The organism is Amycolatopsis sp. cmx-4-54, assembly GCF_046548895.1.
GTDB lineage: Bacteria > Actinomycetota > Actinomycetes > Mycobacteriales > Pseudonocardiaceae > Amycolatopsis.
Window position 1 is genome coordinate 1 of record NZ_JAEBEJ010000017.1, and the last position, 56990, is coordinate 56990.

Consider the following 56990-nt stretch of genomic DNA (forward strand, 5'->3'; position numbering starts at 1 on the left):
GCGTTGCGAAAGCCACTTTCGCAACCTTCAACGTTGCGAAAGTGGCTTTCGCAACGTCGGCCGGACGGCCGGTGCGCTCCGGGAGTGTCACAACCCGTTTACGGCACCTGGACCGACCGGCCGCTCAGAGCGAAAGATCCACCACGATCGGCGCGTGGTCCGAGGGTCCCTTGCTCTTCCGCGCCTCACGGTCCACATAGGAATCCGTCACCGCACCGGCGCTGAGGCGGCGGCGGACCGGGTGCTCAGTCGAGCTGGAGTTCGGGCCGGTACAGGTCGAACCAGTGGTAGAGGTCCAGCGCCCGGTCGATCCCGGAGCGCTGGGCCGAGGGCATCGTCGCCGGGTCCATTTCGGACATCCGGTGCAGCCAGTCGCGGTCGAGGAGTTCGAACACCGGGTTGTCCCGTTCGGTCAGCGCCTCCTTGGCCTGCTGCTGCAACGCCGCCGCGTAGCCGGGGTCCTGAGTGGACGGATACGGGCTCTTGACCCTGTCCCGCACGGACGCCGGCAGCACGTGTTCGGTCGCGTGCCGCAGCAGGCTCTTTTCCCTGCCGTCGAACGTCTTCAGCGACCACGGCGTGTTGTAGACGTACTCGACGAGGCGGTGGTCGCAGAACGGCACGCGCACCTCGAGCCCGACGGCCATCGACGCCCGGTCCTTGCGGTCCAGCAGCATCCGCACGAACCGGCTCAGGTGCAGGTTGCAGACCGTGCGCATCTTGCGGTCCTGCTCGCTCTCGTCGTCGAGGTGCTCGACCTGGGCGACGGCGGTGGCGTACTGGTCGGCGATGTAGCCCGGCAGGTCGAGCTTCTCCTGGATCTCGCCGCGCAGGAGGGCGCCCCGTTCATTGGTGAGCCCCGTCCGGAAGGCGAGCCAGGGGAAGGTGCCCGAATTCACCGCGGCTTCGTCGTGGAACCAGCGGTATCCGCCGAAGACCTCGTCGGCGGATTCGCCGGACAGCGCCACCGTCGACTCCGCGCGGATCGCCTTGAACAGCAGGTACAGCGACGTGTCCATGTCCCCGAGCCCGGCCGGGATGTCCCGCGCGGCCAGCACCTTGCGGCGGACTTCGGGGTCGCTGAGTTCGGCCGGGTTCAGCACGACGTCCTTGTGGTCCGAGCCGACCAGCTGCGCGACGTCGCGGATGAAGGGCGAGTCCGGGGTGTCCCGCATCTCGTCCGGTTTGAAGTTCTCCTCCTGGCCCTGGAAATCGACGGAGAACGTGCGCAGCCGCTCACCCTGTTCGGCCAGCCGCGCGGCGGCGAGACCGGTGACGGCACTGGAGTCGAGCCCGCCCGACAGCAGGACACAGCGGGGCACGTCGGCGATCAGCTGGCGGTGCACGATGTCGGTCATCAGCTCGCGGACCCGTTCGACCGTGGTCTCCTGGTCGTCCGTGTGCCGTTTCGCGTCGAGCTTCCAGTACGTCCGCGTCCGGATGCCGGAGCGGTCGACGGTGACGATCGTGCCCGGCCCGACCTCGTGCATGCCCTTCCACAGCGACCAGCCCGGGGTCTTGGTCATGGACATCAGCTCACGTAGGCCGTCGGTGTCGACCACCTTGCGCGCCAAGGGATTCGCGAGGATCGCCTTCGGCTCGGAACCGAAGAGGACGCCGTCTGGTGTCGGGTAGTAGTAGAACGGCTTGATGCCCATGCGGTCGCGGATCATCACGAGCTTCTCGTCGCGCTCGTCCCAGATCGCGAACGCGTACATGCCGTTGAGGTGATCGACGGCCTCGTCGCCCCACTCCAGGTAGCCGTGGAGCACGACCTCGGTGTCGCTGTCGGTCTCGAATTTGTGGCCACGCTTGAGAAGTTCCGCGCGCAACTCGGTGAAGTTGTACGCCTCACCGCTGTAGACCATCGCGGCCAGCCCGGCTTCGGCCATCGGCTGCCTGCCACCCGGCAGGTCGATGATCGCCAGCCGCCGGTGGCCCAGCGCGACGTTCGGCCGGACCCAGGTGCCCGAGTCGTCCGGACCGCGGCACGCCATGGTCGCGGTCATCGCGTCGACGACCTCCCGCCGCTGTGTCAGGTCCGTGCCGAAGGAGACCCACCCTGCGATTCCGCACATCGCTACCTCCCGATGATTAGTTAGCACATACAACTATCCGTAACACTGGTGTAACACGCTTCGGCGGGCTTGTCTGCCCGAATTGCACGCTCCGTCCGCAGTGCGTCACGGTCTGTGGGACACGTCACCGGGTATCAAGAAGTCGTAAAGGCACCCGATCGGGGCATCAAGAGGCCGTCAGTCCCCGACCGGAAACGGCCTGACCAGGCGCAGTGTTGCGAGGTCCTGGTCACCGATGGGGTGACCTGTCCTGAGAGGTGCCTAGTGGCCGACTTGCTCTACGCCGTGCTCCTGATCGGCGTATTCGTGGTTCTCGCCCTGACCCTTCGCGGTCTGGAAAAGCTGTGACCGGAACGGGAACCGTGGCCAATGTCGTCGGCGGACTGCTGGCGCTGGGGCTGATCGTCTATTTGTTCATCGCACTGGTCAGGCCGGAGAAATTCTGATGTCAGACGTCATGGCCGGCCTCTTGCAGGCCGGCCTCTTACTCGTCGCGCTCGCCGTGGTCTACCGGCCACTGGGCGACTACATGGCGCGGGTCTTCTTGACCGAGGAACACACCAAGGCCGAGCGCGGCCTCTACCGCTTGTTCCGGGTGAACCCCGGATCGGAACAGCACTGGAAGACCTACGCGTCCGCCGTGATCGGCTTCTCGTTCGTCTCCGTCGTGCTCCTGTACCTGCTTCAGCGGCTCCAGGCGATCCTGCCGTGGAGCCTGGGCAAGGAACCGGTCTCGCCGGCGGTCGCCTTCAACACCGCCGTCAGCTTCGTGACCAACACGAACTGGCAGTCCTACAGCCCCGAAGCGACCATGGGTCACTTCGTGCAGATGGCCGGCCTGACCGTGCAGAACTTCCTGTCCGCCGCCGTCGGCCTTTCGGTCGCCATCGCGGTCGTCCGCGGCTTCGTCCGCTCGAAGACCGACCGCCTCGGCAACTTCTGGGTGGACCTGACGCGCGGCACGATCCGGATCCTGCTGCCGATCGCGTTCGTGGCGGCGATCACGCTGATCGCGCTCGGCGTCGTGCAGAGCCTCAAGAGCGGCGTCGACGTCCTCAATCCCGATGGCAGCACGAGCAGGATCGCGCTCGCCCCGGCCGCGAGCCAGGAAGCCATCAAGGAGCTCGGGACCAATGGTGGCGGCATCTTCAACGCCAACTCCTCGCACCCGTTCGAAAACCCGAACGCCTGGACCAACCTGATCGAGATCTTCCTGATCTTGGTCATCCCGGTCTCGCTCACCCGCACGTTCGGCAAGCTCGTCGGCAACACCCGCCAGGGGTACGTCCTGCTTTCGGTGATGGCCGGGCTCTTCACCGCGATGCTCACGGTGACCTGGCTGTCCGAGGCCAACGCGAGCGGGCCGGCGTCGCTGGCCGCCGGGGCGAACCTGGAGGGCAAGGAACAGCGGTTCGGCATCGGCCTGAGTTCGCTGTTCGCCAACGCCACCACCGGCACGTCGACCGGCGCGGTCAACGGCATGCACGACAGCTACAGCGGGCTCGGTGGCGGGGGAACGCTGCTCAACATGCTGCTGGGCGAGATCTCGCCGGGCGGGGTGGGCACCGGTCTCTACGGCATCCTCGTGATGGCCGTGATCGCGATGTTCCTCGCCGGGCTGATGGTCGGCCGGACACCGGAGTACCTGGGGAAGAAGCTCGGCAAACGCGAGGTCACCTGCGCGGCCGTCTCGATGCTCGCGATGCCGACGGTGGTACTGCTCGGCTCCGGTGTCGCCCTGATGCTGGCCGACACCCCGGCCGCCATGACCAACTCGGGCGCGCACGGCCTCTCCGAGGTCCTCTACGCCTACGCCTCGGCGGGCAACAACAACGGCAGCGCGTTCGGCGGGCTCACCGTGACGAACGACTGGTTCCAGGCCTCGCTCGGCGTCGCCATGCTGCTCGGCCGGTTCATTCCGATCATCGCCGTGCTGTGCCTGGCCGGATCCCTTGCCTCGCAAAGGAAGGTTCCGGAGACCGCCGGCACGCTGCCCACCACCGGGCCGCTCTTCGGCACGATGCTGGCGGGCACGATCGTGCTCGTCGCGGCCCTCACCTTCATCCCGGCGCTCGCGCTCGGGCCCATAGCGGAAGCACTGGCATGAGTCGCGGCACGCACCGAGACCACCACGCGCGCGTTGGTCGGCACACCCCGCTATCGGGGCGGCAGGACGCTCTCACCTCGGATTCGCGCTTCATCCGGAAACCGCGCCCTGGCCACGCGATCACGGCCGCGCGCAAACTCGCGAAGGACACAGCACTCGCATGACCATGACTCAAGAACGCACCCCGGAGGAGATCTCCCAGCACCACGTCGAGAACACCGGCCGGGTCGGTGCGGGGATCTTCAGCCCGCGCCAGTTGCTGACCTCCCTGCCGGAGGCGTTGCGCAAGCTCAACCCCAAGCACCAGCTCGGCAACCCGGTCATGTTCGTGGTGTGGATCGGCTCGGCGCTGACCACGGTCTTCGCGATCACCGATCCGAGCGTGTTCACCATCCTCATCACGATCTGGCTGTGGTTCACCGTCCTGTTCGCGAACCTCGCCGAGGCCGTCGCGGAGGGCCGGGGCAAGGCGCAGGCGGAAACCCTGCGGCGCAGCAAGAAGGAGACCGTCGCGCGCCGCCTCACCGAGGACGGCGACGAGGAGACCGTTCCGGGTGCCGACCTGCGCGTCGGCGACCTCGTGGTCGTCGAGGCCGGACAGGTCATCCCGGGTGACGGCGACGTCGTCGAGGGCATCGCGACCGTCGACGAATCGGCCATCACCGGCGAGTCGGCCCCGGTCATCCGCGAATCGGGCGGCGACCGGTGCGCGGTCACCGGCGGCACCACGGTGCTCTCGGACCGGGTCGTCGTGAAGATCACCACCAAACCCGGTGAGTCCTTTGTGGACCGGATGATCGCGTTGGTGGAAGGCGCTTCCCGGCAGAAGACGCCGAACGAGATCGCCCTGACGATCCTGCTCTCGACGCTCACGATCATCTTCCTGCTCGCCGTGGTGGCGTTGCAGCCGATGGCGGGTTACTCCGGCAGCCAGCAGTCGGTGATCGTGCTGACCGCGTTGCTGGTCTGCCTGATCCCGACGACGATCGGCGCGCTGCTGTCCGCGATCGGGATCGCCGGGATGGACCGGCTGGTGCAGCGCAACGTGCTCGCGACGAGCGGCCGGGCGGTGGAGGCCGCCGGTGACGTCTCGACGCTGCTGCTGGACAAGACCGGCACGATCACCTTCGGCAACCGCAAGGCCACCGAGCTGATCCCAGTCGGGCAGTCCACTATGGACGACATCGCCAAGGCCGCCCGGTTGTCGAGCCTCGCCGACGGCACGCCGGAAGGCCGCAGCATCGTCGAACTCGTCGCGAGGGAACACGGCCTCGCCGAGACCGCGTCCGACGGCGAAAAGCGCGTGGACTTCGTCGAATTCACCGCGCAGACCCGGATGAGCGGTATCGACATCGGCGAGCGGCAGGTCCGCAAGGGCGCCACCACCGCGGTGCGCGAGTGGGTCCGCGAGCGCGGCGGTGAGATGCCGGACGAGACCGAACGCGTCGTCGACGAGATCAGCGGGCAGGGCGGGACTCCGCTGGTGGTCGCGGAGTACGACGGCACGAAGGCGTTCGTGCGCGGCGTGATCCGGTTGTCCGATGTGGTCAAACCCGGGATGAAGGAGCGGTTCGTCCAGCTCCGCGCCATGGGGATCAAGACGGTCATGATCACCGGGGACAACCCGCTCACCGCCAAGGCCATCGCGAAGGACGCGGGCGTCGACGATTACCTCGCCGAAGCCAAGCCCGAAGACAAGATGGCGCTGATCAAGAAGGAGCAGGAGGGCGGGCGGCTGGTCGCGATGACCGGCGACGGCACCAACGACGCCCCCGCGCTGGCGCAGTCCGACGTCGGCGTCGCGATGAACACCGGGACCTCCGCCGCCAAGGAGGCGGGGAACATGGTGGACCTCGACTCCGACCCGACGAAACTGATCGAGATCGTGGAGATCGGCAAGCAGCTGCTGATCACGCGCGGCGCGCTGACCACCTTCAGCGTCGCCAACGACCTCGCGAAGTACTTCGCCATCCTGCCCGCGATGTTCACCGGCATCTTCGCCCAGCTCGGCGCGCTCAACGTCATGCAGCTGGCGACGCCGAAGTCGGCGATCCTCTCGGCGGTCATCTTCAACGCGCTGATCATCGTCGGGCTGATCCCGCTCGCCCTGCGCGGCGTCCGGTACAAGCCGTCGTCGGCCTCGGCGCTGCTGCGCCGGAACCTGCTGGTCTACGGCCTCGGCGGGATCGTCAGCCCGTTCCTCGGGATCTGGCTGATCGACCTGCTCGTCCGTCTCATCCCTGGAATCGGGTAACCCATGAACGCACTGCTGAAGCAGACCCTCGCCGGGCTGCGTGTCCTGCTCGTCTTCACGGTCCTGCTGGGTGTGGTCTACCCGCTCGGCGTCTGGGCGGCCGCCCGGATCCCCGGCCTCGAAGGCAACGCCGAAGGCTCGATCATCACCCAGGACGGGCAGGCCGTCGGCTCGTCCCTGATCGGCGTCGACCCGGTCGCGGCCGACCCCGCCAAGGACCCCTGGTTCCACAACCGCCCGTCCGCTGGCTCGAAGGACGCCCTCGGCCCCGGCGACCCGTCGTCGTCCGGCGCGTCGAACAAAGGCCCGTACAACGAGGACCTGGTCGCCGCGATCGGCGAGCGCAAGAAGCTGATCGCCGCCCGCGAGGGTGTCGAGGAGTCGCAGGTGCCCGCCGACGCGGTGACGGCGTCGAGCTCCGGGATGGATCCGGCGATCAGCGTCGCCTACGCCGGCCTTCAGATCCCGAGAGTGGCCAGGAACACGGGCCTGCCCGAGGAGAAGGTCCGGCAGCTCGTGGCGGAGAACACGAGCGGCGCCGGGATCGGTGTGCCGGGCGTCAATGTGCTGAAGGTCAACTTGGCCGTGCGCGACGCGGCCGGAGGAGCACACTGACAGACGTGGACGAGAACACGACCAAGCCGCGCCGGGGTGAGCTGAGGATCTACCTCGGCGCGGCCCCTGGCGTCGGCAAGACCTACGCGATGCTCGGCGAGGCGCGGCGACGCCTCGACCGGGGCACCGACGTGGTCATCGGCCTGGTCGAGACGCACGGGCGGAAGAAGACCGCGGAGCTCGTCGAGGGACTCGAGACCGTCCCGCGCCGCCGGTCGGCGCACCGGGACCACGAGTTCGAGGAGATGGACCTCGACGCGCTGCTCGCCCGCGCCCCCGAGGTCGCCGTCGTCGACGAACTCGCGCACACCAACGTGCCGGGTTCGCGCAACGAGAAGCGCTGGCAGGACATCGACGAGCTGCTCGCCGCCGGGATCGACGTCCTGTCCACGGTCAACGTGCAGCATCTGCAGAGCCTCAACGACGTCGTCGAGCGGATCACCGGCGTCACCCAGCAGGAGACGGTGCCCGACGAGGTCGTGCGGCGGGCCGAGCAGCTGGAGTTGGTCGACATAACGCCCGAAGCGCTCCGGCGGCGCCTGGCGCACGGCAACGTGTACCCGGCCGAGCGGATCGACGCCGCGCTCGGCAACTACTTCCGCCCCGGCAACCTCACCGCGCTGCGGGAACTCGCGCTGCTGTGGGTCGCCGACCAGGTCGACGTCGCCCTGCAGCGGTACCGGGCCGAGCAGAAGATCACCGACACCTGGGAAGCACGCGAACGGGTGGTCGTGTCCATCACCGGCGGCCCGGAGAGCGAGACGCTCATCCGCCGCGCGAGCCGGATCGCGAACCGGGCGGGCGCCGAACTGCAGGTGCTGCACATCCTGCGCGGCGACGGGCTCGCCGGGATGGGGCCGACGGCGGTCGGCAAGTACCGGAAGCTGGCCGAAGAGGTCGGGGCGACCTTCCACACCGTCGTCGGCGACGACGTGCCGAACGCGCTGCTCGACTTCGCGCGCGGGGTGAACGCGACCCAGCTGGTCGTCGGGACCTCGCGGCGGTCACGGGTGGCGAGACTGTTCGACGAGGGCATCGGGGCGGCGGTGGTCCAGCGGTCCGGCCCGATCGACGTCCACATGGTCACGCACGACGAAGCGGGCGGACGGTTGCGCGCCCGGTTCGCGAAAAGCCCGCTGCCCTCCTCGCGGCGGCTGGCGGGCTGGGCACTCGCCTTCGTCCTGCCCGTTCTGGCGACCTTGCTCGGCGTCATGCTGGAGGAGCAACTCGACTTCTCGACCGACATGGTCGCCTACATGCTGGCGACCGTGCTCGTCGCACTCGCGGGTGGGCTCGGCCCCGCGCTCCTGGCGGCGGTGCTTTCGGCGGGACTGCTCAACTTCTTCTTCACCCCGCCGCTGTACACACTGACCGTCCACGAGCCGCGCAACGTGATCACGCTGATCGCGATGGTGCTCGTGGCGATTCTCGTCGCCGCGGTCGTCGACACCGCCGCCCGGCGCGCGACGCAGGCGGCGCGGGCGCGGACCGAGGCCGCGTTGCTCGCTTCGTACGCGCGGACGGTGCTCACGCACACCAACCCGATCGAGCGGCTGCTGGAGAAGGTCCGCGAGAACTTCGGCCTGACTTCGGTGACCCTGCTGGAAAAGCGGGACGGGAAGTGGAAACGGGTGGCGAGCGCCGGCACGGATCCGTGCGCCGACCCGGACCAGGCCGACGCCGACATCGCGGTCACCGCCGATGTCCACCTGACGCTGCGGGGCCGCGCGCTGCCCGCGTCGGACCGGGGAGTGCTCGAAGCCGTCGCAGGGCAGGCTTTGCTGGCCCTGCGGCAGCAGAGGACGGCGAAGGCGGCCATCCGTGCCGAACGCAAGGCCGAGGCGACCGAACTGCGCACGGCCCTGTTGTCGGCCGTCGGCCACGACCTCCGCACGCCACTGACGTCGATCAAGGCGTCCATCGGCAGCCTGCGCGCGACCGACATCTCACTGTCCGAAGAGGACACCGACGAACTGCTCGAAGCGATCGAGGAATCGGCGGACCGGCTGGCCGGGCTGATCGACAACCTGCTCGATTCCTCCCGGCTGGCGACCGGCGCGGTACGCCCCCACCTGCGCCCGGTCGGCTACGACGAGGTCGTCTCACACGCGCTGTCCAATGTGGACAACTCGGCATCGGTCGTCGTCGCGATCGATTCGCGGCTGCCGTCGGTGTGTGCCGATCCCGGCCTGCTGGAACGGGTGGTGGCGAACGTGATCGACAACGCGCTGCGCCACGGTGCTTCGGGCGAGCCGGTCTCCGCCCGCGCGAGCACGCATTCGGACCACGTCGAGCTGCGCATCGTCGACCACGGACGCGGGCTCAAGAAGGGCACCGCGGACTCGGCGTTCGCGCCGTTCCAGCGGCTCGGGGGAGACCGGGACAGCGTGCCCGGCGTGGGACTGGGGTTGTCGGTCGCCAAGGGGTTCACCGAGGCGATGGGCGGGCGGATCCGGGCGGAGGACACGCCAGGCGGCGGGCTCACCGTCGTCATCTCGCTGCCCGCATATGTTGGTCAGGATCCGGAAAAGAGCCTCCTCGCGTTCGACGAAGAGGGCCTCGAGAACGAAGAGGAGGAGCGAGTGCGATGAGCGCAGACACCGCGTCGGCCACCGTGCTGGTCGTCGACGACGAACCGCAGATCGTGCGAGCCCTGCGGATCAACCTGTCCGCCCGCGGCTACAAGGTGATCACCGCGCACGACGGGACCGCCGCGCTGAAGGCGGTCGCCGAGACCAAACCCGACGTCGTCGTGCTCGACCTCGGCCTGCCCGACCTCGACGGCACCGAGGTGATCGCCGGGCTGCGCGGCTGGACGACCGTGCCGATCATCGTGCTGTCCGCGCGCGGCGACTCGGCCGACAAGGTGCAGGCCCTCGACGCCGGCGCCGACGACTACGTCACCAAACCCTTCGGCATGGACGAACTGCTGGCGCGGCTGCGGGCCGCCGTGCGCCGCTCGGCGTCGTCCGGTGTGGACGGTGCGGACGCGGTGGTGGACACGGGATCGTTCCGGATCGACCTCGCGGCGAAGAAGGTGCGCCGGGACGGCAAGGAAGTGCACCTCACCAAGACCGAATGGGGAGTGCTGGAACTGCTGGTGCGCAACCGCGGCCGTCTGGTGGCGCAGAAACAGCTGCTGCACGAGGTGTGGGGGCCGAGCTACGAGACCGAATCGCACTACCTGCGCGTGTATCTGGCGCAACTGCGGCGAAAGCTGGAACCGGAACCCTCGCGGCCGCGGCACCTGCTGACGGAACCGGGGATGGGGTACCGCTTCGAAATGTGATGCCTTCCGGTGCGGCGACCGGGATTTCCGTGAAGGCCTCCTTGAGGGACCCAGAGTCCCTCAAGGAGGCCTTCACGGACCGGACTCGTGGTCCCGCCGCCGAAGCCTGCGGGAGATGCGTTGCGAAAGCCACTTTCGCAACCTTCAACGTTGCGAAAGTGGCTTTCGCAACCTCCTGCCGGGAGTCCCATGCCGCAATTAGTCGGCTAACTGCGGCGGGTTTTGCGCGGGCCGGGAAGTAGTGAAGGCCTCCTTCCCTGCCCTCAAGGTAGGCAAGGAGGCCTTCACGAACCTGAAGTCTTACTGGGCACTAACTGCGGCCGGTGCCCGAAATGCTGGACTTGCCCGGCGACGATTCCGGGGCGCCACTGGAGCTGGCGCCGCCGCCAGTGGTGGTCGTTGTCGGAGGGTTTTCCGTCGGCGAGGGTTCGGGCGTCGTACTCGGCGGCGGCGTGCTGGGCTTCGGGTCCGACGATGGCGGCTTCGACGGGCCGGGATCCGGGTTCGGCCCTGGCCCGGGACCCGGACCGGGATTCGGGTTCGGCGGCACGACCGGCGGAGGCGGGATGACGACGCTCGTCGTCTCCTTGCCGTCCGGCCCGACCGACGTCACCGTGGTCGGCGGTGCCGTCGAACTGGAGGGCGCGCCCGGGATCGGCGATCCGCTGACGGTCATCGGGCCGCCGGGGACGGCGTTGCCCGGGACCAGCTGGATGCCGGCGGGCGCGATGCCCTGGCCGCCCCCGGGGACGCCGGTGCCGCCCGCGGTGGCGGAGACGCCGGGGCCCGCGAGTTCGGCGATCGCGGCGAAGGCCGTCGCCACCACGAGGCCGCTGACGCCGAGTACGGCGTAGCCTGCGCGGTTGAGCTTGCCGGTGGCGCCGCGCGGGGGTGCCACGGACACGCGTGCGCTCGGATCAGACCCGTCGGGACGGGGCATGTGCTGGCTCCTCGGATGGGGGGCTTCGGGGAGTGCGGCTACCCGGGCGAGGTAGCCCGAGTGGGGACCCGGCGCGGAGATTATCACCGCCGCTTCACCGGCTGCGAATTACAGCGAACGTCGTGTTCACCCTCCGCGTTCGTCCGCATGGTGCACGATGGGGAACGTGAGTGAAGAAGTAACGCACATCAGGCTGACCGCGTGGGTCCACGGCCGGGTGCAGGGTGTCGGTTTCCGCTGGTGGACCCGCAGTCGGGCGCTTGAGCTGGGGTTGGTCGGCAGCGCGGGCAATCTGGCCGACGGGCGTGTCGAGGTGATAGCGGAGGGTGACCGCGAACACTGTGAGCGGCTTTTGGCCGTTTTGCGGTCCGGGGAATCACCCGGAAGTGTGGATCACGTCGTCGAGCGGTGGTCGCCCGTGAAAGGCGGGCTTCGCGGGTTCGTGGAGCGCTGAGGCCCCGCGTCCCACGATCACCGTGAGCACACAGGTAGCCTGGGTCGATTGAAAGACCGGTTCCCGCAGCCAGAGGGGTCAGCACGACGTGCACCTGAAGAGCCTGACGCTCAAGGGCTTCAAGTCCTTCGCCTCGGCGACGACGTTGCGTTTCGAGCCGGGCATCACCTGTGTGGTGGGACCGAACGGGTCCGGCAAGTCGAACGTCCTCGACGCGCTCCGTTGGGTCATGGGCACCCAGGGCGCGAAGGACCTGCGCGGCGGCAAGATGGAGGACGTCATCTTCGCCGGGACCGCCGGCCGCGCCCCGCTCGGGCGCGCCGAGGTCACCCTGACCATCGACAACGCCGACGGCGCGCTGCCCATCGAGTACTCTGAGGTCTCGATCACCCGCCGGATGTTCCGTGACGGCGCGAGCGAGTACGAGATCAACGGCGACCGCTGCCGCCTGATGGACGTGCAGGAACTGCTGTCGGACTCCGGTATCGGCCGTGAAATGCATGTCATCGTCGGGCAGGGCCAGCTTTCGGCGATCCTCGAATCGAAGCCCGAGGAGCGCCGCGCCTTCATCGAAGAGGCCGCCGGCGTCCTCAAGCACCGCAAGCGCAAGGAACAGACCCTGCGCAAGCTCGCGAACATGCAGGGCAACCTCGACCGCCTCGGCGACCTCACCACCGAGCTCCGCCGTCAGCTCAAGCCGCTGGGCAAGCAGGCCGAGATCGCCCGCAAGGCGCAATGGGTGCAGTCCGAGTTGCGCGACGCGCGACTGCGGCTGTTCGCCCACGATCTGGTCACCCAGCGCGAAGGCATCGCCAAGGAAGAGGCCGACGAGCGCGTCGCCCGTCAGCGGCGCACCGAAGTCGAGCAGGCGCTGGAGATCGTCGCCGCCGAAGAGGCCGAGCTCGAAGCGTCGCTCGCCGAAGACGCGCCGAAGCTGGCCGCGGCACAGGAGACCTGGTACAAGCTTTCCGCGTTGACCGAGCGGTTGCGCGGCACTGTGCGGCTCGCGCTGGAGCGTCAGCGGCACCTGTCGTCCGACGTGCAGCAGGCGAGCACCGGCCGCGACCCCGACGAGCTGCTCGCCGAGGCCGAGCAGGTCGCCGAACGGGAGCAGGAGCTCAACGAGGCCGTCGCCGAGGCCCGGATGGTGCTTTCGGAGACCGTCCAGCGGCGCGAGCAGCTCGAACATCTCGTCCAGGCCGCCGAGCGCGCGCATATGGCCGCCGTCCGTGCGATCGCCGACCGCCGGGAAGGGCTCGCGAAGCTCTCCGGTCAGGTCGAGGCGCTGCGCAGCAAGAACGGCGCCACCTCCGACGAGATCGACCGGCTCACCGTGTCGCTCGAAGAGGCCGCCGAGCGGGCGGAGATCGCCGTCGAGGAGCTCGAAGAGGCCAAAGCCGCGGGCGGCGTCGAGGAATCCGACGACTCCGACCTGCAAGCGCATCACGACCGCGCGGTGGAGGCCAACAACGCCGCCAAGGCGCGGGTCGAGGAGCTGGTCAAGGCCGAGCGGGCCGCCGAACGCGAGATCGCGTCTGAGAAGGCTCGCGTCGAGGCGCTGTCGATGGGGTTGCGGCGCAAGGACGGCGCGGGCGCGCTGCTCGGCGCGCAGCACGAACTGCCGGGTCTGCTCGGTTCGGTGGCAGCGCTGCTCACCGTCGAGGCCGGCCACGAGGTCGCGCTGGCCGCGGCGCTCGGCCCGGTCGCCGACGCGGTCGCGGTCAACGGCGGCGAAGACGCGCTCGCCGCGCTGAAGTTCTTGAAGGACAACGACTCCGGGCGAGCGGGTATCCTGCCCGGCGGCCTTGAGTCCACTGTGGACACAAGTGGCTGGCCGTCGTTGCCCGAGGGCGCGCGCTGGGCGCGTGAAGTGGTCACCGCGCCGCCCGCGTTGCGGTCCGCCGTCGAGCACGCGCTCGACCGGGTGGCCATTGTGGACGGTCTGGAATCCGCGCGCCGTCTCGTCGAGGTGTATCCCGAAGTCAGCACGGTCACGCCCGAAGGCGACGTCTTCGGCGCGCGCTGGGCGGTCGGCGGGTCCGCCCGCAGCGAGAGCGTCATCGAGGTGCAGGCCGCGGTCGACGAGGCGGGCGATCGGCTGAACGCCGCCGAACGCGCGCTGGAACGTACCGCCGCGGAGCTCGAAGGCGCTCGCGCCGGACAGGCCGCCAGGCGCGAAGAGGTCGGCAGGGCCAAGGAAGCGCTCGGAGACGCGAAGGTCCGCAAGGCGCGTTCGTCCGAGCGGCTGAACCGGATGCAGCAGGCCGCGCGTGCCGCGCAGGCCGAAATGGATCGGCTGAGCAACCAGCGCGCCAAGGTCGAGCAGAGCCGCGAAGAAGCGCTGCGGCAGCTCGCCGAACTCGAAGAGCGGCTGTCCGCCGTCGCGGAACAGGAAGTCGACGAGGATCCGGACACCGCCGAGCGTGACCAGGCCGCCGAAGACCTCGGCACGGTCCGCCAGGAGGAGATGGAGTCCCGGCTCGCGCTGCGCACCGCCGAGGAGCGCGCGCGGAGCATCCAGGGCAAGGCCGAATCGCTCCGCCGGGCCGCGCACGCCGAGCGGCAGGCGCGCGAACGCGCCGAAAAGTCCAGGGCCGCGCGGAAACGCGGCGCCGAGATCGCCAACGCCGTGGTCAACGGCGGCGAGATCGCGTTGGAGCGCATCGAGGTCTCCGTGCAGCGCGCCGCCCACGAACGGGACGAGGCGCAGGCGCAGCGGCAGTCGCGGGAGACCGCGCTGACCCAGGTCCGCAGCAAGGTCCGCGAGCTGACCGGCGAACTGGAGAAGCTCACCGACGCCGTCCACCGCGACGAGGTACTGCGCGCCGAACAGCGGCTGCGGCTGGAACAGCTCGAAACCAAGATCGCCGAAGACTTCGGCATCGGCCTCGAGGACCTCGTCGTCGAATACGGCCCGGACGTGCCCGTGCCCCCGAGCGCGGGCGAGATGGCCGAGTACGAGGCCGCCAAGGAACGCGGCGAGGACGTCACCCCGCCGCCGCCGATGCCGTTCGACCGCGACACCCAGGCCCGCCGGGCGAAGCGCGCGGAGAAGGACCTGAGCCTGCTGGGCAAGGTCAACCCGCTGGCGCTGGAGGAATTCGCGGCGCTGGAGGAGCGGTACAAGTTCCTCTCGACCCAGCTCGAAGACCTCAAGGACACCCGCAAGGACCTCGAAGCCGTCATCAAGCAGGTCGACGAAAAGATCCTCGAGGTCTTCGCGTCGGCGTACGAGGACGTCGCGCGCGAGTTCGAGACCGTGTTCAGTGTGCTGTTCCCGGGTGGCGAGGGGCGCATGGTGCTCACGCAGCCCAACGACCTGCTCTCCACCGGTGTCGACGTCGAAGCGCGCCCGCCGGGCAAGAAGGTCAAGCGGCTCTCGCTGCTCTCCGGTGGCGAGAAGTCGCTCGTCGCCGTCGGCATGCTGGTGGCGATCTTCCGCGCCCGGCCTTCGCCCTTCTACGTCATGGACGAGGTCGAAGCCGCGCTCGACGACACCAACATGCGACGGCTGATCGGGCTGCTGGAGCAGCTGCGTGACTCGTCGCAGCTGATCATCATCACCCACCAGAAGCCGACCATGGAGATCGCCGACGCGCTGTACGGCGTTTCGATGCAGGGCGACGGCATCACGAAGGTGATCTCGCAGCGGCTGCGGACCGCCGAAGAGGATCCGGTTCCCGCTTAGCGCGTGCTATGAAAGGTCCTTTCCTTGCAAATTTTGCAAGGAAAGGACCTTTCATAGCGTCCGGGACAGCCTAAACCGGCGTCGACTCCTTCACGTCCGGTTCGGCCAGCGGGTCCACGCTCCCGTGCCGCAGCGACAGCAGCCCGCCCACCACGAGCGTGATCACCACACCGCACAGCGTGTACCAGGGCCACGCCAGCGCCACGGTGTTCCCGGAAGCCTTGCTGAAGTCGACACCGATCAGGCTGCCGTCCGGTTTGTTGAACTTGACGCCCAGGATGATGAACGCCATCACGATCACCGTCGACACGAACGCCGCGATCGCGTCCGCCTGCCTGGCCCGCTTGAACAGCAGCCCCAGGAGGAACGCGCCGAGCAGCGCGCCGTAGGTGTAGCCGGTGATGCCGAGCGCCTGCACCACGATCGGGTCGGCCGAGGTCTTGTTGGAGGAGGCGAAGAAACCCGCGCACAGGATCAGCGCGCCCGCCCAGACGATCGTCCAGATCCGGCCGTGCTTCAGCCGGTCGGCTTCCGGAAGCTCCCGGCCGATCACCCGTTCGTAGACGTCGGTCACCGTGGACGAGGCCAGCGCGCCGAGCGACGAACTCAGTGCGGCGGCGAGGATTCCGGCGATCACGAACCCGGACAGGCCGCTCGGCAGGTCGTTCACGATGAAGTTCGCGAACAGTTCGTCCTTGTTGGCCAGCCCCAAGCCTTCCGGCTTCGGCTTCGTCGGGGCGAGACCGTTGTACAGCGCCCACAGCAGCACGCCGATGAACAGGAACAGCGCGAACTGCAGGAACACCACGAAACCACTGGCCACCAAGGCTTTCCGGGCGGCACGCAGATCGTTGGTCGCCTGGAGGCGCTGCACGATCAGCTGATCCGAACCGTGCGAGGCCATCGAGAGCACCGCACCACCGATCAACGCGGTGAAGAACGCGTACTGGCCGGTGAGCATGTTCGAGGAGAAGTCGAAGATCTGGAACTTGTTGGCGTCGACGGCCTTGCCGAACCAGCCGTCGGGCAGCCTGCCGGAGATCGCCCAGATCACCACGACCGCGCCGAGGACGTACCAGAGCATCTGGATCGCGTCGACCCAGACGACCGCGCGGACCCCGCCGAAGAAGCTGTAGAGCACCATCGCGATGCCGAGGCCGATCACGATGGTCCAGTACGAGACGTTCAGGCCGTAGGCCGCCATCACCACCTTGATCGGGATCGCGGTGGCGAACAGCCGGATGCCGTCGGCCAGCGTGCGGGTGAGCAGGAACGTCACCGACGCGGTGCCCTGCAGGCCGCCGCCGAAGCGTTTCCCGAGGAAGGCGTAGGCGGTGACCAGGTTGCCGGCCACGTAGCGCGGCAACAGCACCATCGACACCACGATCCGGCCCGCGATGTACCCGATCGCCAGTGCCAGGTACGTCATCCCGCCGTCGCCGGGGGTGGCGATGTAGGCCACCGTCGGCACGGAAAGCACGGTGAGGGTGGACGTCTCCGCGGAGACCACCGAAAGGCAGGCCACCCACCAGGAGATCTTGCCTTCGCCGACGAAGTAGTCGGAGCCGGATTTCTGTTTGCCGCCGATCCAGACGCCCAGCAAGGGCATGCCGACCAGAAAAAGCCCGATGATCGCGAGGTCAAGTGCGCGCATCCGTATCTCCTATCGCTCGCCGGTCTTCGCCGCTACCCGTAGCCGGGTCACGGTTGAGCTGTGCGGGGCGGGAAGCCGCAGGGGGCCCGCGCCCGGGGTGATGCTGCCGAGCAGCCGGTCGCCGCGGGCACCGGTCGCCGACGGGAGGTTCCCCGGGACGCCGGACCACGTCAGCCAGCCGAGCAGAATGGTCAGGTATGCCTCTTTGCCCGCGCGGGGCAGCCCGTGGTCGTCGCTGGTCTTCAGCGCCGTACCCGGCAGGTTCCTGGCGAGCGCGGCCATCAGCGCGGGGTTGTCGGCGCCGCCGCCGGAGACGATCACCGTGGCGATGGAGTGGCGGCGGCATTCCGCGGCGATCGTCACCGCGGTCAGTTCGGTCAGCGTCGCCAGGAGGTCTTCCGCGCCGATCGGCGGAAGCCCGTCGAGCGCCGCGTCGAGATATGTGCCGTGGAACAGTTCCTTGCCGGTGGACTTCGGCGGCGCGGCCGCGTAGTAGGGATCGAGCAGGAGTTTCGCCAGCAGGTCGGGCCGCACGTTTCCGCGCAGGGCGAGCGCTCCGTCGAGGTCGGCCCGCAGCCCGGTGACGCGGTGCGCGGCGATGTCCATCAACGCGTTGCCGGGGCCGGTGTCGTAGGCGAGCACGGCACCGTTCGCGGGGACCACGGTGATGTTCGCGATCCCGCCGATGTTCAGCGCCGCGACCGGGCCGGAAGCGGCCGTTTCCCGTAGCCACAACGCGTCCAGCGTGCTGGCCAGCGGGGCGCCGTGCCCGCCGGCGGCGACGTCGCGGACACGCAGATCGGCCACCACCGGCAGTCCGGTGCGTTCGGCGATCCACGCCGGGTTCCCCAGTTGCAGCGTGCCCCGCGCGATGCCGTTTTCGACCCAGTGGAACACCGTCTGGCCCAGCGAGGCGACGACGTCCGCCTCGCCACCGGCCAGCTCGTCGACCCCGCGCGCGGCCGCCTCGGCGAAGGCCTGGCCCACCAGGGTGTCGAGTTTCGTGAGCTGTTCGGCGTCGCAGGGATTCGGTGGCAGGGCGGCGAGCAAGGCCTCGCGGAGCTCTTCGGGATAAGGGACTTCGAGCTGGCCGAGCGGGGAGAGCACCACGGTGTCCCCCTCGGCGCGCAGTTCGGCGGCCGCCACGTCGATCCCGTCGATGGACGTGCCGGAGATGAGCCCGATCACCCGGACCCCAGTGCCGGAAGAAACCGTCATTCGGAGTGGTTTATCCGTCGTTCCGGAGAGCGCGCAAGCCGGACCGTTTCTTCTTGTCCGAAATGAGTCCTATCCAGTGGGTGTTTGACAAGATCGGCTTGCTTCCCGTGGGGTGTCTGAGCGCGACGGGGTGCGGATGCGAGGATGGCGCCGTGTCGAGTACCCCCTGGTTCTGGATCGTTGTCGTTGCCGTCGTGGTCCTGGTCGCCGTACTGGTGGCCGGGCTGCTCATCGCGCGCCGCCGCCGGATCAGCCTGGACGAGTCCAAGGCTGCCGACGTCGTCGAGAAGCCGAAGGGCGGCGGTTATACCGCGACAGGCGGGATCGCTCTCGCCCCCGGTGGCGAGAAGACGGAGGAAGAACCGGAACACCCGGTCGAGGATCGCCCGGAGACCGACGGCCAGCCCACCGTCGGGGATGACGCGGCGGTGCCGAGGGATTCCGCGCAGCGCACGGTGCGGGACGTCGAACTTCCCGAACCGGCCGAGGAAACGGTGCCCGAGCCCGCTCCCGCCGAGGAGATCGCCCCGGCCACGGGCCGCTTGGAGCGGCTGCGCGGCAGGCTGGGCAAGTCCCGTTCGGTGTTCGGGCAGAGCCTGCTCGGCCTGCTGGGCGCCGGTGACCTGGACGAGGACTCCTGGCAGGACGTCGAGGACACGCTGCTCATGGCGGACCTGGGTGCCGCGACGACCACCGAAATCGTCGAGCGCCTTCGTGACGAGCTGAAGCGACGCGCGGTGCGGACCTCCGAGGACGCGCGCGCGGTGCTGCAGGAGGTGCTGACCTCCGCCCTGTCGACCGACGCGGTCCGGGCCGTCCGTGCGCTGCCGCACACCGTCGACGGGGTGAAACAGCCCGCCGTGGTGCTGGTCGCCGGGGTCAACGGCACCGGCAAGACCACCACCACCGGCAAACTCGCCCGCGTGCTCGTCGTGCAGGGGAGCACCGTGATGCTCGGCGCGGCCGACACCTTCCGCGCCGCCGCGGCGGACCAGCTCCAGACCTGGGCCGAGCGGGTCGGCGCGGAGGTCGTGCGCGGCAAGGAAGGCGCGGACCCGGCGGCGGTCGCCTTCGACGCCGTCAAACGCGGCACCGAGGTGGGCGTGGACGCGGTCCTGATCGACACGGCAGGCCGTCTGCACACCAAGACCGGCCTGATGGACGAGCTGGGCAAGGTCAAGCGAGTCGTCGAGAAGCAGGCCAAGGTCGACGAGGTGCTGCTGGTGCTCGACGCCACCACCGGGCAGAACGGGCTGATGCAGGCTCGCGTGTTCTCGGAGGTCATCGACGTCACCGGCATCGTGCTGACGAAGCTGGACGGCACCGCGAAGGGCGGCATCGTCTTCCAGGTGCAGCGCGAACTCGGGGTGCCGGTCAAGCTGGTCGGCCTCGGTGAGGGGCCGGACGATCTGGCGCCGTTCGAGCCGAGCGCGTTCGTCGAAGCCCTGCTCAGCAATTAGCGGACTGCAATGAAAGGCCCCTTCATTGCAAATTTTGCAATGAAGGGGCCTTTCATATCACTCGTCAGGCCGTGACAGGGACGTTCTCGTCGGGCGAAACCGGCGCGGTCTTCTTGTCCCGCATCACCAGGAACGCCAGCACCGCCGCGGCCAGCACGCCCACCGCGCTCACCAGGAACGTCGTCGACATCGCCGAGGTGAACGACTCGCGGGCCGCGGTGATGAGGCCGCTGTCGCCGGTCGCGAAGGCGTCACCGATCGAAAGCCGCGCCTTCGCCGGGGCGGACTCCGGCATGTTCGAGGTGAACAGGCCCGACACGACGCTGCCCAGGATCGCGATGCCGAGCGCGGCGCCCAGCTGCTGGATGGTGTCGTTGAGCGCGGAGCCGACACCGGCCTGCTCCTCCGGGACCTCGCCCATCAGCGCCGCGATCGCCGCCGGCATCGCCAGCCCGCCGCCGGCGCCGAGCAGGAACAGCGCGATCGCCGGCAGCAGAAAGCCCTCGTTCGCCGACATCGTCGCGAGCAGTCCGAAGCCGCCGGCCATCACGATCATCCCGCCGGTGGCCAGTGCGCGGTTGCCGATCTTCTGGCCCAGCGTGGCACCGAGGGCGTTGGACAGCAGCGACGCGATGGCCATCGGGATGAACGCGAGACCCGCTTCGGTCGGCGTGTAGCCGAGCACGAACTGCAGGTACTGCGTCAGGAGCAGCAGTAGCCCGCCGTTGCCGATCTGCACCAGCGTGAGCGACAGGCTGCCGCCGCTGAAGTTGCGCTTGCGGAACAGCTTGAGCGGGACCATCGGCGACGGCGTGTGCCGCTCCCACACCACGAAGCCGGTCAGGCTCACCACCGCGATCGCCAGCGGGATCAGCGTCCCGGCCTCGGTGATGCCGTGCTTGGGCAGTTCGATGATCGTCCAGACGAGTGCGACCATGCCGGTCGCGGACAGGATCGCGCCGAGCGGGTCCGGCTTTTGCCACGGGCCCTTGGATTCCGGCATCAGGGTCAGCGCGGCGATCACGGCGATGACGACGATCGGCACGTTGATCAGGAACACCGCGCCCCACCAGAACCACGCGATCAGCACACCGCCCAGCACCGGGCCGCCGATGAGGCCGATCATCGCGACCGCGCTCCAGGCCGCCATCGCCTTGCGGCGTTCTTCGTCGTCGAACACGGTGATCAGGATCGACAGGGTGCTCGGCATGATCAGTGCGCCGCCGACGCCCATCACCGCACGGGACACGATCAGTTCGAGCGGATCGGCGGCGAACGCGGCGACGAGTGAGGCCACTCCGAACAGGAGGAGGCCGATGAGCATCACCTTCCGGCGCCCGAACCGGTCTCCGAGACTTCCCGACGTGAGCAGCAGGCCGGCGAACACGAGGATGTAGGAGTCCAGGATCCATTGCGTGTCCTGGGCGCTGGCCCCGAGATCCTCGGCCAGCGGCGGGATGGCGACCGTCAGCACCATGTTGTCGACGACCAGCACGAGCGTGCTCAGGCACAGCACGATCAGGATCCACCAACGGCGTGGATCGCGGACGGGTTCGTTCATCGGGATACCCCCAGAAGTGTGTGCGTACGTTGTTCGGCTGATGCGCACACTGTACGCATAACGAAACGACGTACGCAAGGGGGTACTTCGTGCGCTAAGGTGGGGGCATGTCGATCGAGGAGCAGCCGATCCAGTCGGTATGGACCCGTCCACGCCGCAAGCGGGATCAACCGGCGTTGAGCCAGGCGCAGATCGTGGCCGAGGCCGTCCGGCTTCTGGACGTCGAAGGTGTCAACGCGCTGAGCATGCGCAGGCTGGGCACCGCGCTGAACGCGGGCGCGACGTCGCTCTACCGGCACATGGCGAACCGTGACGAGCTGATCGAACTGGTCGTCGACGAGGTCTACGGCGAGATCACCGTGCCGGACGGCGACGATCCGGCGCGGTGGCGTGAAGCGGCCGTCGTGGGAGCCGAAAGCGTCCGCGCGATGATCCTGCGGCACCCGTGGGTGGCTTCACTGCTCGGCTCGGTCGGCCTGTCGTACCTCGGGCCGAACGTCATGCGGCTCAACGAGCGGCTGATCGGTGTTTTCGTGGCCGCGGGATTCCCCGGCGACGAGGCGGATCAGGCGATCAGCGCGGTCATCTCCTATGTCATCGGCATGGGAACGACCGAGGCGGCCTGGCTCACGACGGTCGCCAAGAGCGGCCAGAGCGAACGTGACTGGGCGGAGCGGCTGCGTCCCGCCGTCGAGGAGGCGGTGGAGGGGCATCCGCATCAGCGGGAAATGCTCGCCAGGGCCGTCGCCGAAACCGATCCGGTCCGGCTTCGCGACGAGAAGTTCCGCTACGGGCTGGACAGGATGCTCGACGGCTTGGAGGCCAGGCTCAGACGGTGACCCCGTCCTTCGAAAGGGTCGAACCGAGCGAGTTCGCGATCCGCTGGACGACGGGTGCGATCCGCTCGACGGCCTCCATCGTGAGCCGCCCCGAGGGCCCGGACACCGAGACCGCCGCCGGCACCGGCGCGCCCGGGACCGCGACGGCCACGCAGCGGACACCCAGCTCCTGCTCCGCTTCGTCGAGTGCGTAACCCTGCTGGGCGATTTTCGCCAGCTCGCGCAGAAGCGCGTCCTGGTCGGTGAAGGTGTGCTCGGTGTAGGAGGGCATGCCCGTCCTGGCGAGCAGCGCCGTGACGTCGTCGGACGGCAGATGCGCCAGCATCGCCTTTCCCACGCCGGTGCCGTGTGGCAGGAGACGCCGTCCGACCTCGGTGAACATCCGCATCGAGTGCTTCGAGGGCACCTGGGCGACGTAGACGACCTCGTCGCGCTCCAGGACGGCGAGGTTCGCGGTCTCGCCGACCTCGTCGACCAGCTCCGCGAGCAGCGGCCGTGCCCACGAGCCGAACTGCATACTGGCGTTCTCACCCAGCCGGATGAGGCGGGCGCCCAGCGCGTACCGGCGGTTGGTGTTCTGCCGGACGTAGCCCAGATCCACCAGCGTCCTGATCAGCCGGTGGATGGTCGGCATCGGCAACCCGGACAGGGTCGCCAGCTCCGAAAGGCTGGCCTCCCCGCCGGTGTCCGCGAGATGCTCGAGGAGCTCGAAGGCCCGCTGAAGGGACTGGACGCCGCCATCACGCCCGTTCTTCTCCGCTGCCACCGTGGTACTCCTTACGTCGGCGTTGATGTTCCGCTATGCAGAAACTATAGTCCGTCATGTAAAACCGTAGGGACGTTTTGCTTTGGGAATGTCACTGTTTATCCGAACTCGGGGTGTTGCTCATGTCTGAAGCTCAGGTGCTCGGCGATCCGGTCGAGCGCGGGGACGAAATCCTCACGCCGGAGGCCCTCGCCTTCCTCGCCGGCCTGCACGAGGCCTTCGCCGCCCGCCGCGACGAGCTGCTGCAGGCCAGGAGCAAGCGCCGCGAGGAGGCCAGGACCACCGGCAAACTCGACTTCCTGCCCGAGACCAAGGAGATTCGCGAGGGCGACTGGAAGGTCGCCGAGGCCCCGCCCGCGTTGCGCGACCGCCGCGTCGAGATCACCGGTCCGACCGACCGCAAGATGACCATCAACGCGCTGAACTCCGGCGCCAAGGTCTGGCTCGCCGACCTCGAGGACGCCAACACGCCGCACTGGGCGAACGTCGTCTCCGGCCAGGTCAACCTCTACGACGCGGTCCGCGAGACCATCACGCTGGAAAGCGGCGGCAAGAGCTACGCGCTGAAGGATGACGTCGAGCACGCGACCATCGTCGTCCGCCCGCGCGGCTGGCACCTCGACGAACGTGGCCTGTCCTTCGGCGGGCGCCAGGCCGTCGGCGCGCTGGTCGACTTCGGCCTGCACTTCTTCCACAACGCGCAGGAACTGCTCGACCGCGGCAAGGGCCCGTACTTCTACTTGCCGAAGATGGAAAGCCACCTCGAAGCCCGGCTCTGGAACGACGTCTTCACCCATTCGGAGAAGGCACTCGGCATCTCCCACGGCACCGTCCGCGCGACCGTGCTGATCGAGACCATCCCGGCCGCGTTCGAGATGGAGGAGATCCTCTACGAACTGCGCGAGCACGCCTCCGGCCTCAACGCCGGCCGCTGGGACTACCTGTTCAGCGTCATCAAGTACTTCCGTGACGCGGGGGAGAAGTTCGTCCTGCCGGACCGCAACTCGGTCACCATGACCGCGCCGTTCATGCGCGCGTACACCGAACTGCTGGTGCGCACCTGCCACAAGCGCGGCGCGTTCGCGATCGGCGGCATGGCCGCGTTCATCCCGAACCGCAAGGACCCGGAAGTCACCGCCGCGGCGCTCGACAAGGTCCGTGCCGACAAGAGCCGTGAAGCGGGCGACGGCTTCGACGGTTCCTGGGTCGCGCACCCCGGCATGGTGGACATCTGCCGCGAGGAGTTCGACAAGGTCCTCGGCGACAAGCCGAACCAGCTCGACCGCACCCGCGACGAGGTGTCCGTCACCGCCGACCAGTTGCTCGACGCGGCTTCGACGCCGGGCAGCGCCACCGCGGCCGGTCTGCGTGCCGCCGTCGACGTCGGTATCCGCTACATCGCCTCCTGGCTGAGCGGGAACGGCGCGGCGGCCATCCACAACCTGATGGAGGACGCGGCCACCGCGGAGATCTCGCGTTCGCAGGTGTGGCAGTGGGTGCGCAACGGCACGCAGCTCGACACGGGCGACAAGGTCACCGAGGAGCTGGTGCGCGGCGTGCTGGCCGAGGTCCGCGGCGAACTGGCCGCCGAGATCAAGCCGGAGCTGCTGGAACCCGCCGTCGAGCTGTTCGAGCAGGTCGCGCTCGCCGACGAGTTCCCGGACTTCCTGACCCTGCCCGCCTACGAACGGATCAAGTAGACAGATGGGGAACGGGCGGCTCACCGAGGACGTCTACACCGCCGCTGACGCGCGCCTCGCCGAGGCCGACGCGCGCGTCGTGGCCAAATATCCCGGTGAGCCGCCCGGCCGCCAGCCCGTGCACACCGTGTATGTGCCCGCGTCGCAGTACAAGACGCGGCTCGTGGCGGACTGGGGCAAGCAGGCCTTGCGGGTTTTCGGCGAGCACGCCGACCGGCTCGGACTGGACGCGGACATCGCCGACCGGGTCCGGACCAAACTGCTGACCGAGCCGATCGAGGATCTGCGGATCGACTTCGAGGACGGTCTCGGCGGGCCAGGCGACGACGAAGAAGACGCCATCGCGCTTGCCGCCGGGCGGACGCTCGCCGTCACGGGCGGCACACCGTTCGTCGGCATCCGGTTCAAGAGCTTCGAACAGACGACCCGCCGTCGCGGTATCCGCACGCTCGATCTCTTCCTGGCCGGTTTGCTGGAGAGCGGTCCGCTGCCGGACGGTTTCGTCGTCACACTGCCGAAGGTGACCGCGGTCGAACAGGTCGAAGTCGCGGCGGATGTCCTGGAGCGCCTCGAATCCGCGTACGGGCTGCCCGAGGGCGCACTGCGGTTCGAAGTCCAGATCGAGACCGCTCAGTCCATTGTGGACATCGATGGGACGGTGGCCGTGCCGCGGATCATCGAAGCCGCGCGCGGCCGGTGTTCGGGCCTGCACTACGGAACCTACGACTACAGCGCCGGGCTCGGGATCAGCGCCGAGTACCAGAGCATGGAACATCCGGCCGCCGACTTCGCCAAGCAGCTCATGCAGGTTTCGGCCGCGGGCACCGGCGTCCGGCTTTCCGACGGCTCGACGAACAAGCTGCCCGTCGGCGACGCGATCCTCCCGGCCTGGCGTGAACATCTGCGGCTGGTGCGGCGCTCGCTGGAGCGAGGTTTCTACCAGGGCTGGGATCTGCACCCGCATCAGCTGCCGACCCGGTTCGCCGCCACGTACGCCTTCTTCCGCGAGGGTTTTCCCGCCGCGCTGGGCCGGTTGCGGGACTACGCGGACCAGACCGGCCGCGGGGTGCTGGACGAGCCGGCGACCGCGCAGGCCTTGGCGAACTTCTTGGTGCGCGGGCTGGATTGCGGAGCCGTGGACGTGAAGGAGCTTTCGTTCTCCCGGGCGGAGTTGGACGCCTACGCGCGGCGAATTTCGTGAGCAGCGGCTGAGTGAGCGCCTTTCGTGGCAGGCGCTCACTCAGCCGCTACTCCGCCCTGCCCGCCTCAGTCCGTCGGCAGCGGGCCGGGTTTTCCCCGGCGGTGCACGGACCTCGCGACGAGCGCCAGCATGGCGAGCTGGCCCGCGATCGTCCCGGCCGTCACTCCCGCCGGGAAGGTGGCCGGAACCACCTGCAGCGTCAGCGCCGGGCCGAGAACGGCTCCGAGTACCACCAGCGTGTCGAGGATCGTGGTGAGCAGCCGGTGTGTCTGGCTCGCGGGCACCGCCGCTTCCGCCGACAACTGCGACGTCTCGATCCTGACGCGGGCGAGCTGGGTCGGTGTTCCTGCCCAACTCGCCATCTCTTCGGACGTCGTGTTGTCCACGCCGTCGATTTCGGCACCCATGCGTCGTGCCCTTTCTTGCCCAGTCAGGCGAGCCCGGGTTGGCGCGTCAAGCTGGGGACCACTGGGGGACAGCCGATTCTCGGCTGCCGGGACCGGACGAACCCCCAGCTCGCGGTTGTCCGGTCCTCTTTCCCCTTCGGGCGCCTCACACGTGAAGGCCGTGGCCGCACCTTCGATGGTGGTACCCGCCGCATGGAGACGGGCCTGCGTGAGGTTGTTCTCTACCGCGATGCTGGCCTGAGAACTGTAGCGCCGATCACAGTGCGTCCGCAACCACTTCACACATGATCGCTACTGAAAGTGTGGTGAATGTGCAAGTTCTGTGCCACGATGCTGTGTGCGGCCTTTCGGTCGCAGGGAAGGGAGCGGGTATGCCATCGGTCGAGGAGACCGCGACCGGCCGCCCCGCGGTGGTCGATCGCGTCAACGTCGCGCTGATCGCCGAGGCGGTCGACGCGCTGGGCAAACTGCAGGAGCGCACCGGGTTGAAGAAGGTCGATCTGGTCAACCGCGCGCTGCTGATCTACGAGTTCGTCGACGCGGAACTCCGCGCCGGCAAACAGGTCGTGCTGCGGGATCCGGACGGACAGGATCAACTGGTCAAGATCTTTCTTTGATCTCCGTGATAGGTGGCGAGAACCTCGTCGAGTGAGCCGCGCGCGTGGATGCGGCCCTCGTCCATCCAAAGGGCCGTGGAGCACAGTTCCCGCAGCAGTTCGTCGGAGTGTGAAGCGAACACCAGCACGCCGGAGCGGCGGGCGAGATCGACCAGGCGTTCGCGGGCCTTGGCGAGGAACGCGGCGTCGATCGCGCCGAGCCCCTCGTCGAGGATGAGGATCTCCGGGTCGATGGTGGTCACCACGCCGAGCGCGAGCCGCACCCGCATGCCGGCCGAGTAGGTGCGCAAGGGCAGGTGCAGGTAGTCACCGAGTTCGGTGAACTCCGCGATGTCGTCGACACGTTTCGCCATCTGCTTGCGGCTCATACCGAGGAACAGGCCCCGGATCAGGATGTTCTCGTGGCCGGAGACCTCGGGATCCAGCCCCACGCCGAGGTCGAATACCGGCGCGATCCGTCCGGTGACCAGTGTGGTGCCCCTGGTCGGCTCGTAGATGCCGGACAGCAGCCGCAGGAGCGTGGACTTCCCGGCGCCGTTGTGCCCGACGAGGCCGACGCGGTCGCCCTCGCTGAGGGACAGGGAGATGTCCCGCAGCGCCTCGATGATCGGGACCTTCGCGTCGGTGCCGATCTTGCCACCGACCTTGCCGAGAACCTGTTTCTTCAGTGACCGGGTTTTGGCGTCGAAGATCGGGAAATCGACGTAGGCACCCCGTACCTCGATGCTCACCACGGGCGGCCTCCTCGCTCTCGCTAGATGCGAACGGAAGTTACCATTCGCATCTGACTGCGGTAACGTGCGGCCGGTGAGTCAATCCGTCGATCAAGGCTTCCGGCCGCCGCAGCAGGCCCGCAGCCGGGAGTCACTGCAGAAGGTGCTGGCCGCGGCCGAGCATGTTCTGGCAGGCCAGGGCTTCGAGGAGTTCACCGTTGGGGCGGTCGCCGAGCAGGCGGGAATGTCGGTGGGCGCGATCTATCGCCGGTTCGCCGGCAAGAATCAGCTGCTGTACGCCGTGAAAGACCAGCTGCTCGGCCAGTTGGAGACCGGAGTCAACGAAGCGCTTCGCTCCGCGGAGTCCGGCTTGAGCGGGGTCGTCGGCGCGTTCACGCACGCTTTGGCAGGGACCTTCGCCCGTCACGACCGGATCTTCTCCGAACTGCTCGACAACCAGCGCGCCGAAGGCCGCGATCGCGGCCTCCAGGCGCTGGACACGATCCAGCGCGATTTCGTGGCGGCTGCCCGGCCGTGCTTCGGGGAGATCCGCCGGGCGGACGGGGAACGGGCGATCCGGATGGCGAGCAGGACCATCATCGGATCCTGTGTGCACCGGGCGGCCAGCGGCCGATACTGGTCCGACGGCCTCGGCTGGGACGGTTGGGCGAGCGAGACGACCGAGATGGCGTTGGCCTATCTGGGTTCTGGCTCCTCGCGATGAAGCGGATTCCGCTCGGTGGCCATCGGGGTTTCATCGTGGCCACCGGCTGTGGCTTCGGTGTCGTTCGGGTCGTGTAGGTGCGGACGGTCGCGGTGAGCTTGTGGCTCGCTCGTCCGTTGGTTTCGCGTGACTCGCTTGGGCCCCTTATGGCCTCAGGATCAAGCGCGAGCACATCGTGGCAGGTAGTGAAGGGCTCCTTGCTTACTCTCAGGGTAGGGAAGGAGCCCTTCACGGAGCGGGCATGCCGAGGGGCCCGTCGCCGGTGTGGCTGGCGGGCTCCTCGGGGCTCAGACGTGATGCAGGGTGTTACGGCGGGGATGTCGGAGCGGATCCCGGTATTGGGGCGGAATGAATTCCGGTAACCCGTCGGCCGCCATGCGGACTTCCCAGTCGCCGTGATGAATCAGCCGGTGGTGGAAACCGCACAGCAGCACCAGATTCCGAAGATCCGTCGGGCCACCGTCTGCCCAATGGTGAATGTGATGGGCGTGGCAATTCTTCGGCTTCCGATGACACCCGGGGAAGGCGCAGCCACCGTCACGAATGTTGAGTGCGCGGCGTTGGCCTGGTGTGACGAAGCGTCTGAGCCGTCCCACGTCGAGGGGTTCCCCGGCGGCGCTCATCACGACCGGCAGCATGAGGCAGTCGCAGGCGGCGAGGCGGGCTTCGCGGGCGGTCATCGTCCCGACGAAGTCGAGACATGCGGTCCCGAGACCCGACTTCAACTCCTCGAGTCCGATCGTGACATTCACCAAGGTGCGATACCCGCTGGTGCCGGGTTGGTCGGGGCAGGCGATGGCGAGGTCGAGGATGTCGACCCAGGCATCTCCCATGCGCTCACACTTCATCCGCAGATCCGCTTGGCCGAACTCGTCCGCCGGGCGGGGTTGGGCATAGGCCTCGAGTGCGGCGGCGGTGCGGGCACCGGTCTCGTCATCGAGGAGACCGGTCAGCTTCCAGAACCCGTCCTTCCGCCGCTCCAGCGTGATCTCCCGGCGCGGCTCCTTCGGCTCCGGGTCTTTGGGTTCGTTGCCGTCGGGGTCCAGCAAGGCGAGGAGGTTCTGTTCGGCGTCCGTGAGCTGCCGGGGACCGGCGTCGCGGGCGAGAGTCGCGAGGATCTTCTCGGCATTGACGCGGTCCTCAACAGGCGTCTCAGCCGGGAGCTTCTTCAAGAACTCCAGAATCTGATCGACCCGCTCATCCCCGACCAACCCCTCCGCCGCCACCGCAGCAGTAGTAGGTGCGACAGCGGGAACTTCGGTTCCATCCAAAGCTCGGGTCGGATTCAACGCGAGCGCCCGGTTCACCACAGGCTGAGCCTCGCCACGCGACAACCCCGCCACATCGGCGAACCAGGCGGCCGTCGACCCATACCCATACAAGTCTTTAACGCCCCGAGACTCGACCTCCGCCAAGTACTGCCCCAACCCGGCGGTAGCCATCCGAATCACCCGCAAAGACTGCTGCACACCATGCGCAAGCTCCAGCTTGCCAGCACGCCACAACTCCTGCGGCAACTCAGGAAGGAAAGTCTCGGACACCCCTCCATAATACCCAAAACAACCGAACACGTGTTCGTAATTTTAAGCAACCAGTCAAACCGAACGCACAACACCGATGGGTGAATCGGTCGCCGACCTGGATCACCTTGAGCGAGGTGCCCAAGACCCCCCTCGCAGTTAGTCGACTAATTGCGGGTCCTCAAGCGACCGCATAACGCTGGCAAGGTACGGGCAAGCAATCAACCGAACCGAACGCACAACTCCGAAGGGTGAATCGCCTAGACTGGGACGCCCGAAACCCCTCGCAATTAGTCGACTAATTGCGAGCGACTCAAGCAGTCAACCGAACCGAGTGCGCAGCGCCTATGGGTGCTCGGCCCCCGACCGGGACCACCTTGAGCGAGGTGCTCAAACCCCCTCGCAATTAGTCGACTAAATGCGGAACCGTCTTCACGTAACGCCGGCAAGGCACCAAAACCAGACCCTCCGGACCGGCGACCCGATTGTCGAACTCCCCATCGTCAACCCACCCGCACCGTTCGTAGAACCGCCGCGCCCGCGCGTTCCCCGGCGCCACCGCGAGCCAAGCGCGTGAATGCCCGCCTTCGCTCACCAGCCGTTCGGCTTCCGTGAGCAGCACCCCGGCCACTCCGCTCCCACGATGGTCCGAAGAAACGTAGACCTGTTCCACCTCGTCGCCGACGACCATCACGAAACCCGCCACCTCACCGCTCGCCAAGGCGACCGTTGTGTCGCCGACGCGTTCCGCGGCCCGTTCCCAGAACGACTCGCGGGTGCGGATCCGGACGAGCGATTCGGGCACGTTGCCGAGGTGGCCGTCCTGCCAGCCGTGGTACCAGATCTTCGCGACGGCGTCGGCGTCCGCGGGTGTCGCCGGTCGAAGTGTCAAAGGCATACGCGCAGTTTAGGAAACCAGCGCGCCGATCCGCCGCTCCACTTCCTCCGCACTCGCGTTTCCGGAGACCAGCGTGACGACCCGTTCCCCATCGTCGGCGGGCGAGGCGGCGAGCAGCGTCGGGTATCCGGTGACATCCAATTCCCGCGCCCGCCGGAAATCGTCCGTCGCGGAAACGCGGTCCAGCGCGGCCTCGACGGCGTCCCCGTCCAGGCCTGCCCGCCGCGCGACCACACGATAGGTCGAGACCTCGGACAGGCTCAGCCCGTCGAGGTAGAACGCCTCCTGCAGCAGTGCCGCGAGTCGCACCGCGCGATCCGGCCCGACCTCGCGCAACGCCGCCATCCCGCAGGCGGCGGCCTCGGAGTCCATGACGAATTCGCCGTCCGCGATGAGCCGTTCGTAGCTTTCCCCGAACGGCGCGCCGGTGCGGCGGGTGATCTCGGCGTTGGCTCCCTGGACGTAGCCGAACTGCCGGATCGGGACGCGGTGCCCGCCGAGGAACAGGCCGCCGGACACCACTTCGACCGGCAGGTCCGGATGCCGGTGCGCGACGTCGGCCATGGTGCGGGCGAACCCGTACGACCAGCCGCAGTACGCGTCGAAGACATAGATGAGCTTCATGACGGACCCAACGATGTCTGACTGGTCAGGTATTCCTACCGGAGTTTGGGGAGTGCGTCACGGGCCGAGTGGCTCAGCGTCCGGAGGTCCTGCGCGAACCGCTCGCGGTGGTCGGCGGGCAGCGGGTCGAGGAACAGCCGCTGGATGTTCTCGACGTGCACCCGCGCGGCCCGGACGGTCGTCTCCTCGCCCTGCGCGGTCAGCCGCACGAGTTGCACGCGACGGTCCTGCGGATCGGACGAGCGGACGACGAGGCCGAGAGTGGTCATCCGGTCGACCAACCTGGTCGCGCCACCGGTGGTCAGCACCTGCTCCTGCGCGATCGCGCGCATGCTCATCCCGGCGTCACCCGACCTGCCGACGATCAACAGGACCTCGAACATCAGATGCGAGATCCCGCATTCGGCCTCCAGCGCGCGGCCGAGCAGGTATTCGAGCCGGTTCGCGGCGCCCATCATCCGGCCGAAGGCGACCACGCGCGGGTCGTAGGCGGCTTCTTTCGCCGTGGTGATGCCCATTTCAGCTCCCTGCCGACAAGGCCAAATAGACGTCGAGCTGTTCGGTGAACTCGGTCAGGTCGGTGCCGAGCAGTTCGCTCGCGCGCCCGATCCGGTAGCGCAAGGTGTTGACGTGGACGTGCAGCGCCCGCGCGGCCCGCGTCGGCGAGCCGGAGCATTCGAGATAGACACGCAAGGTGTGCACCAGATCGGTGCCCTGTTCGGCGTCGTAGCTCAGAAGCGGGCCCAGCACCCGCCGCCGCAACGCCGCCCGCAGTTCGTCGGGCGCGCCCGCCAGCAACAGCCGGTGCATACCGATCTCGCCGCCAGGGACGACCTCGATCGTGCCCGGCCGTTCCGCCGCCACGGCCAGCGCATAGCGCGCGACCTCTTTCGCACCCCGCAGCACCGAAACCGGGGAGCGGTCGCTGACACCGATCAGCACCCGGCGGCACGGCAACAAGGACTCCACTCCGGTCAGTGTGTCGGTCACCGTGGCCGGCCAGTCCTCCGGCCATTCACCGTCGTCCTCGGCCAGCGCCCAGGTGGTTTCCCCGGCGGGGCCGACGAGCGCGCCCGGCGGCAGGAGTTCGGTCAGGATGCCGCGTGCCGCTTCGGATCCTTCGGTGCGCGCGACGACGACCCGCAGATCGCCGCGCAGCCCGGTCGCGGTCAGCGCCGCGTGCGGATCGCTTCCCTCGTCCAGCGAGGCGAGCAGCGGTTCGAGCACTCTGTCCGTGACGGCGCGGACCTCGTCCGCTCGCGTGCGTGCGAGCCCGATCAGCCCGGCGAGCTCCTCGGCGATCTCGGCCTGTGAAGCGGTCAGCCTGCCGCCGATCGCGAGCAGCCACGGCAGCGCGTGCCTGCCGCCGACCGGCCGGACGGACATGTCGTCGGCTTCCAGGGAACGTCCGCCCGCGGCGACGAACCGGCACACCAGATCCGACGGGGTGCCGACGGGCACCACCCAGCAGGGCAGGCCGATCTCGCCGCGTGCCCGCTCCAGGAGGGCCTCGACCGACGAGTCTTCCGTCGCCGCTGAAAGCAAACGTTTGCGGGCGCCTTCCGCGGCCGCGGCCAAGGCCAGTACGACGCGTTCGGTGACGACCGAGAACGACAGATCCGTCGGCACCTCCAGCAACGGGATCCCGTGTCGCGTACAGGCTTCGACGAGGTCTTCGGGAATGCCGTCGGAATCCGCCCCCGACGCCGCCAGCGCCGCCGCCCCGGCCTTCGCGAGCGCCGCGACGAACGCCTCGGAATCACCCGGCCCGCGCCACCACAGCAACCCGCTCAGGACGAGTTCGCCCGCCGACACGTACCGCCCTGGATCGGGCAGTTCCGTGACGTAGATCCGGGACACCGGACGGTCGAGCAAAGCCGTCCCGGCGCGTACGCGCAAGCGCAGCCCGGGGAGCGCGAGCAGAGTTTTCACCGTCGTCATCAGGTTTGTAGGAAAGCACAAAACGACCGGCGCGTGCAGGAGAGATTTCATGCTTCGGCACCGTTGCCGCCATACGGGCGCAGGGCGTCTACTGAGTCAGCCGTCACATGTCGCCGCCGAACCGAGGAGCCCGAGAGTGGATTTCCTGCGCCCCAGCTCGCTGACCGAGGCGCTCGCCGTCAAGGCCGAGCGACCCGACGCGGTGCCCATCGCGGGCGGTACGGACGTCATGGTGGAGCTCAACTTCGACCACCGCCGCCCCGGCGCGCTGCTCGATCTCAACCGCGTCACCGAACTCGCCGAATGGACCGAGACCGACGGCAAGATCCGCCTCGGTGCCTCGGTGCCCTACGTCCGGGTGATCGCTGAGCTGGGTGAAGTTCTGCCCGCGCTGGCCATGGCCTCGCGCACCGTCGGCTCGCCGCAGATCCGCAACCGGGGCACCGTCGGCGGCAACCTCGGCGCCGCCTCGCCCGCCGGGGACACGCATCCCGTCCTGCTCGTACTCGGCGCCGAGGTCGAAGCCGCGTCCGTCCGCGGCACCCGGCTGATCCCGGCCGAGGAGTTCTACCTCGGCGTCAAACGCAACGCCCTCGAACCCGACGAGCTGATCACCGCGGTGCACCTGCCCGCCGAGGTCGGTCCGCAGCAGTTCGCCAAGGTCGGGACGCGCAACGCGATGGTCATCGCGGTCTGCTCGTTCGCGCTGGCGCTGCACCTGGACACCCGCGAGATCCGCGCGGCCGTCGGTTCGGCGGCGCCGACCCCGCGGCGCGCGACTACAGCTGAGGAGTACCTCGGCACCGAACTTCCTTGGTCCACCAAGGCGTCTCTTGCGGATTCCGTCAAACGCCGGTTCGGTGAGCTGGTGTCGGAGGCGGCGTCGCCGATCGACGACGTCCGCGGCAGCGCCGACTACCGCAAGCACGCGTTATCCGTCCTGGCGCGGCGAACGCTGACCTGGGCGTGGAACGACTTCCAGAAGGGTGAACGCGAGTGCGCGTGAACGTGACGATCAACGGCGAGTCCCGCCAGGCCGACGACGTCTGGGAGGGCGAAAGCCTGCTCTACGTGCTTCGCGAGCGGCTCGGCCTCCCGGGCTCCAAGAACGCCTGTGAACAGGGCGAATGCGGCTCCTGCACGGTGTACCTCGACGACGTCCCGGTGTGTTCGTGCCTGGTCGCGGCCGGTCAGGTCGAGGGCCGCGACGTCCGCACGGTCGAAGGGCTCGCCGAGGGCGACAAGCTCGATCGGGTCCAGCAGTCCTTTGTGGACGCGGGAGCCGTCCAATGTGGCTTCTGCACCCCCGGCCTCGTGGTGGCCGCGCACGATCTGCTCAACCGCGTCGAAAACCCCGCCGACGAAGAGATTCGCGAGGCGCTGGCGGGGAACCTCTGCAGGTGTACCGGATACGAGAAGATCCTCGACGCCGTCCGGTTGGCCGCGACCAGGGGAGAGACCACGTGAAGACCGTCATCGAGAACGCCGCGATCGCCACCGTCGACGGCGCGGCCACCGAGCACGCCTCGGGCCACGTCGTCATCGAGAACGACCGGATCGCGGCGGTCGGCGCGGGGAAGGCGCCCGACGGCGAGTACGACGAACGCGTCGACGGCTCCGGCTGCCTGGTCACGCCCGGCCTGATCAACACCCACCACCACCTCTACCAGTGGGCCACGCGTGGCCTCGCCGCCGATCACACGCTGTTCGAGTGGCTGGTCGCGCTGTACCCGGTCTGGGGCAGGCTGGACGCCGGGATCACGCACGCGGCGGCCACCGCCGGGCTCACCCGGCTCGCGACCACCGGCTGCACCACGGTCGCCGACCACCACTACGTCTTCCCGCGTGACGGCGGCGACCAGGTCGAAGCGCTCGCCGCCGCCCGGATCCGCGTCGGCGTGCGGCTGCACGTCGTGCGTGGGTCGATGGACCGGGGCGAGTCCCAGGGCGGGCTGCCGCCGGACAACCTCGTCGAGGAGACCGAGGCCGCGCTGCTCGGCACCGAGGCCGCGATCGAGCGGTTCCACGACGACTCCGCCGACGCGCATCTGCAGATCGCGGCGGGCCCGTGCTCGCCGTTCTCGGTGAGCGAGCGGCTGATGACCGGTGCGGCGGAGTTGGCGCGCCGCAAGGGAGTCCGGCTCCACACGCACCTCGCCGAGACGGTCGACGAGGAGAAGCAGTGCCTCGCCGAAGTCGGCTGCACCCCGGCCGAGTACGTCGACAAACTCGGTTGGCTCGCCGACGACGTCTGGCTCGCGCACTCGATCCATCTCGCCCCGGAGGCGATCCGGCGGATGGGCGCCACCGGGACCGGCGCGGCGCATTGCCCGACGTCCAACGGGCGGCTCGGCGCCGGGATCGCCTCGGTGCGGCAACTGCTCGACGCCGGGGTGCCGGTCGGGCTCGGCGCCGACGGCGCCGCGTCCAACGAATCCGGTGGCCTCGGCGAGGAACTGCACCAGGCGCTGTTGCAGGCGCGGCAGCGCGGCGGACCGCGCGGGCTGACCACGCGGGAAGCGCTGTGGATGGGCACGATGGGCGGCGCGCGCTGCCTCGGCCGCCAGAATGACCTGGGATCGATCGAGGTGGGCAAGCTCGCCGACCTCGCGGTCTGGAACCTGAACGGCCTGAACTACGCCGGGATCACCGACCCGGTCGCCGCCCTGGTGCTCGGCACGACCCCGCCGGTCGAGCGGCTCTACGTCGGCGGCGCGGCCGTCGTCGACGGCGGAACGCTGCGCGAGGAATCCGAAGACGAGATCGCCCGTGAGCTGGCCGTGGCCAGCGCGCGGCTGAGGGAGACGGTATGACCACCACTGAAGTCTCCAAGCAGACCACCGGCAACGGGGTGGGGACGAGCCCGCAGCGGCCCGACGGCACGGTCAAGGTCCGCGGCGAATTCGCCTACTCCTCGGATCTGTGGCACGAGGACATGCTGTGGGGCGCGACGTTGCGCAGCCCGCATCCCTACGCGCGGATCACCGGCATCGACATCACCGAAGCCCTTGCGGTGCAAGGGGTGTACGCGGTGCTGACCCATGAAGACGTGCCGGGCGTGAACAAGTACGGTCTGGAGCACGCGGATCAGCCGGTGCTCGCCGTCGACGTCGTGCGCTACCAGGGCGAGCCTGTCGCGCTCGTCGCTGCCGACCACCCCGAGACCGCGCGCCGGGCGATGAAACGGATCAAGGTCTCCTACGAGGTCCTCGAACCGGTGACGGATTCCGAGAAGGCCGCCGCCGGCGAAGGCGCCGAACTGCATCCCGGCGGAAACGTCGTGCGCCACGTGAAGATCCGGCACGGCGACCAGTCGGTGAAGGCCGACGTCGTGGTGTCCGGGGTCTACGAGGTCGGTATGCAGGACCAGGCCTTCCTCGGGCCGGAGTCGGGTATGGCGATCCCGGACACCGAAGGCGGTGTCGACCTTTATGTCGCCACGCAGTGGCTTCACGTCGACCAGCAGCAGATCGTCGCCGCGCTCGGTCTGCCCAAGGACAAGGTGCGGCTGACGCTGGGCGGGGTCGGCGGCGCGTTCGGCGGCCGCGAGGATCTCTCGATCCAGGTCCACGCGTGTCTGCTGGCACTGCACACCGGCAAGCCGGTGAAGATGGTCTACAACCGCGAGGAATCCTTCTACGGTCACGTGCACCGCCACCCGGCGAAGATGTACTACGAGCACGGGGCCGACAAGGACGGCCGCCTCGTCTATGTCAAGGCGAAGCTGTACTTGGACGGCGGCGCGTACGCCTCGTCCACCGGCGCGGTGGTCGCGAACGCCGCCACCCTCGGCGTCGGACCGTACAATGTGGACAGTGCTTCGGTCGACTGTTGGGGCGTGTACACCAATAACCCACCCTGTGGCGCGATGCGCGGTTTCGGCGCGGTGCAGGCGGGCTTCGCCTACGAGTCTCAAATGGACAAGCTCGCCGAGGCGTGCGGAATCGACCCAGTCGACATTCGTATCCGCAACGCGATGGCCGAAGGCAGCGTCATGCCCACCGGCCAGATCGTCGACTCGGCGGCTCCGGTCGCCGAACTGCTGGAACGCCTGCGCGCCAAGCCGTTGCCCGTCGTGCACGAAGAACTGGACCTGCGCCGCATGCCCGGCGGCGTCTCCAACACCACGCACGGCGAAGGCGTCATCCGCGGTGTCGGATACGCGGTCGGCATCAAGAACATCTGTTTCTCCGAGGGTTTCGACGACTACTCGACCGCCCGCGTGCGGCTGCAACTCGTCGGCGGCGAACCCGCGGCGACCGTGCACACCGCCGCCTGCGAGGTCGGCCAGGGCCTGGTCACGATCATGCAGCAGATCGTGCGGACCGAACTCGGCATCGACCAGGTGACGATCCTGCCGATGGACACCAGTATCGGCAACGGCGGTTCGACGTCGGCTTCGCGGCAGAGTTACGTCACCGGTGGCGCCGTCCAGGCCGCGTGCGTCGCGGTGCGTTCGGGGCTGCACAAGCACCTGGCGGGCAAACTCGCCGCGGACGGGAAGCTGAGCGTCGTCGCGAACAAGGTCGTCTCCGCCGACGGCAGCGTGCTCGCGGACCTCGCCGACGTCCTCGGCGACGAGGTCTTCGACGAGACCGTGGAATGGCGTCACCGGCCGACGGTGCCCATCGATCCCGAGACAGGGCAAGGAAACGCGCACGTCCAGTACGGCTTCGCGGCACACCGCGCGGTCGTGGACGTCGACACCGAACTCGGGCTGATCAAGGTCGTCGCGCTCGACTGCGCGCAGGACGTCGGCAAGGCGCTCAACCCGCAGGCGGTGCTCGGCCAGATCCAGGGCGGCTCCGCGCAGGGGCTCGGGCTCGCGGTGATGGAGGAGATCCAGACCGACGGCGGGAAGATCCGCAACCCGTCGTTCACCGACTACCTGATCCCGACCGTGCTGGACATGCCGCCGATGGACATCGACGTCCTGGAACGGCCCGACCCCAATGCGCCGTATGGTCTGCGCGGGGTCGGGGAACCGCCGACGATCTCGTCCACCCCGGCGATCGTCGCGGCCATCCGCGCGGCCACCGGGCTCGCGCTGCCCCGTGTCCCGGTGCGCCCGGAGCACCTCACCGGCACCTGACATCCGTACTTTTCCGAGCTAGGAGCACATCCGTGGGTACCCGTCTGTCCATTTCGGAGTCCGCCGAGCAGAAATGGCTCACCGAAGCCGTCCAGCTGGCCACCGTGAACGTCGAGCGCGGCGGCGGCCCGTTCGGCGCGATGATCGTCCGGGACGGTTCGGTGCTGGCCACCGGGACCAACCAGGTGACCCCGACGCTGGACCCGACGGCGCACGCCGAGGTGGTCGCGATCCGCGCGGCCTGCCAGGCGATCGGTGACCACAAACTCGACGGCTGCGTCCTCGTGACCTCCTGCGAACCCTGCCCGCTCTGTCTGTCCGCCGCGCTCTGGGCGCGTGTCGGCAAGGTCGTCTACGCCGCGGACCGCCACGACGCGGCCGAGGCGGGCTTCGACGACCGCGAGTTCTACGACCTCTTTTCCCGCCCGCGCGAGACCTGGTCACTACCCGTCGGCCAACTATCCCTTCCGGACTCTTTCGCGCCCTTCCAGGCCTGGCTGTCGAAACCCGACAAGAAGGCTTACTGATCCAGGTGAACCCGTAGTCGGCTGGTTCGGCCGCCCACAACTGCTCCGCCGACCGTTGGCTTACTGAGATCCTCTTCCCGCCCCACAACGTTGTGGAGTAGGCATGACCCAATTAGGTACCGAGCGTCCCCACCTGCCCTCGCCCGAGCCGGGGCGGCTGTCCGGGCTCGACCGCTGGTTCAAGATCTCCCACCGCGGCAGCACGTTCGGCCGCGAGGTGCGCGGCGGGATCACCACATTCGTCGCGATGTGCTACATCGTGCTGCTCAACCCGCTCATCCTCGGCGCGTCGGCCGACATCACCGGCGCCCGGCTGAGCACCGAGGCCATCACCACCGCGACCGCGCTGGCCGCGGGGGTCACCACGATCCTGATGGGACTGGTCGGCAACGCGCCGCTGGCGCTCGCGGCCGGTCTCGGCGTCAACGGCGTCGTCGCCTTCCAGATGGCGCCCGCCATGACGTGGGCGCAGGCCTTCGGGCTCGTCGTCCTCGAAGGCTTCTGCATCGTGTTGATGGCCGTTTCCGGCATCCGGGAGCGGATCATCAACGCGATCCCGATGGCGCTCAAGGTCGCGATCACCGTCGGCATCGGCCTCTACATCGCGCTGGTCGGCCTGGTCAGCGCGGGATTCGTGACCAGGACACCGGATTCGGCGCAGTCGACGGTGCCGGTGCGGATGGGGATCGCCGGCCATCTCGAAGGCTGGCCGATCGCGATCTTCTGTCTCGGGCTGCTGCTGATGATCGTGCTCGTGAGCCGCGGCGTGCCGGGTGCGGTGCTGATCAGCATCGCGGTCGCGACCGGGCTCGCCGTGCTGGTCAACAGCGTCTTCCATGTCGAAGGCTGGGGGCTGGTCGAACCCAAGGTGCCCGACCAGGTCGTGGCGCATCCCGACTTCAGCCTGCTGGGCGACATCGATCTCTTCGGCGGGTTCGGGTCGGCGGGCGCGGTGACGGCGGCGGTGTTCCTGTTCACGCTGGTGTTGTCCGGGTTCTTCGACGCGATGGGCACGATCACTTCCGTCTCGGAGGAGGCGGGACTGGTCAAGAACGGCAAGGTCGAGGGGATGGGCCGGATCCTGCTGGTCGACGGCGCCGGCGCGCTGGCGGGCGGGGTCACCGGGTCGGCGCCGAACACCGTGTTCCTCGAATCGGCGGCAGGCGTCGGCGAAGGCGCGCGGACCGGGTTGGCGAGCATCGTCACCGGTGGGCTGTTCACCGCGACGCTGTTCCTGACGCCGATCGCGGCCATCGTCCCGGCACAGGCCGCGGCGCCCGCGCTGGTCGTCATCGGCGGGATGATGATGGCGCAATGCGCGCGGATCCCTTGGCGGGACCTGGATTTCGCCATCCCGGTGTTCTTGACCATCGCGCTGATCCCGTTCACCTACTCGATCACCAACGGGATCGGTGCCGGGCTGGTCGCCTACGTGCTGATCAAGATCTGCAAGGGCAAGATCCGCGAGATCGGCTGGATCCTCGGGATCCTGGCCGCGGTGTTCGGGGTGTACTTCGGGATCGAAGGGATCATGTCGTGGTTCTGATGTTCCTCAACGGTGGCGGGATGCGCGGCGGACCGCTGCACGAGCAGTTGCGGGGCGCGCCTTTGTGCTGCGTGGCCCGATCCGCGCCCAAGTACCACTACTACTCCGTGGGCGACCGCTTCCCGGCGATGCACGAGGGCGGCTCCGCGTCCGTCGTGGGCGAAGTCTACGACCTGCCGCTCACGGTGCTGCGGGACCACCTCGTCCCGGCCGAACCACCGGAACTGGAGCTGGGCGTCATCGAACTGGAGGACGGCGCGGCCTGCCTCGCCACCGTCCTGCGTTCGTCCTTTGTGGACTCGCCGGAACTGACGGACATCTCCTCCGTCGGTGACTGGCGGGCTTACCTCGCGTCCCGCTAGTGGTCCGTGAAGGCCTCCTTGAGGGACCCAGGGTCCCTCAAGGAGGCCTTCACGGAACGTCAGAGTACGAAGACGAGGTCGCTCGCCGCCGCGTGGAACATCTCGGGCGTGCCGGCGTAGAAGGCCCGCCAGGCGCCGGGCTTGCGGTGCTCGGCCGAGGCGGCGAAGGCCCAGGTGGTGCCGTTCCAGCTGGCGGTGACCGTCGCCGCCGTGGTCCATCGGTAGGTGCTGAACGAGAAGTACTGGAGTTCGACCGGGATCGGGTTCGCGGTGTACCGGCCGGGGAACTCGATGGTGCCGGACGCGGTGACGACCTTGTTCGCACCCCGGCCCGCCGCGAACGACGTGATCTCCGCCGGGTGGAGCACGACGATCTTCGCGGTGTCGGCGCCCGAGTTCGCGATCGCCGGGTCGGTGGAGAAGAAGTCGGCGCGGTAGTTGCCGGTGCGGATCGGGGTCAGTGTCGCGCTGTACGCGCCGGCGGCGTCGGTGACCGGCTTGGCCTGCGCCTCACCGCAGAAGCCGTTGAAGCAGAACGAGATGCCCACCTCGGCGCCCGCGATCGGGGTGGCGTCGGCCCTGGTGAGCTTCCCGGAGATCGTGACGCTCTGCCCGGCGTCGATCTTGGTGCTGCCGGTGGTCGTGGTGAGGGTGGACGGCTGGACCTCGGCGGCGGTCGCGGGCACCGCGCCCGCGGTGAGCAACGCGGCCGCGGCGATGGTGCCGATCACGAGCTTCCTGATGATCATGGGCTCCCCAAACGGATTTCGGTGTTGGCGACCGCTAGGTCGGCCGGAAGCCGTTGTCCGTTGCGGGAAAATCCCGGTGTTCAGAAGCCTGCCGTCGGTGCTTCACGCACTCGGGAGCAATGTGCGCGCGAAGGCCATCGACGAGGCGCCCGCGACCTCGAGCGCTTCGGTGTTACGCAGCGAACGGCTCAACACGAACGCTCCTTCGAGGCTGTTCACCAAAGCGATGGTGAGGCGCCGCGCGGCTTCCGGTTCGAGGCCGTACTTGCCCAGCTTCTCGGAGCCCGTCTCGATCCACGCCGTGAAGACGTCGGCCGTCGCGATCCGCAGCTTCTCGTTGGTGCTGGCGACCTCCAGTGCGACCGTCGCGATGGGGCAGGCGTCGGCGTAGTCGGTCGCCTGCAGTGTCTCGGCGGCGCTGGCGAAGCACGCCTCGATACCGTGGACGAGGTCCGGCTCGTCGGCGAAGAAGATCTCGAACAGCGCGAGGTACATCATCCCCGAGGTGCGGATGACCTCCTCGCCGAGCTGTTCCTTGCCGCCGGGGAAGAAGTGATACAGCGAGCCGAAGGGCGCTTTCGCGGCTTCGACGATCTGCTTCACCCCGGTGCCGGTGTAGCCGTTGCGCCGGAGCAGCTCGGCGCCGGCGTTCACGATGCGTTCCCGCGTTCCAGTCACCCCGCCATGATAGAGCGTTCTATCTAACCCCTGAAACGTGAAAGATACTCACTTCTATTGTGGGCGGCGCGCGCCGGCTACGGGCCGAGCCTCGGGCACGACGCCTGTGCGGGTGACGCGGCCTGGGTGAGCGGCAAGGACACGAACCCGTTCCGCGCGGTCGCGTATCACCCGTACGCCGCGGGATGAAGGCCGAAGCCGACCTGATCTTCAAGGCGCTGGGCGGAACCACCGCGGTGTCCACGAAGGCCCCGGACGCGCGCAACGCGACCACCGCGGACGAACTCCAGCGCAAGGCCGCCGCGGCGGGACTTGTGCCAGACACGCCCCAGCCCTAGCCCCCTCCCTCCATCCTTGGTTCACCTTCGGGCGCTACCTGCGGTCGATGTTCGCCCGGTGTGCCCGGCCCTAGCGTCGTGAGCCGTTGGGAAACCAAGGAAGAAGGGGGAAGGACATGAAGCGGTTCTTGGCCGCCGGGTTGCTCCCGGTGATCGTGGGCGGGCTGCTCGCCGGAGCCACACCGGCTTCGGCGAGCGTCCCGGCTCACTACGCCGAGCAGAAGCTGGATTGGCATCCCTGCGCGGCGGATGAACTGGTCACGTTGCCGCCGGGCACCGACATCAGCGGGCTCGAATGCTCGACGTTCCGCACGCCCAGGGACTGGGATCGTGCGGGCGAGCGGCAGGACCTGACCATCGCGGTCAGCAGGCTGAAGGCCACCGGCACCTCGACGGCCTCGTTGCTCACCAACCCGGGCGGGCCGGGCGGTCCCGGGCGCTGGTTCCCGGTGACGTTCCGCGGGCAGGAGAAACTGCGCGAGCATCAGGACATCATCGGCATCGACGTGCGCGGGACCGGCAAGAGCACCAACGTCACCTGCCGGGGCACGGCCGATCTCATCCGGCAGCTGGATCCGCGTGACCGGGATCCGCGCAATCTGAACCAGATCCTGGCCAACGCCGAGCACGTGGCCAGGTCCTGCCAGAGCGCCGGCGGCGAACTCGGCCCGCTGATCACCACCCACCAGACGATCCGGGACTTCGATCTGCTTCGCGACCTGCTCGGCCGCGAGAAGATCAACTGGGTCGGGTATTCGGGCGGCACCTGGCTGGGAGCGCATTACGCGCAGCAGTTCCCGCAGCGGACCGGGCGGTTCGTGCTGGACTCCGCGACGGAGTTCACCACGGACTGGCAGAAGACGTTCGACCGGCAGCCGGTCGGTTTCGAACGGCGCTGGCGGCAGGACTTCCTGCCGTGGATGGCGCGGTACGACGCGAAGTACCACTTCGGCACCAACGGTGAAGAGGTCCGGCAGAACTACGAGCGAGTCCGCTACGCCTTGTCCCGCAACCCGCTGAACGGGAGCGGGCCGATGGAGTTCGACATGGCCATCATCTACATGCTGTACAAGAAGGCGACCTTCCCGGTGCTGGCCGACCTGCTGGTCAAGATCCGGGACGCGATGGAGAACCCGGCGGCCATGGCCGAGGCGAAGGCCGCCGTCGACGCGGCGGGTGACCACCCCGACGCGCAGGACGCCACCTTCTGGAACACCCTCTGCGGTGAGGGACGGTTCACCGGCACCCGCGAGTCGCTGATCCGCGCTTCGCAGCGGAACCTGGACCGCGGTCTGCTCCTGGCGGGTGGCGGCACGCTGAACGCCTCGGTCTGCCTGTTCTGGGACAAGGAGCCCCGCCCGCTGCCGAAAATGAACGGCAAGGGCGTCCCTCCGGTGCTGATCGTCCACTCCGAGCACGATCCGGCCACGGCGATCGAGGGCGCCCGGAAGGCGCACGCGGGCTTCGCGAACTCGCGCATGCTGACCGTGACCGGTGAGGGTGACCACGGGCTTTACGCGGACGGAAACCCCGCCTTGGACAAGATCGTGAACGCGTTCCTGGTCGACGGGGTCGTCCCCGCCGACCAGAGCGTCCCGGGAATGCCGCTGCCGGTGCCTTAGAAAGCGGCGAGGGTGTGCCAGGCCAAGCCCGGATCCTCGGCGTCATCGCGGAGGACCACACCCTCGATCAGGCCGTACGGACGATCGGCGGCATAGAAGACCTCGTTGTCGTTCTTCAGTCCGAACGGTGACAGATCCACCAGGAAGTGGTGCTTGTTCGGCAGCGAGAGCCGGACTTCGGCGACCTCATCGCGTTCCTTGAGCACAGCCTCTCCCATGGCGTACAGCGTTTGCTGCAGGGAGAGGCTGTGCTTGTCCGCGAAGGTCTCCAGCAGGATCCGCCGTACTTCGGCGTGGCTCGCGGCCCAGTCGATCCCGTCGCCCTGGTAGCGCCAGCGCGCGGTCACGGCGGTCGCGAGGATGCGGTCGTTCGTCTCGGCCAGCGTCGTGTACTCGTCGCGCGGGAAGCCGTGGAACTCCGAGCCGGTCGACTTGAGCACCACGAGATCGTCCAAACCGGACACCACCCAGGCCTGGCCATCCTGCACGGTCACGGCGGTCGTCCGCTTTTCGCTGCCCGCCTGGGAGAACGCGTGGTCGTGGCCGGAGATGCGGTTCCAGCCGTGTTCGTCGATCAGGATCCGGGCGCCGGTGATGTGCTCGAACGAGCCGACGAAATGGCGTCCCAGCCGCAGCGCGAAGTCCTCGATCTCGCCGACGGGGGCTTCCTTGGCGAAGGCGTAGACGGTGTTCTTCTGGGTGTCGGTCGCGACGACGTCGGCGTTGTCGCCGGTGAGGTGCGTGGCCGCGAGGTCGCCGCGCAACGACGTCGAAACGGTGAGGTCCTTGAGGTGGTGGACGGTGCCTTCGCGCCGCACGGTGACGAGCCGGACTTCGGCCTTGCCGTACTGGTTGGCGCCCAGGGTGATGGCCACGGGCGATCAGCTCCCTCGATAGGTGGAATAGGCGAACGGGCTCAGCAGCAACGGCACGTGGTGGTGCTCGGTCGGATCGGCGATGCGGAAGGTCAAGGTGACTTCGGGGAAGAAGGAGTCCGGGCCGAGGTGGGCGCCGGTGTCGAAGACCAGCCGGTAGACCCCGGGTTCCAGGGTGTCCGGGCCGAGATCGCGGATCCGGCCGTCGGCGTCGGTCCGCCCGTCGGCGACGGGTTCGCCCGCGCCGGTTTCGAGCCGGACCCCGACGCCGGCCGCCGGCCGTCCCGCGGCGGTGTCGAGGATGTGCGTGGTCACGAGGCTCATGCCGTCACCGCCTTTTCCAGCCGCAGCGCGGCGATCCTTGCCAGCTCTTGACCGGCCACTTCGAGTTCCTTCTCGGGGTCGTTCGAGAGCCTCGAACGCAGGTTTTCCAGCAGTTCGGCACCGCTCCGGCCGCTCGCGCAGACCAGGAAGACGTGTCCGAACGCCGCTTCGTATTCGGCGTTGGCCGCGGCGAACTCGCGCGCCGCCTCACCGTCCACACCGGACTGTTCCGAGCGGGACCAGCCCGCTTCGGTGCTCTTTCCGCCCGCTTTCTCCCCGATCCGGGGATGGGCGGCCATGGCGCGCCGGACCTCTTCGGGACGCAACGGGGTGAGCGCCTCGGACGCGGCGAGCAACGCGGCGAGATCGGCGTACGGGCGCCTGGCCAGCAGGGACTCCACCCAGCGCGGGACGTCGAGGCAGGCGGTCAACGCCGGCCGGACGTCGTGTGCGGGAGCCTCGTTGAACTCTCGAATGGTGAGCGGCACGGGAACTGACGGTACGGCGACGATTCCGCCGCCGTCAACATTTTGTTGAAACAGCCCTTCAGTCTTGGTCCCGGTTGAGGTAGTTGTAGACCGTGAACCTCGTGACCCCCAGTGCCTCGGCGACGGTCGACACCGACTTGCGGAGGCCGAACGCGCCGCGTTCCTTGAGCAGCCGCACCGCGCGCTGTTTGGCGGCGCGGTCGAGAGTGTCGAGTCTGCCGCCGAGTTCGCGTTCGACGTCGCCGATGAGCCGGGCCAGTGCGCTGTGCAGTTCGACGGCGGGCTCGCCCGTGTCGTCGCCGACCTGCCGGAGTTGGAGGGTCACCCGCGTGGCGCCGCCGTCCAGTGCCGCCCTGGCGATGGCAGGGAGCGCGTCGAGCAGGGTGTCGGCGTCGCCGCGGACAAGGGTGCCGAGCGGGCCGAAGTCGGCGGACAGGCCCGCGCCCTCCGCGGTGTCGCGGGCTTTGACGGCGTGTTCGGGCGGCGGACCCTCGCCGTGGAACGGTTCGCTGGTGAACTCGGCTTCTAACTGCACCCAGCGAAGGTAGCGCCGCCCGCGCTCGTTGACGAGCAGGGTGGCCGGAGTTAATGTCGGAGTGCGAAACCTCAATTCCACTCAGTGGAAGTTGGAGGGCTGTAGATGGATATGGTGATCAAGGCCGCCCGGGCCGTGACGGCCGCCGGGGAAGTACCCGCGACCGTCGGTGTCGACGGGGGCCGCATCGTCGCGGTGGAGCCCGCCGGAGCGGACCTGGACGGCGACCGGGTGCTCGAACTCGGCGAGGACGTCGTCCTGCTGCCGGGACTCGTGGACACCCACGTGCACGTCAACGACCCGGGCCGCACCGAATGGGAGGGTTTCGCCTCGGCGACGCGCGCGGCCGCGGCGGGCGGGGTCACCACGATCGTGGACATGCCGCTGAACAGTCTGCCGCCGACGGTCGACGTCGCGTCGCTGGAGGTGAAGCGCAAGACCGCCGAAGGGCGGGTGCACGTCGACGTCGGGTTCTGGGGCGGCGCGATTCCCGGCAACCTCGCGGATCTTCGCGGGCTCCACGAGGCCGGAGTGTTCGGGTTCAAGTCGTTCCTGCTGCATTCCGGTGTCGACGAGTTCCCGCCGCTGGACGCGCGCGGGCTCGAAGAGGCGATGACCGAACTGCGGACCTTCGACGGCATGATCATCGTGCACGCGGAGGACTCCGACGCGATCGACCACGCGCCCGACCCGCACGGCGAGAAGTACGAAGATTTCCTGCACTCGCGGCCGCGGGGCGCGGAGAACGTGGCGATCGCGCAGGTCATCGAGCTGGCCAGGAAGACCGGCGTCCGCGCGCACATCCTGCATCTGTCCTCTTCGGACGCGCTGCCGATGGTCGAGAGCGCGCGGCGCGACGGCGTCCGGCTGACCGCCGAGACCTGCCCGCACTACCTGAGCTTCACCGCGGAGGAGATCGGCGACGGCGCCACGCAGTTCAAATGCTGCCCGCCGATCCGCGAGGCCGGGAACCGCGAACTGCTGTGGAAGGGCCTCGCGGACGGTGTCATCGACTGCGTGGTGACCGACCATTCGCCGTGCACGCCCGAGCTGAAACGCTTCGACAGCGGCGATTTCGGGCTCGCGTGGGGCGGGATCGCCGGCCTGCAAGTCGGCCTGCCCGCCGTCTGGACCCAGGCGAGGCAGCGCGGTTTCGCTCTCACCGACGTCGTCCGCTGGATGGCCGAACATCCGGCCGCTCAGGCGGGGATGCGGCGCAAGGGACATCTCGCGCCGGGTTACGACGCCGACTTCAGCGTGTTCGCGCCCGACGAGGCCTTCGTCGTCGACGTCGCGAAACTGAAGCACCGCAACCCGGTCAGCGCCTACCACGGACGGCCGCTCGCCGGTGTCGTCCGGAGCACGTGGTTGCGAGGCGAGGAGATCACCGGTGAAGACCCGGCAGGCGTTCTGCTGACCCGGGGAGACTGCTGAGATGGAGGATGCCGTGAACGACCGTCCTGAGTGGACAGCCCGGCCCGACCTGGCCTCGCGCAGGTTCGGCGGGACCGTGATGTGGGCGACGGACGAGTTGTTCGCCGAGAAGGAGAATCTGGTCAATCCCTGGGTTCCCGCGCATCAGGCGGAGACCTTCGGCCCCAAGGGTCAGGTCTACGACGGCTGGGAGACCCGGCGGCACCGTGAGCCCGGTGACGACCAGGCCGTCATCCGGCTCGGCCTGGCGGGCGCGATCACCGGCGTCATCGTGGACACGGCGTTCTTCAAGGGCAACTACCCCCCGTTCGTCTCGGTCGAGGCATGCGCCGTCGACGGGTACCCGAACGCCGCGGAACTGTCCGAAGTGGACTGGGACGTGCTGGTGAAGCGCGGCGCGGCGGCGGGGCACACGGAGAACTTCTTCGAGATCGGCGGGAGCAAGCGCTACACGCACGTCCGCCTGACCATGCATCCGGACGGCGGGGTGGCCCGGCTGCGGGTGCACGGCACGCCGATCCCGGAGCCGCGGCTGCTCGACCTCGGGGCGCTCGACCTCGCCGCGCTGGAGAACGGCGCGGTGGTCACCGGCTGCAGCGACATGTTCTATTCCTCGCCCAACAACCTCTTCTCGCCAGGGCTCGCCGCGCATCAGGCCGAGGGCTGGGAGACCGCGCGGCGCCGGGACGACGGGAACGACTGGGTCACGGTGCGCCTCGCCGGGGTCGGCGTCGTCCGGTTCGCCGAACTGGACAACAGCAACCTCAAGGGCAACGCGCCGGGCTGGGCGTCGCTGAGTGGCCGGGACGGCGACGGCGAGTGGGTCGAGCTCCTGCCGAAGACGCGCTTGCAGCCCGACACCCGGCACCGGTTCGCCCTCGCCGAGGGGCCCGAGGTGACCGAGGTCCGTCTCGACATCCATCCCGACGGCGGGATGGCGCGCCTACGGCTCTTCGGGGCGCTTTCAGAGCGCGGCCGCGCGGAGCTCACTTCGCGTTTCGAGGCCGCTCAGCGCTGAGCGCCGGGCCGGTTCAGATACGCGGAGAGCAACGAGAGGACGGTGCCGATCGAGAAGATCGCGGTGAGCCACCAAGCGCCGCCGATGGACAGGTTCCACACCAGGGCACCCACCATGAGCACCGCCATGACGATGTTCCTGATCTGCAGCGGCGTCGGTTTGCCCATGCCACCACCCTCTCACGGGGCCGCGGTCGCGCTGGTCAGGGGGCTAACCGAGCGCGGCGCGCAGCCGTCGCTCCCGTTCCGCGGGGGTCTGCCGGGGGCAACTGGTGCACTTCGGGTTGCCCGCTTCGTAGATCAGGCAACAGGAGGCACGGCGCACCACGGTGTTCCGCCCGATCCTGGAGAACCGCGGCTCCGGCATCCCGAGCCCGATCGCGGCCACGAGCGGTGCCGCCAGCTCGATCGCCCGTGCGGTGTCGCCGGTCCACAGCAGGCGGTTGCCGATCGAATCCGTCGCGATCGCGCCCAGCGCGCGCGGATTCGCCCCGGTGACGGCCGAGATCGTGCCGATCGCCGTGCCCAGCGTTCCGGCGAACGCGTCACCGAGTTCGGCGAGGCCGCCGTCGAGGAGCCGTGACGACCGGGCACCGGTGAACCGGCCGTCCGGGACGAGGTCGATCGTGAGGGCGTCGAGCGACGGATCCAGTGGCTCACCCTGTACGAGCGACTCGACGGAGGGCGCGACGAGGACGGAAGACAGCGAGTACCACCAGATCGTGCCGAGCACTTCGGGCCGCGAACAGCCATAGAGTTTCGCGGCCCCGCCGATGCGGGCGCTGACCCAGGCGGTGTCGGCGAGCAGGGTCGCGGATGCCTCCATCAGGGCACCGGCCGGTACAGCGTGACGCTGAACGAGGTGGTGACGTCCACCGGCGCGGCGATCGCGTCGAGGCGTTCACGGCGGTCGTCGCGGTGGAGGTGGTGCGCGCTCGGCCCCATCTCGACGACCTGGCGGATCTGGGCGGGCGCCAACGTCACCTCCTGGGTGACCTCGTGCCGCTCGACCCGGGTGAAGCGTTCGCCGAGGGCGTCCTCCAGCCGCGCGTCCTTGCCGCCGTCGACCGAGATCACCAGGTCGCCCAGTTCCCGGAGGTGTCCCGGGTTCGGCGTCGCGACGACCAGCAGCCCGTCCGCGGTCAGGACGCGGTGGAACTGCGGAGCGTTGCGGGGCGCGAAGACGTTGAGGATCAGCGACGCGCTCGAAGCCGCCACCGGCCAGGGTTCCCACAGATTCCACACGGCCGCGCCCGCGCGCGCGTGTGCGCGAGCGGCCCGGCGCAGGGCGACGGCGGAGACGTCGAGCGCCAGTCCGTACGCGGCGGGGACGGCGTCGAGCACGTGCGCGAGGTAGTACCCCGTGCCCGCCCCGGCGTCGATGATCATCCCGTTCTCGATGTGGTCCGAAGCCACCTTCGCGAGGGCATCGGCGAGAGGCAGATAAGCACCCGACGAGAGGAGGTCGACGCGAGCCGCGACCATCGGCGCCGTGTCCGCGGTGCCGGCCGGGATGCGCGCGTGCAGAAGATTGACGTACCCCTGCTTCGCCACGTCGAACGAGTGGCCTCTCCCACAACGCACCGTGCGGTCGGTTACCCCGACCGGGTCACCGCAGACCGAACACCGCAGCGACCGGACGATCTCCGGTGGCAGACGGTCATGGCCGGATACACGTGCGTTCATGGATCTATTCGACCACGAGGTTTCGCAACCGGACAGAACGCACCGGCTCTCCGGAAACCTGGCCGTAACAACGCCACACCGACAGTTCACGCGGGTGAAACCTTAATCGCCGCCCGAGGAAACACCGCGGTCCAAAAATCCCTGCGCAGTACACCCCAGGCACGGGAGGAAGATTGTGCTGAACGCAGGAGACACCGCATGGGTGTTGATCAGCGCCGCGCTGGTCATGCTCATGACACCGGGATTGGCGTTCTTCTACGGCGGCATGGTCCGCGCGAAGAGCGTCCTGAACATGTTGATGATGAACTTCATCGCGCTCGCCGTAGTCGGTGTCCTCTGGACGCTGTACGGCTTCACGATGGCGTTCGGCAACGACATCGGCGGAGGATTGCTCGGTAACTTCGACTTCGCCGGTCTCTCGAACATCTCCGGCAAACTCGCCGGGTTCGCGACCGCCGCCACCGACACCGCGCCCGAGGTCGCCTGGCCCGGTGCGGACGCGCTGCCGCTGTTCGCCTTCGTGATGTTCCAGCTGATGTTCGCGATCATCACGCCCGCGCTGATCTCCGGTGCCATCGCCGACCGCGCCAAGTTCTGGGGCTGGACGCTGTTCGTGGCGGTGTGGGTGACCATCGTGTACTTCCCGGTGGCGCACTGGGTGTTCTCGTTCAACGGCTTCATCGGCGCGGATTCGGTCGGCGGCTGGATCGCCAACCAGCTCAAGGCGCTCGACTTCGCCGGCGGTACCGCCGTCCACATCAACGCCGGTGCGGCGGGCCTGGCGCTGGCGATCGCGCTCGGCAAGCGCAAGGGCTGGCCGAAGGGCACCGGACGTCCGCACAACGTCCCCTTCGTGCTGCTGGGCGCCGCGTTGCTGTGGTTCGGCTGGTACGGCTTCAACGCCGGTTCGTCGCTGGCCGCCAACGACCTCGCCGCCGTCGCGTTCACCAACACCACCGTCGCGACCGCCGCAGCCATCCTCGGCTGGCTGATCATCGAGCAGATCAAGGTCGGCAAGCCGACCACCCTCGGTGCCGCATCCGGTGCCGTCGCGGGTCTCGTCGCGATCACCCCCGCGGCCGGTTTCGTCAGCCCGCTGGGCGCCATCGCCATCGGCCTCATCGCCGGTGCCCTGTGCGCATTGGCGATCAGCCTCAAGTTCCGCTTCGGTTTCGACGACTCCCTCGACGTCGTCGGTGTCCACCTCGTGGGTGGTCTCGTCGGCACGCTGCTCATCGGTTTCTTCGGCACCACCAGCGTCAACTCGCTCGGCGTCGACGGCCTGTTCTACGGCGGCGGCCTCGGTCAGCTGGGCAAGCAGGCGCTCGCGGCGGCCGTCGTGCTCGGCTACTCGTTCGTGCTCACCTTCCTCATCGGCTGGGTGATCAAGAAGCTCGGCGGGTTCCGCGTCAGCGCGGAGGACGAGGTCAGTGGTATCGATGAGGCCCAGCACGCGGAGAGCGCGTACGACTTCACCGGATCGGGCGGTGGCCTCGGCCAGCCGAGTTCCATCCCGGTCAAGTCGTCCACCGGAACCGCGGCCACGAAACTCGAGGAGAGCAAGGCATGAAGCTGATCACCGCGATCGTGAAGCCGTTCACGCTCGACGACGTCCGCTCCGCGCTGGAGCAGCTGGGCGTGCTCGGCATGACGGTCAGCGAGGTGCAGGGCTACGGCAGGCAGAAGGGTCACACCGAGGTCTACCGGGGTGCGGAGTACTCCGTGGACTTCGTGGCGAAGCTGCGGGTCGAGGTCGTCACAGACGATTCTAACGTGGAGAAGGTGCTCGACGCGATCACCACGGCCGCCCACACCGGCAAGATCGGGGACGGCAAGATCTGGGTGACGCCCGTGGAGACGGTCATCCGGGTACGCACCGGCGAACGCGGCTCGGACGCGCTATAGGCGTCACGGATGGCCGACGGGGGTGAACTGGTCAAGGCCACCGAGCGGTTGCTCGAGGGCAGGCACGGGAGGCTGGGGGCGACCGCGTTGCGGGCGGCCCTGGTAGACCTCTACGAATTCTGGTTGGGCAAGGGCGCTTCGGCGGCCGGCGTCGACACCGCTGAACCCGGTGTCGCGCTGGCCGCCGTCGGCGGCCTGGGGCGCAGCGAGCTGGTGCCCTTCTCCGATCTCGACCTTTTGTTGCTGCACAACGGGAACTCGCGGGTCGGCGAGATCGCCGACGCGATCTGGTACCCGTTGTGGGACGCCAAGATCGGCCTCGACCACTCGGTGCGCACACCGGGTGAGGCGCTGAAGGTGGCGTCCGAGGATCTGCGGACCGCGATGGGGCTGCTCGACATCCGCCACATCTCCGGCGACGCCGAGATCACCGCGAGGCTGGCGGCCGCGGCACGGGACCAGTGGCGGCGGACGGCCAGGAAACGGATCGACGAACTGGCGGACGCGGTGCGCCGGCGCTGGGCCCGCAGTGGCGAGATCGCGCAGTCCGCCGAGCCGGATCTCAAGCACGGCCGGGGTGGGCTTCGCGACTTCGCCGTCCTGGAAGCGCTGGCGGCGGCACAGCTGACGGCGAGACCCGGCGAGGAACTGCTGGCGGCCAAGAGCCTGCTGCTCGACGTCCGGACGGAACTGCGCCGGGAACTCCGCCGGGAGCGGGACATCCTCAGCGCGCCGGAGGCCGAGACGGTCGCGGGTGAGCTCGGCTTCGGCGACCGGTTCACCTTGGCGCGCAAGCTTTCCGGTGTCGGGCGGACGATCGCGTACGCGGTGGACGTGGCGCTCCGGTCCACTGTGGAACCCCCCAAGGCGCGGTTCGGGCGGCGGCCGGTGCGGACGCCGCTCGACGAGGGTGTGGTCCTGCACGGGAACGAGGTCGCGCTGGCCCGGGACGCGGTGCCCGCCAAGGATCCCGCCCTCCTGCTGCGGGTCGCCGCGGCGTCGGCGCGGATCCGGAAGCCCATTGCGCACGGGACCCTGCGAGCCCTCGCCGAAACCGCGCCGGAACTACGCGCGCCCTGGCCCGCCGACGCCCTCAAGGCGCTGGTGGAGATGCTCGGCGCGGGTGAGGGACTCGTCGACGCCGTGGAGGCGCTGGACCGGACCGGCCTGTGGGCGCGCCTGTTCCCCGAATGGGGGGCGGTGCGGGATCTTCCGCCGAGGTCGCCGGTGCATTCCTGGACCGTCGACCGGCATCTCGTGCGTGCCGCGGTCGAGGCGTCGAAACTGACGACCACCGTTTCGCGGCCGGATCTGTTGTTGATCGGCGCTCTGCTGCACGACATCGGCAAGGGCCGCGACGCGGACCATTCCGAACTCGGCGCGAAGATCACCGCACAGGTGGCGGACCGGCTCGGCCTGACGGACGCCGATTCGGCACTGGTCGCGGCGATGGTCCGGCATCACCTGCTGCTGCCGCACACCGCGACGCGGCGGGACATCAGCGATCCCGCCACGATCCAGCGGGTGACGAAGACACTCGACGAGAACCTCGTCCTGCTGGAACTGCTGCACGCCCTGACGACGGCCGATTCGCTGGCCACCGGGCCAGGGGTGTGGACGGACTGGAAGGCGCGTCTGCTCGCCGAACTCGTGTCCGGTTGCGAAGAAGCGTTGCACGGCAAGGGCTTCGTGCCGCCGGAGCCGATGGGTGCCGAACAGCGGGAACTCGTCGCCGAAGCCGTCGCGTCCGGCCGTGGCGAGGTGCGCATCACCGCCGCCGGCAAGGTCGTGACCGTGGTGCTGGCGGTCCCGGCCCGGGCGGAACTGCTGGCTCCCGCAGCCGGGGTGCTCGCGCTGAACTCGCTCGAGGTCCACGCGGCGGTGCTGCGCGGGCACGACGGGGGACGGGCGGGCGTGTTCACGGCGTCGCCGAAGTTCGGCTCGCTGCCCGACGTCACCCTGCTGCGTGAGCAGTTCGCGCGGGCGGTGGCCGGGACGCTGCCGCTCACCCAGCGGCTCGCGGCGAAGGAACGGGACTACGGCGGAGGAGAGACGCCGTCGGCCGGAGCGAAGGTGATCTGGTTCGACGACGAGACCAGCGGGCACGACACGGTCGTGGTCGAACTGCGGGCCGCGAACCGGATCGGGCTGCTGTACCGGGTCGCGGGCGCGTTGCGCCGGTGCGAGGCCGAGGTGCGCTGGGCGAAGGTGGCCACACTCGGTGCCGCCGTCGTCGACTCGTTCGCCGTCGCGCCGCGGGCGGGCCGCGTCGACCAGGAGTGGCGGTCCAAGATCGAAGCCGCGCTGCTGGCGGCCGCTTCTTGATCGTTTGGTGACGCCGGGCGCCGGGTAAGCCAATCCATGCCCGATCCCACAATGCTCGCACTGGGATCCGCCCTCTGTTACGGATTCGTGGACTTCGCGGGCGGGCTCCTGGCCAGGCGAGCCGACTTCGCCGCCGTCGCGTTCGTCGGTCAGGCGGGCGGTTTCGTGTTCATGCTCGGTGCCGTGCTGCTGCTCACGCCGGCGGATCCGTCGATGCCGGACCTCGTCTGGGGCGCGGCCTCCGGCCTGGGCACGGCCGTCGGCATGGTCTTCCTCTATCGCGGCCTGATCGGCGGGGCGATGAGCATCGTGGTGCCGATCAGCGCGGTGGGCAGCGTGACGCTGCCCGTGCTCGTCGGCGTGACCCTGCTGGATGAGCGTCCCTCGGTGCCGGCGTTCGCCGGGATCGGGCTGGCGGTGCTCGCGCTGGGGGCTGTTTCGCGGTCCGGCGCGGGCGACGCGGAAGGCACGAAGCCCGCGGTCCGGGACGCGCTGATCGCCAGCGCCGGATTCGCCGTCCAGTATCTGGCGTTGGCACAGGCGGCACCGGAAGCCGGTCTCTGGCCGGTCGTGGCGAGCAGGCTGGCGGCGACCGCGGCGATCCTCCCGGTCGTCATCCGAAGGGGCAACGGTGTGCGGCTGCCGTGGCGCTTCGCCGTCGGCTCGGCGGCGAACGGCTGCTTCGCCGCGTTGTCACTGGTTCTGTATCTCCTCGCCACTCGTCAGGGACTGACCACGATCGCGGTGGTGCTGGCGTCGTTCTATCCGGTCGTGCCGGTCGTCCTCGGCATCGTGGCACTGCGTGAGCGGCCGGGACCTGTGCGATCCGCCGGGTTGGTCCTGGCGGCGGCCGCGGTGGTCCTGCTCGGCTACGGCTGACGCCGGGACCGGGGTGTCGCGCGAATCGCGGAGGGTAGCGGTGGCAGGATGTGCGCGGTCGAGACCCGAAGGAGCCGGAGGGGCGGTGAGCACGTGCTCGACCACGAGCAGGACTCGCCCGGACCACAGCGGATCACGCTTCCGCCGACCGTCGTGGCTTCCCACCTCCGTGCGTGCGCGGACGATCTCGCCGTCTCCCTCACCGCGTCCGGTACCGCCGCGACCGTGCCCGAACTGCTCAAAGTGGTCCGGCACCTCGTCGCCGGTCAGCAGGCCCTCGCCATCGCGCTCGAAGGCATGGCAGGCCGGGTCGAAGGCGGAGGGGACGGCGTGTTGGCGACGGCCCCGATGACCGACGTCGAGGTCGTCGCCGAAGTACTCCGTGCGGCGGCCACCGCTGTCGACTGTTCGGCCGAAGCACTCGCCGAATCCCGCCCATCATTCGAATGTGTGAGCGAATCTGTCGCCCCTGACACCCGTTTGTAGCTGTCCCGCCCCTTCGGCGCGTGGATACGCTGACCAGTCGGAGGTGGGCCATGCGAGCGGTGTGGAAAGGCACGATCGGATTCGGGACCTACGCCATTCCGGTGAAGGCGTACAGCGCGACCGAAGAGCACAACGTCCCCCTCCATCAGGTCCATGAGCCCGACGGGGGCCGGGTGCGGGTGAAGTGGGTTTGCGAGGTCGACGGCGCCGAAGTGCCCGCGGCCGAGATCGCCAAGGGATATCCCGTCCCCAACGGCGACGTCGTCCTGCTGACCTCCGGGGATTTCGCGTCGCTGCTCCCGCCGACCACCCAGTCGATGGACGTCGTCGGCTTCGTCCCCGCCGAGCAGGTCGACCCGATGCACTTCGCGCGCAGCTACTACCTCGAGCCGGAGCCTGCCGGCACCAAGCCGTACGTGCTGTTGAGCGAGGCGCTGCAGCAGTCCGGGCGGATCGCGATCGTGAAGGTGACCTTGCGGCAGCGCGAAACACTGGGGGCGCTGCGCGTGCGGGACCAGGTGATCCTGCTCGAGACGATGCTGTGGCCCGACGAGATCCGGCGGCCCGACTTCCCGTTCCTGCACGAGGACGTCGACCTGCGGCGCGGGGAACTGCGGAACGCGGTCTCGCTGATCGAGGACCTCACCCAGGATTTCGACCCCGGCCGGTACAACGATCACTACCGCGAGGCGCTCGAAGCGCTCATCCAGGCCAAGCTGGACGGCGACGACGTCCTCCAGCCGACCGCCGCCGAACAGGCGGAAGGCGTGACGCGGCTACTGGCGGCCTTGCAGCAGGGCCCGGTCGAGAAAGCCCAGGAAGCGGCCGACAAGGCGCGCCAGGCGCGGACGCGG

The 56990-nt window shown here is 68.8% G+C and carries 54 protein-coding genes and 1 pseudogene (1 of these 55 running past the window's edge); 33 read left to right on the top strand and 22 right to left on the bottom strand.

Features of this window, described 5'->3' with window-relative positions; genetic code table 11:
• Nucleotides 1-124: 124 nt before the first annotated feature.
• Both ACLJQ7_RS38020 and asnB read right to left on the bottom strand, forming a co-directional pair.
• Nucleotides 125-220: pseudogene (locus ACLJQ7_RS38020) on the bottom strand (exodeoxyribonuclease III); the annotation flags it as partial.
• Between the two features lie 25 nt (nt 221-245).
• Nucleotides 246-2078 carry an asparagine synthase (glutamine-hydrolyzing) gene (gene asnB / locus ACLJQ7_RS38025; protein ID WP_410653032.1) on the bottom strand — a complete coding sequence of 611 codons (1833 nt, stop codon included), beginning with the start codon at nt 2076-2078 and terminating at the stop codon, nt 246-248.
• 344 nt (nt 2079-2422) lie between these two features.
• Here asnB and kdpF point away from each other — a divergent pair, with 344 nt between their 5' ends.
• The 9 genes from kdpF to smc all read left to right on the top strand — a co-directional run bounded on the left by kdpF (nt 2423) and on the right by smc (nt 15425).
• The gene (gene kdpF, locus ACLJQ7_RS38030; RefSeq protein ID WP_020630647.1) at nt 2423-2524 is read left to right on the top strand and encodes a K(+)-transporting ATPase subunit F; all 102 of its coding nucleotides are present in this window, start codon (nt 2423-2425) and stop codon (nt 2522-2524) included.
• Complete coding sequence (gene kdpA, locus ACLJQ7_RS38035; RefSeq protein ID WP_410653034.1) at nt 2524-4185, top strand: potassium-transporting ATPase subunit KdpA; 1662 nt, start codon at nt 2524-2526, stop codon at nt 4183-4185. The genes kdpF and kdpA overlap by 1 nt, the downstream gene beginning before the upstream one ends.
• Before the next feature lie 160 nt (nt 4186-4345).
• A complete protein-coding gene (gene kdpB, locus ACLJQ7_RS38040; protein ID WP_410653035.1) occupies nt 4346-6439 on the top strand; it encodes a potassium-transporting ATPase subunit KdpB in 2094 nt (697 codons plus the stop codon).
• Nucleotides 6440-6442: 3 nt separating this feature from the next.
• Nucleotides 6443-7054 (top strand): potassium-transporting ATPase subunit C, encoded by a 612-nt coding sequence (locus ACLJQ7_RS38045; RefSeq protein WP_410653036.1) that lies wholly within the window; start codon nt 6443-6445, stop codon nt 7052-7054.
• A gap of 5 nt (nt 7055-7059) precedes the next feature.
• The gene (locus ACLJQ7_RS38050; protein ID WP_410653037.1) at nt 7060-9645 is read left to right on the top strand and encodes a DUF4118 domain-containing protein; all 2586 of its coding nucleotides are present in this window, start codon (nt 7060-7062) and stop codon (nt 9643-9645) included.
• Entirely contained in the window at nt 9642-10343 is a 702-nt protein-coding gene (locus tag ACLJQ7_RS38055) for a response regulator (RefSeq protein ID WP_410653038.1), read from the top strand. Before ACLJQ7_RS38050 ends, ACLJQ7_RS38055 begins: the two co-directional genes overlap by 4 nt.
• A 332-nt stretch (nt 10344-10675) precedes the next feature.
• On the top strand, nt 10676-11197 hold the full coding sequence (locus ACLJQ7_RS38060; RefSeq protein WP_410653039.1) for a hypothetical protein: 522 nt from the start codon (nt 10676-10678) through the stop codon (nt 11195-11197).
• 243 nt (nt 11198-11440) lie between these two features.
• Nucleotides 11441-11737 carry an acylphosphatase gene (locus ACLJQ7_RS38065; protein WP_410653040.1) on the top strand — a complete coding sequence of 99 codons (297 nt, stop codon included), beginning with the start codon at nt 11441-11443 and terminating at the stop codon, nt 11735-11737.
• 88 nt (nt 11738-11825) lie between these two features.
• The gene (gene smc / locus ACLJQ7_RS38070; RefSeq protein WP_410653041.1) at nt 11826-15425 is read left to right on the top strand and encodes a chromosome segregation protein SMC; all 3600 of its coding nucleotides are present in this window, start codon (nt 11826-11828) and stop codon (nt 15423-15425) included.
• 70 nt (nt 15426-15495) lie between these two features.
• Here smc and ACLJQ7_RS38075 read toward each other — a convergent pair whose 3' ends face one another.
• Both ACLJQ7_RS38075 and ACLJQ7_RS38080 read right to left on the bottom strand, forming a co-directional pair.
• Nucleotides 15496-17079 carry a sodium:solute symporter gene (locus ACLJQ7_RS38075; protein WP_410653042.1) on the bottom strand — a complete coding sequence of 528 codons (1584 nt, stop codon included), beginning with the start codon at nt 17077-17079 and terminating at the stop codon, nt 15496-15498.
• Nucleotides 17080-17088: 9 nt separating this feature from the next.
• Nucleotides 17089-18297 carry an anhydro-N-acetylmuramic acid kinase gene (locus ACLJQ7_RS38080; protein WP_410653043.1) on the bottom strand — a complete coding sequence of 403 codons (1209 nt, stop codon included), beginning with the start codon at nt 18295-18297 and terminating at the stop codon, nt 17089-17091.
• Between the two features lie 152 nt (nt 18298-18449).
• Here ACLJQ7_RS38080 and ftsY point away from each other — a divergent pair, with 152 nt between their 5' ends.
• Nucleotides 18450-19757 carry a signal recognition particle-docking protein FtsY gene (gene ftsY, locus ACLJQ7_RS38085; RefSeq protein ID WP_410653044.1) on the top strand — a complete coding sequence of 436 codons (1308 nt, stop codon included), beginning with the start codon at nt 18450-18452 and terminating at the stop codon, nt 19755-19757.
• A 64-nt stretch (nt 19758-19821) separates the two neighbouring features.
• Here ftsY and ACLJQ7_RS38090 read toward each other — a convergent pair whose 3' ends face one another.
• Complete coding sequence (locus ACLJQ7_RS38090; RefSeq protein WP_410653045.1) at nt 19822-21318, bottom strand: MFS transporter; 1497 nt, start codon at nt 21316-21318, stop codon at nt 19822-19824.
• Between the two features lie 107 nt (nt 21319-21425).
• Here ACLJQ7_RS38090 and ACLJQ7_RS38095 point away from each other — a divergent pair, with 107 nt between their 5' ends.
• A complete protein-coding gene (locus tag ACLJQ7_RS38095) occupies nt 21426-22157 on the top strand; it encodes a TetR/AcrR family transcriptional regulator (RefSeq protein ID WP_410653046.1) in 732 nt (243 codons plus the stop codon).
• Here the strand turns inward: ACLJQ7_RS38095 and ACLJQ7_RS38100 are convergent.
• Nucleotides 22147-22923: an IclR family transcriptional regulator gene (locus tag ACLJQ7_RS38100; protein ID WP_126733446.1), complete on the bottom strand. Its 777-nt coding sequence runs from the start codon at nt 22921-22923 to the stop codon at nt 22147-22149. The two genes, ACLJQ7_RS38095 and ACLJQ7_RS38100, sit on opposite strands and share 11 nt — an antisense overlap.
• A gap of 122 nt (nt 22924-23045) precedes the next feature.
• Between ACLJQ7_RS38100 and aceB the strand changes: the two genes are divergently transcribed.
• Both aceB and ACLJQ7_RS38110 read left to right on the top strand, forming a co-directional pair.
• Nucleotides 23046-24623 carry a malate synthase A gene (aceB, locus tag ACLJQ7_RS38105; RefSeq protein ID WP_410653047.1) on the top strand — a complete coding sequence of 526 codons (1578 nt, stop codon included), beginning with the start codon at nt 23046-23048 and terminating at the stop codon, nt 24621-24623.
• Between the two features lie 4 nt (nt 24624-24627).
• A complete protein-coding gene (locus tag ACLJQ7_RS38110; protein ID WP_410653048.1) occupies nt 24628-25824 on the top strand; it encodes a DUF6986 family protein in 1197 nt (398 codons plus the stop codon).
• 65 nt (nt 25825-25889) lie between these two features.
• Here the strand turns inward: ACLJQ7_RS38110 and ACLJQ7_RS38115 are convergent, their stop codons facing one another.
• Complete coding sequence (locus ACLJQ7_RS38115) at nt 25890-26231, bottom strand: hypothetical protein (protein ID WP_410653049.1); 342 nt, start codon at nt 26229-26231, stop codon at nt 25890-25892.
• A gap of 371 nt (nt 26232-26602) precedes the next feature.
• Between ACLJQ7_RS38115 and ACLJQ7_RS38120 the strand changes: the two genes are divergently transcribed.
• Nucleotides 26603-26848 (top strand): hypothetical protein, encoded by a 246-nt coding sequence (locus ACLJQ7_RS38120; protein ID WP_101609689.1) that lies wholly within the window; start codon nt 26603-26605, stop codon nt 26846-26848.
• Here ACLJQ7_RS38120 and ACLJQ7_RS38125 read toward each other — a convergent pair.
• Nucleotides 26824-27582: an ABC transporter ATP-binding protein gene (locus tag ACLJQ7_RS38125; protein ID WP_410653050.1), complete on the bottom strand. Its 759-nt coding sequence runs from the start codon at nt 27580-27582 to the stop codon at nt 26824-26826. The genes ACLJQ7_RS38120 and ACLJQ7_RS38125 overlap by 25 nt on opposite strands.
• 73 nt (nt 27583-27655) lie before the next feature.
• On the opposite strand from ACLJQ7_RS38125, the gene ACLJQ7_RS38130 reads away from it, so the two are divergent.
• Nucleotides 27656-28285 (top strand): TetR/AcrR family transcriptional regulator, encoded by a 630-nt coding sequence (locus ACLJQ7_RS38130; RefSeq protein WP_410653051.1) that lies wholly within the window; start codon nt 27656-27658, stop codon nt 28283-28285.
• 287 nt (nt 28286-28572) lie between these two features.
• On the opposite strand, the gene ACLJQ7_RS38135 is transcribed toward ACLJQ7_RS38130, so the two are convergent.
• From ACLJQ7_RS38135 to ACLJQ7_RS38155, 5 genes are all read right to left on the bottom strand, one after another.
• Nucleotides 28573-29826, bottom strand: coding sequence for a DUF222 domain-containing protein (locus ACLJQ7_RS38135; RefSeq protein ID WP_410653052.1), 1254 nt, complete (start codon nt 29824-29826; stop codon nt 28573-28575).
• Nucleotides 29827-30211: 385 nt separating this feature from the next.
• Entirely contained in the window at nt 30212-30703 is a 492-nt protein-coding gene (locus ACLJQ7_RS38140) for a GNAT family N-acetyltransferase (RefSeq protein ID WP_410653053.1), read from the bottom strand.
• Nucleotides 30704-30712: 9 nt separating this feature from the next.
• The gene (locus tag ACLJQ7_RS38145) at nt 30713-31327 is read right to left on the bottom strand and encodes a DsbA family protein (protein ID WP_410653054.1); all 615 of its coding nucleotides are present in this window, start codon (nt 31325-31327) and stop codon (nt 30713-30715) included.
• Nucleotides 31328-31362: 35 nt separating this feature from the next.
• Complete coding sequence (locus tag ACLJQ7_RS38150; protein ID WP_219149757.1) at nt 31363-31845, bottom strand: MarR family winged helix-turn-helix transcriptional regulator; 483 nt, start codon at nt 31843-31845, stop codon at nt 31363-31365.
• Nucleotide 31846: 1 nt separating this feature from the next.
• Nucleotides 31847-33268 carry a PucR family transcriptional regulator gene (locus ACLJQ7_RS38155; RefSeq protein WP_410653056.1) on the bottom strand — a complete coding sequence of 474 codons (1422 nt, stop codon included), beginning with the start codon at nt 33266-33268 and terminating at the stop codon, nt 31847-31849.
• 136 nt (nt 33269-33404) lie between these two features.
• On the opposite strand from ACLJQ7_RS38155, the gene ACLJQ7_RS38160 reads away from it, so the two are divergent.
• The 7 genes from ACLJQ7_RS38160 (at nt 33405) to ACLJQ7_RS38190 (ending at nt 40795) form a co-directional block, all read left to right on the top strand.
• Nucleotides 33405-34274, top strand: a complete 870-nt coding sequence (locus ACLJQ7_RS38160; protein WP_410653057.1) for an FAD binding domain-containing protein — start codon at nt 33405-33407, stop codon at nt 34272-34274.
• Entirely contained in the window at nt 34265-34735 is a 471-nt protein-coding gene (locus tag ACLJQ7_RS38165) for a (2Fe-2S)-binding protein (protein ID WP_410653058.1), read from the top strand. Before ACLJQ7_RS38160 ends, ACLJQ7_RS38165 begins: the two co-directional genes overlap by 10 nt.
• Nucleotides 34732-36081 (top strand): 8-oxoguanine deaminase, encoded by a 1350-nt coding sequence (locus tag ACLJQ7_RS38170; protein ID WP_410653059.1) that lies wholly within the window; start codon nt 34732-34734, stop codon nt 36079-36081. Before ACLJQ7_RS38165 ends, ACLJQ7_RS38170 begins: the two co-directional genes overlap by 4 nt.
• Nucleotides 36078-38360, top strand: coding sequence for a xanthine dehydrogenase subunit D (gene pucD, locus ACLJQ7_RS38175; protein ID WP_410653060.1), 2283 nt, complete (start codon nt 36078-36080; stop codon nt 38358-38360). Before ACLJQ7_RS38170 ends, pucD begins: the two co-directional genes overlap by 4 nt.
• 32 nt (nt 38361-38392) lie before the next feature.
• Nucleotides 38393-38887, top strand: a complete 495-nt coding sequence (locus tag ACLJQ7_RS38180; RefSeq protein ID WP_410653061.1) for a nucleoside deaminase — start codon at nt 38393-38395, stop codon at nt 38885-38887.
• A 103-nt stretch (nt 38888-38990) separates the two neighbouring features.
• Nucleotides 38991-40433, top strand: a complete 1443-nt coding sequence (locus tag ACLJQ7_RS38185) for an NCS2 family permease (protein WP_410653062.1) — start codon at nt 38991-38993, stop codon at nt 40431-40433.
• Nucleotides 40424-40795: a gamma-glutamylcyclotransferase gene (locus tag ACLJQ7_RS38190; RefSeq protein ID WP_410653063.1), complete on the top strand. Its 372-nt coding sequence runs from the start codon at nt 40424-40426 to the stop codon at nt 40793-40795. The genes ACLJQ7_RS38185 and ACLJQ7_RS38190 overlap by 10 nt, the downstream gene beginning before the upstream one ends.
• 59 nt (nt 40796-40854) lie before the next feature.
• Here the strand turns inward: ACLJQ7_RS38190 and ACLJQ7_RS38195 are convergent, their stop codons facing one another.
• Together ACLJQ7_RS38195 and ACLJQ7_RS38200 are read right to left on the bottom strand one after the other, a co-directional pair.
• On the bottom strand, nt 40855-41544 hold the full coding sequence (locus tag ACLJQ7_RS38195; RefSeq protein WP_410653064.1) for a hypothetical protein: 690 nt from the start codon (nt 41542-41544) through the stop codon (nt 40855-40857).
• Nucleotides 41545-41646: 102 nt separating this feature from the next.
• Nucleotides 41647-42198 (bottom strand): TetR/AcrR family transcriptional regulator, encoded by a 552-nt coding sequence (locus ACLJQ7_RS38200; protein ID WP_410653207.1) that lies wholly within the window; start codon nt 42196-42198, stop codon nt 41647-41649.
• A gap of 81 nt (nt 42199-42279) precedes the next feature.
• Between ACLJQ7_RS38200 and ACLJQ7_RS38205 the strand changes: the two genes are divergently transcribed.
• The 3 genes from ACLJQ7_RS38205 to ACLJQ7_RS38215 all read left to right on the top strand — a co-directional run bounded on the left by ACLJQ7_RS38205 (nt 42280) and on the right by ACLJQ7_RS38215 (nt 44182).
• On the top strand, nt 42280-42411 hold the full coding sequence (locus ACLJQ7_RS38205) for a hypothetical protein (RefSeq protein WP_410653065.1): 132 nt from the start codon (nt 42280-42282) through the stop codon (nt 42409-42411).
• Complete coding sequence (locus tag ACLJQ7_RS38210; RefSeq protein ID WP_410653066.1) at nt 42408-42560, top strand: hypothetical protein; 153 nt, start codon at nt 42408-42410, stop codon at nt 42558-42560. Before ACLJQ7_RS38205 ends, ACLJQ7_RS38210 begins: the two co-directional genes overlap by 4 nt.
• Nucleotides 42561-42676: 116 nt before the next feature.
• Complete coding sequence (locus ACLJQ7_RS38215; protein WP_410653067.1) at nt 42677-44182, top strand: alpha/beta hydrolase; 1506 nt, start codon at nt 42677-42679, stop codon at nt 44180-44182.
• Here ACLJQ7_RS38215 and pucL read toward each other — a convergent pair.
• Genes pucL through ACLJQ7_RS38235 form a run of 4 tightly spaced genes read right to left on the bottom strand, consistent with a single transcriptional unit; the run spans nt 44179 to nt 46404 of the window.
• Complete coding sequence (gene pucL / locus ACLJQ7_RS38220; protein WP_410653068.1) at nt 44179-45057, bottom strand: factor-independent urate hydroxylase; 879 nt, start codon at nt 45055-45057, stop codon at nt 44179-44181. The genes ACLJQ7_RS38215 and pucL overlap by 4 nt on opposite strands.
• Before the next feature lie 6 nt (nt 45058-45063).
• Nucleotides 45064-45381 (bottom strand): hydroxyisourate hydrolase, encoded by a 318-nt coding sequence (gene uraH, locus ACLJQ7_RS38225; protein ID WP_410653069.1) that lies wholly within the window; start codon nt 45379-45381, stop codon nt 45064-45066.
• Entirely contained in the window at nt 45378-45869 is a 492-nt protein-coding gene (gene uraD / locus ACLJQ7_RS38230; protein WP_410653070.1) for a 2-oxo-4-hydroxy-4-carboxy-5-ureidoimidazoline decarboxylase, read from the bottom strand. Before uraD ends, uraH begins: the two co-directional genes overlap by 4 nt.
• 58 nt (nt 45870-45927) lie before the next feature.
• Nucleotides 45928-46404 (bottom strand): helix-turn-helix domain-containing protein, encoded by a 477-nt coding sequence (locus tag ACLJQ7_RS38235; RefSeq protein ID WP_410653071.1) that lies wholly within the window; start codon nt 46402-46404, stop codon nt 45928-45930.
• A gap of 105 nt (nt 46405-46509) precedes the next feature.
• Between ACLJQ7_RS38235 and allB the strand changes: the two genes are divergently transcribed.
• Both allB and alc read left to right on the top strand, forming a co-directional pair.
• Entirely contained in the window at nt 46510-47838 is a 1329-nt protein-coding gene (gene allB, locus ACLJQ7_RS38240) for an allantoinase AllB (protein WP_410653072.1), read from the top strand.
• 1 nt (nt 47839) lies between these two features.
• Complete coding sequence (gene alc / locus ACLJQ7_RS38245; protein WP_410653073.1) at nt 47840-48856, top strand: allantoicase; 1017 nt, start codon at nt 47840-47842, stop codon at nt 48854-48856.
• On the opposite strand, the gene ACLJQ7_RS38250 is transcribed toward alc, so the two are convergent.
• Genes ACLJQ7_RS38250 through ACLJQ7_RS38260 form a run of 3 tightly spaced genes read right to left on the bottom strand, consistent with a single transcriptional unit; the run spans nt 48847 to nt 50541 of the window.
• Nucleotides 48847-49023, bottom strand: a complete 177-nt coding sequence (locus ACLJQ7_RS38250; RefSeq protein WP_410653074.1) for a hypothetical protein — start codon at nt 49021-49023, stop codon at nt 48847-48849. The genes alc and ACLJQ7_RS38250 overlap by 10 nt on opposite strands.
• A gap of 43 nt (nt 49024-49066) precedes the next feature.
• A complete protein-coding gene (locus tag ACLJQ7_RS38255; RefSeq protein WP_410653075.1) occupies nt 49067-49681 on the bottom strand; it encodes a (2Fe-2S)-binding protein in 615 nt (204 codons plus the stop codon).
• Complete coding sequence (locus tag ACLJQ7_RS38260) at nt 49681-50541, bottom strand: putative RNA methyltransferase (protein WP_410653076.1); 861 nt, start codon at nt 50539-50541, stop codon at nt 49681-49683. The genes ACLJQ7_RS38255 and ACLJQ7_RS38260 overlap by 1 nt, the downstream gene beginning before the upstream one ends.
• Before the next feature lie 175 nt (nt 50542-50716).
• On the opposite strand from ACLJQ7_RS38260, the gene ACLJQ7_RS38265 reads away from it, so the two are divergent.
• The 6 genes from ACLJQ7_RS38265 to ACLJQ7_RS38290 form a co-directional block, all read left to right on the top strand.
• Entirely contained in the window at nt 50717-52111 is a 1395-nt protein-coding gene (locus ACLJQ7_RS38265; protein ID WP_410653077.1) for an ammonium transporter, read from the top strand.
• Nucleotides 52108-52446, top strand: a complete 339-nt coding sequence (locus ACLJQ7_RS38270) for a P-II family nitrogen regulator (RefSeq protein ID WP_020630602.1) — start codon at nt 52108-52110, stop codon at nt 52444-52446. The genes ACLJQ7_RS38265 and ACLJQ7_RS38270 overlap by 4 nt, the downstream gene beginning before the upstream one ends.
• Nucleotides 52447-52455: 9 nt before the next feature.
• Nucleotides 52456-54771, top strand: coding sequence for a [protein-PII] uridylyltransferase (locus ACLJQ7_RS38275; protein ID WP_410653078.1), 2316 nt, complete (start codon nt 52456-52458; stop codon nt 54769-54771).
• A gap of 36 nt (nt 54772-54807) precedes the next feature.
• Nucleotides 54808-55650 carry an EamA family transporter gene (locus tag ACLJQ7_RS38280; RefSeq protein ID WP_410653079.1) on the top strand — a complete coding sequence of 281 codons (843 nt, stop codon included), beginning with the start codon at nt 54808-54810 and terminating at the stop codon, nt 55648-55650.
• Nucleotides 55651-55743: 93 nt separating this feature from the next.
• Nucleotides 55744-56136 carry a hypothetical protein gene (locus ACLJQ7_RS38285; RefSeq protein WP_410653080.1) on the top strand — a complete coding sequence of 131 codons (393 nt, stop codon included), beginning with the start codon at nt 55744-55746 and terminating at the stop codon, nt 56134-56136.
• A gap of 50 nt (nt 56137-56186) precedes the next feature.
• On the top strand, nt 56187-56990 hold the 5' portion of the coding sequence (locus tag ACLJQ7_RS38290) for a Ku protein (RefSeq protein ID WP_410653081.1). Its footprint extends 45 nt past the window's final position; 804 of the gene's 849 nt are visible here — the first part of the coding sequence; the start codon lies at nt 56187-56189; the stop codon falls past the right edge of the window.

Coding starts and splice junctions, on each gene's coding strand:
- asnB (WP_410653032.1), bottom strand. CDS start 2,078: ATGTGCGGAATCGCAGGGTGGGTCTCCTTCGGCACGGACCTGACACAG.
- kdpA (WP_410653034.1), top strand. CDS start 2,524: ATGTCAGACGTCATGGCCGGCCTCTTGCAGGCCGGCCTCTTACTCGTC.
- kdpB (WP_410653035.1), top strand. CDS start 4,346: ATGACCATGACTCAAGAACGCACCCCGGAGGAGATCTCCCAGCACCAC.
- ACLJQ7_RS38045 (WP_410653036.1), top strand. CDS start 6,443: ATGAACGCACTGCTGAAGCAGACCCTCGCCGGGCTGCGTGTCCTGCTC.
- ACLJQ7_RS38055 (WP_410653038.1), top strand. CDS start 9,642: ATGAGCGCAGACACCGCGTCGGCCACCGTGCTGGTCGTCGACGACGAA.
- ACLJQ7_RS38060 (WP_410653039.1), top strand. CDS start 10,676: ATGCTGGACTTGCCCGGCGACGATTCCGGGGCGCCACTGGAGCTGGCG.
- ACLJQ7_RS38065 (WP_410653040.1), top strand. CDS start 11,441: ATGGGGAACGTGAGTGAAGAAGTAACGCACATCAGGCTGACCGCGTGG.
- ACLJQ7_RS38075 (WP_410653042.1), bottom strand. CDS start 17,079: ATGCGCGCACTTGACCTCGCGATCATCGGGCTTTTTCTGGTCGGCATG.
- ACLJQ7_RS38080 (WP_410653043.1), bottom strand. CDS start 18,297: ATGACGGTTTCTTCCGGCACTGGGGTCCGGGTGATCGGGCTCATCTCC.
- ACLJQ7_RS38090 (WP_410653045.1), bottom strand. CDS start 21,318: ATGAACGAACCCGTCCGCGATCCACGCCGTTGGTGGATCCTGATCGTG.
- ACLJQ7_RS38095 (WP_410653046.1), top strand. CDS start 21,426: ATGTCGATCGAGGAGCAGCCGATCCAGTCGGTATGGACCCGTCCACGC.
- aceB (WP_410653047.1), top strand. CDS start 23,046: ATGTCTGAAGCTCAGGTGCTCGGCGATCCGGTCGAGCGCGGGGACGAA.
- ACLJQ7_RS38110 (WP_410653048.1), top strand. CDS start 24,628: ATGGGGAACGGGCGGCTCACCGAGGACGTCTACACCGCCGCTGACGCG.
- ACLJQ7_RS38115 (WP_410653049.1), bottom strand. CDS start 26,231: ATGGGTGCCGAAATCGACGGCGTGGACAACACGACGTCCGAAGAGATG.
- ACLJQ7_RS38120 (WP_101609689.1), top strand. CDS start 26,603: ATGCCATCGGTCGAGGAGACCGCGACCGGCCGCCCCGCGGTGGTCGAT.
- ACLJQ7_RS38140 (WP_410653053.1), bottom strand. CDS start 30,703: ATGCCTTTGACACTTCGACCGGCGACACCCGCGGACGCCGACGCCGTC.
- ACLJQ7_RS38145 (WP_410653054.1), bottom strand. CDS start 31,327: ATGAAGCTCATCTATGTCTTCGACGCGTACTGCGGCTGGTCGTACGGG.
- ACLJQ7_RS38150 (WP_219149757.1), bottom strand. CDS start 31,845: ATGGGCATCACCACGGCGAAAGAAGCCGCCTACGACCCGCGCGTGGTC.
- ACLJQ7_RS38155 (WP_410653056.1), bottom strand. CDS start 33,268: ATGACGACGGTGAAAACTCTGCTCGCGCTCCCCGGGCTGCGCTTGCGC.
- pucD (WP_410653060.1), top strand. CDS start 36,078: ATGACCACCACTGAAGTCTCCAAGCAGACCACCGGCAACGGGGTGGGG.
- ACLJQ7_RS38185 (WP_410653062.1), top strand. CDS start 38,991: ATGACCCAATTAGGTACCGAGCGTCCCCACCTGCCCTCGCCCGAGCCG.
- ACLJQ7_RS38195 (WP_410653064.1), bottom strand. CDS start 41,544: ATGATCATCAGGAAGCTCGTGATCGGCACCATCGCCGCGGCCGCGTTG.
- ACLJQ7_RS38210 (WP_410653066.1), top strand. CDS start 42,408: ATGAAGGCCGAAGCCGACCTGATCTTCAAGGCGCTGGGCGGAACCACC.
- ACLJQ7_RS38215 (WP_410653067.1), top strand. CDS start 42,677: ATGAAGCGGTTCTTGGCCGCCGGGTTGCTCCCGGTGATCGTGGGCGGG.
- uraH (WP_410653069.1), bottom strand. CDS start 45,381: ATGAGCCTCGTGACCACGCACATCCTCGACACCGCCGCGGGACGGCCG.
- allB (WP_410653072.1), top strand. CDS start 46,510: ATGGATATGGTGATCAAGGCCGCCCGGGCCGTGACGGCCGCCGGGGAA.
- alc (WP_410653073.1), top strand. CDS start 47,840: ATGGAGGATGCCGTGAACGACCGTCCTGAGTGGACAGCCCGGCCCGAC.
- ACLJQ7_RS38250 (WP_410653074.1), bottom strand. CDS start 49,023: ATGGGCAAACCGACGCCGCTGCAGATCAGGAACATCGTCATGGCGGTG.
- ACLJQ7_RS38255 (WP_410653075.1), bottom strand. CDS start 49,681: ATGGAGGCATCCGCGACCCTGCTCGCCGACACCGCCTGGGTCAGCGCC.
- ACLJQ7_RS38260 (WP_410653076.1), bottom strand. CDS start 50,541: ATGAACGCACGTGTATCCGGCCATGACCGTCTGCCACCGGAGATCGTC.
- ACLJQ7_RS38270 (WP_020630602.1), top strand. CDS start 52,108: ATGAAGCTGATCACCGCGATCGTGAAGCCGTTCACGCTCGACGACGTC.
- ACLJQ7_RS38275 (WP_410653078.1), top strand. CDS start 52,456: ATGGCCGACGGGGGTGAACTGGTCAAGGCCACCGAGCGGTTGCTCGAG.
- ACLJQ7_RS38280 (WP_410653079.1), top strand. CDS start 54,808: ATGCCCGATCCCACAATGCTCGCACTGGGATCCGCCCTCTGTTACGGA.